47 protein-coding genes and 1 pseudogene are annotated in these 49363 nt (G+C 61.7%); 22 read left to right on the forward strand and 26 right to left on the reverse strand.

Translation table 11 applies throughout. The annotated features are described in order from the left end of the window. Positions 1–137 precede the first annotated feature (137 nt). On the reverse strand, positions 138–575 hold the full coding sequence (locus tag EJD88_RS05320) for a hypothetical protein (protein ID WP_099587436.1): 438 nt from the start codon (positions 573–575) through the stop codon (positions 138–140). 105 nt (positions 576–680) lie between these two features. Here EJD88_RS05320 and EJD88_RS05325 point away from each other — a divergent pair, with 105 nt between their 5' ends. Next, positions 681–1121 carry a universal stress protein gene (locus EJD88_RS05325; RefSeq protein WP_158877092.1) on the forward strand — a complete coding sequence of 147 codons (441 nt, stop codon included), beginning with the start codon at positions 681–683 and terminating at the stop codon, positions 1119–1121. Between the two features lie 119 nt (positions 1122–1240). On the opposite strand, the gene EJD88_RS05330 is transcribed toward EJD88_RS05325, so the two are convergent. Next, the gene (locus EJD88_RS05330; protein ID WP_158877094.1) at positions 1241–3160 is read right to left on the reverse strand and encodes an ATP-binding cassette domain-containing protein; all 1920 of its coding nucleotides are present in this window, start codon (positions 3158–3160) and stop codon (positions 1241–1243) included. A gap of 213 nt (positions 3161–3373) precedes the next feature. On the opposite strand from EJD88_RS05330, the gene EJD88_RS05335 reads away from it, so the two are divergent. Beyond that, positions 3374–5302 carry a transglycosylase SLT domain-containing protein gene (locus EJD88_RS05335; protein WP_099587439.1) on the forward strand — a complete coding sequence of 643 codons (1929 nt, stop codon included), beginning with the start codon at positions 3374–3376 and terminating at the stop codon, positions 5300–5302. A gap of 65 nt (positions 5303–5367) precedes the next feature. On the opposite strand, the pseudogene EJD88_RS05340 reads toward EJD88_RS05335, so the two are convergent. Beyond that, positions 5368–6135, reverse strand: a pseudogene (locus EJD88_RS05340) (Fic family protein); the annotation flags it as partial. Positions 6136–6198: 63 nt separating this feature from the next. Beyond that, on the reverse strand, positions 6199–7974 hold the full coding sequence (locus EJD88_RS05345) for an ABC transporter transmembrane domain-containing protein (RefSeq protein ID WP_160385040.1): 1776 nt from the start codon (positions 7972–7974) through the stop codon (positions 6199–6201). A 236-nt stretch (positions 7975–8210) separates the two neighbouring features. Between EJD88_RS05345 and EJD88_RS26975 the strand changes: the two genes are divergently transcribed. Then, complete coding sequence (locus tag EJD88_RS26975) at positions 8211–8384, forward strand: PA1571 family protein (protein WP_178117216.1); 174 nt, start codon at positions 8211–8213, stop codon at positions 8382–8384. 53 nt (positions 8385–8437) lie between these two features. On the opposite strand, the gene pdxB is transcribed toward EJD88_RS26975, so the two are convergent. Next, the gene (gene pdxB, locus EJD88_RS05350; protein WP_158877100.1) at positions 8438–9580 is read right to left on the reverse strand and encodes a 4-phosphoerythronate dehydrogenase PdxB; all 1143 of its coding nucleotides are present in this window, start codon (positions 9578–9580) and stop codon (positions 8438–8440) included. A 165-nt stretch (positions 9581–9745) separates the two neighbouring features. Here pdxB and EJD88_RS05355 point away from each other — a divergent pair, with 165 nt between their 5' ends. Then, positions 9746–11140 (forward strand): MATE family efflux transporter, encoded by a 1395-nt coding sequence (locus EJD88_RS05355; RefSeq protein ID WP_158877102.1) that lies wholly within the window; start codon positions 9746–9748, stop codon positions 11138–11140. Here EJD88_RS05355 and tusA read toward each other — a convergent pair. Next, the gene (gene tusA / locus EJD88_RS05360; RefSeq protein WP_099587443.1) at positions 11137–11388 is read right to left on the reverse strand and encodes a sulfurtransferase TusA; all 252 of its coding nucleotides are present in this window, start codon (positions 11386–11388) and stop codon (positions 11137–11139) included. The two genes, EJD88_RS05355 and tusA, sit on opposite strands and share 4 nt — an antisense overlap. 13 nt (positions 11389–11401) lie before the next feature. Next, the gene (gene rlmM, locus EJD88_RS05365) at positions 11402–12478 is read right to left on the reverse strand and encodes a 23S rRNA (cytidine(2498)-2'-O)-methyltransferase RlmM (protein ID WP_099587444.1); all 1077 of its coding nucleotides are present in this window, start codon (positions 12476–12478) and stop codon (positions 11402–11404) included. 190 nt (positions 12479–12668) lie between these two features. Between rlmM and acnA the strand changes: the two genes are divergently transcribed. Then, positions 12669–15410: an aconitate hydratase AcnA gene (gene acnA / locus EJD88_RS05370; RefSeq protein ID WP_158877104.1), complete on the forward strand. Its 2742-nt coding sequence runs from the start codon at positions 12669–12671 to the stop codon at positions 15408–15410. Positions 15411–15778: 368 nt separating this feature from the next. Here acnA and EJD88_RS05375 read toward each other — a convergent pair whose 3' ends face one another. Then, positions 15779–16717 carry an aspartyl/asparaginyl beta-hydroxylase domain-containing protein gene (locus EJD88_RS05375; protein ID WP_099587446.1) on the reverse strand — a complete coding sequence of 313 codons (939 nt, stop codon included), beginning with the start codon at positions 16715–16717 and terminating at the stop codon, positions 15779–15781. An 85-nt stretch (positions 16718–16802) separates the two neighbouring features. After that, a complete protein-coding gene (gene cysK, locus EJD88_RS05380) occupies positions 16803–17777 on the reverse strand; it encodes a cysteine synthase A (protein WP_158877106.1) in 975 nt (324 codons plus the stop codon). Positions 17778–17902: 125 nt separating this feature from the next. Here cysK and EJD88_RS05385 point away from each other — a divergent pair, with 125 nt between their 5' ends. The 3 genes from EJD88_RS05385 to EJD88_RS05395 all read left to right on the forward strand — a co-directional run bounded on the left by EJD88_RS05385 (position 17903) and on the right by EJD88_RS05395 (position 21108). Continuing rightward, positions 17903–18979: a DUF748 domain-containing protein gene (locus EJD88_RS05385; protein WP_099587448.1), complete on the forward strand. Its 1077-nt coding sequence runs from the start codon at positions 17903–17905 to the stop codon at positions 18977–18979. A 105-nt stretch (positions 18980–19084) separates the two neighbouring features. Next, positions 19085–19930, forward strand: a complete 846-nt coding sequence (locus EJD88_RS05390; protein WP_003210690.1) for a MoxR family ATPase — start codon at positions 19085–19087, stop codon at positions 19928–19930. Beyond that, positions 19930–21108, forward strand: a complete 1179-nt coding sequence (locus EJD88_RS05395; protein ID WP_158877108.1) for a VWA domain-containing protein — start codon at positions 19930–19932, stop codon at positions 21106–21108. Before EJD88_RS05390 ends, EJD88_RS05395 begins: the two co-directional genes overlap by 1 nt. Before the next feature lie 74 nt (positions 21109–21182). On the opposite strand, the gene EJD88_RS05400 is transcribed toward EJD88_RS05395, so the two are convergent. The 3 genes from EJD88_RS05400 to EJD88_RS05410 are packed head-to-tail and all read right to left on the reverse strand — an operon-like array spanning position 21183 to position 23068. After that, positions 21183–21725, reverse strand: coding sequence for a DUF2937 family protein (locus tag EJD88_RS05400; protein ID WP_032888750.1), 543 nt, complete (start codon positions 21723–21725; stop codon positions 21183–21185). Between the two features lie 11 nt (positions 21726–21736). Beyond that, a complete protein-coding gene (locus tag EJD88_RS05405; RefSeq protein ID WP_024074057.1) occupies positions 21737–22513 on the reverse strand; it encodes a class II glutamine amidotransferase in 777 nt (258 codons plus the stop codon). 21 nt (positions 22514–22534) lie between these two features. After that, positions 22535–23068: an MFS transporter gene (locus EJD88_RS05410; RefSeq protein WP_099587450.1), complete on the reverse strand. Its 534-nt coding sequence runs from the start codon at positions 23066–23068 to the stop codon at positions 22535–22537. A 24-nt stretch (positions 23069–23092) separates the two neighbouring features. Here EJD88_RS05410 and EJD88_RS05415 point away from each other — a divergent pair, with 24 nt between their 5' ends. After that, positions 23093–25135: a S9 family peptidase gene (locus EJD88_RS05415; RefSeq protein ID WP_158877110.1), complete on the forward strand. Its 2043-nt coding sequence runs from the start codon at positions 23093–23095 to the stop codon at positions 25133–25135. 59 nt (positions 25136–25194) lie between these two features. Next, the gene (locus tag EJD88_RS05420) at positions 25195–25668 is read left to right on the forward strand and encodes a cyclic nucleotide-binding domain-containing protein (protein ID WP_099587452.1); all 474 of its coding nucleotides are present in this window, start codon (positions 25195–25197) and stop codon (positions 25666–25668) included. Here the strand turns inward: EJD88_RS05420 and EJD88_RS05425 are convergent. Continuing rightward, positions 25665–25943, reverse strand: coding sequence for a hypothetical protein (locus EJD88_RS05425; RefSeq protein WP_032888738.1), 279 nt, complete (start codon positions 25941–25943; stop codon positions 25665–25667). The two genes, EJD88_RS05420 and EJD88_RS05425, sit on opposite strands and share 4 nt — an antisense overlap. 78 nt (positions 25944–26021) lie before the next feature. Between EJD88_RS05425 and EJD88_RS05430 the strand changes: the two genes are divergently transcribed. Next, complete coding sequence (locus tag EJD88_RS05430) at positions 26022–26708, forward strand: spermidine synthase (protein WP_058411058.1); 687 nt, start codon at positions 26022–26024, stop codon at positions 26706–26708. Positions 26709–26793: 85 nt separating this feature from the next. On the opposite strand, the gene EJD88_RS05435 is transcribed toward EJD88_RS05430, so the two are convergent. Continuing rightward, positions 26794–27714 carry a ParB/Srx family N-terminal domain-containing protein gene (locus EJD88_RS05435; protein WP_158877112.1) on the reverse strand — a complete coding sequence of 307 codons (921 nt, stop codon included), beginning with the start codon at positions 27712–27714 and terminating at the stop codon, positions 26794–26796. Positions 27715–27815: 101 nt separating this feature from the next. Here EJD88_RS05435 and EJD88_RS05440 point away from each other — a divergent pair, with 101 nt between their 5' ends. From EJD88_RS05440 to EJD88_RS05450, 3 genes are all read left to right on the forward strand, one after another. Continuing rightward, positions 27816–28190 (forward strand): YajD family HNH nuclease, encoded by a 375-nt coding sequence (locus EJD88_RS05440; protein ID WP_003210675.1) that lies wholly within the window; start codon positions 27816–27818, stop codon positions 28188–28190. Positions 28191–28286: 96 nt separating this feature from the next. Continuing rightward, positions 28287–28754 carry an RNA methyltransferase gene (locus EJD88_RS05445; RefSeq protein ID WP_003189607.1) on the forward strand — a complete coding sequence of 156 codons (468 nt, stop codon included), beginning with the start codon at positions 28287–28289 and terminating at the stop codon, positions 28752–28754. Positions 28755–28821: 67 nt separating this feature from the next. Beyond that, complete coding sequence (locus EJD88_RS05450) at positions 28822–29172, forward strand: DUF2892 domain-containing protein (RefSeq protein WP_099587454.1); 351 nt, start codon at positions 28822–28824, stop codon at positions 29170–29172. A 60-nt stretch (positions 29173–29232) separates the two neighbouring features. Here the strand turns inward: EJD88_RS05450 and EJD88_RS05455 are convergent, their stop codons facing one another. Together EJD88_RS05455 and EJD88_RS05460 are read right to left on the reverse strand one after the other, a co-directional pair. After that, positions 29233–30453, reverse strand: a complete 1221-nt coding sequence (locus EJD88_RS05455) for a hypothetical protein (protein ID WP_158877114.1) — start codon at positions 30451–30453, stop codon at positions 29233–29235. A 13-nt stretch (positions 30454–30466) separates the two neighbouring features. After that, the gene (locus tag EJD88_RS05460) at positions 30467–30916 is read right to left on the reverse strand and encodes a YcgN family cysteine cluster protein (protein ID WP_158877116.1); all 450 of its coding nucleotides are present in this window, start codon (positions 30914–30916) and stop codon (positions 30467–30469) included. A gap of 153 nt (positions 30917–31069) precedes the next feature. On the opposite strand from EJD88_RS05460, the gene EJD88_RS05465 reads away from it, so the two are divergent. Next, the gene (locus tag EJD88_RS05465) at positions 31070–31654 is read left to right on the forward strand and encodes a nitroreductase family protein (RefSeq protein WP_158877118.1); all 585 of its coding nucleotides are present in this window, start codon (positions 31070–31072) and stop codon (positions 31652–31654) included. A 47-nt stretch (positions 31655–31701) separates the two neighbouring features. Here the strand turns inward: EJD88_RS05465 and EJD88_RS05470 are convergent, their stop codons facing one another. The 5 genes from EJD88_RS05470 to EJD88_RS05490 all read right to left on the reverse strand — a co-directional run bounded on the left by EJD88_RS05470 (position 31702) and on the right by EJD88_RS05490 (position 36359). Then, positions 31702–32634 (reverse strand): D-2-hydroxyacid dehydrogenase, encoded by a 933-nt coding sequence (locus EJD88_RS05470; RefSeq protein ID WP_099587457.1) that lies wholly within the window; start codon positions 32632–32634, stop codon positions 31702–31704. Between the two features lie 107 nt (positions 32635–32741). Next, the gene (locus tag EJD88_RS05475; RefSeq protein WP_099587458.1) at positions 32742–33035 is read right to left on the reverse strand and encodes a YcgL domain-containing protein; all 294 of its coding nucleotides are present in this window, start codon (positions 33033–33035) and stop codon (positions 32742–32744) included. Then, positions 33032–34165, reverse strand: a complete 1134-nt coding sequence (gene rnd, locus EJD88_RS05480) for a ribonuclease D (RefSeq protein WP_099587459.1) — start codon at positions 34163–34165, stop codon at positions 33032–33034. The genes EJD88_RS05475 and rnd overlap by 4 nt, the downstream gene beginning before the upstream one ends. A gap of 122 nt (positions 34166–34287) precedes the next feature. Then, positions 34288–34887 carry a class I SAM-dependent methyltransferase gene (locus EJD88_RS05485; RefSeq protein ID WP_099587460.1) on the reverse strand — a complete coding sequence of 200 codons (600 nt, stop codon included), beginning with the start codon at positions 34885–34887 and terminating at the stop codon, positions 34288–34290. Between the two features lie 101 nt (positions 34888–34988). After that, positions 34989–36359: a glutamine synthetase family protein gene (locus tag EJD88_RS05490; protein ID WP_158877120.1), complete on the reverse strand. Its 1371-nt coding sequence runs from the start codon at positions 36357–36359 to the stop codon at positions 34989–34991. Between the two features lie 344 nt (positions 36360–36703). Here EJD88_RS05490 and EJD88_RS05495 point away from each other — a divergent pair, with 344 nt between their 5' ends. Further along, positions 36704–37477, forward strand: a complete 774-nt coding sequence (locus EJD88_RS05495) for a transporter substrate-binding domain-containing protein (RefSeq protein ID WP_099587462.1) — start codon at positions 36704–36706, stop codon at positions 37475–37477. A gap of 48 nt (positions 37478–37525) precedes the next feature. Then, a complete protein-coding gene (locus EJD88_RS05500) occupies positions 37526–38365 on the forward strand; it encodes a cache domain-containing protein (protein WP_158877122.1) in 840 nt (279 codons plus the stop codon). 71 nt (positions 38366–38436) lie between these two features. Here EJD88_RS05500 and EJD88_RS05505 read toward each other — a convergent pair whose 3' ends face one another. Together EJD88_RS05505 and pobA are read right to left on the reverse strand one after the other, a co-directional pair. After that, entirely contained in the window at positions 38437–39954 is a 1518-nt protein-coding gene (locus EJD88_RS05505; RefSeq protein WP_099587464.1) for an MDR family MFS transporter, read from the reverse strand. 66 nt (positions 39955–40020) lie between these two features. Continuing rightward, the gene (gene pobA / locus EJD88_RS05510) at positions 40021–41205 is read right to left on the reverse strand and encodes a 4-hydroxybenzoate 3-monooxygenase (protein ID WP_177411607.1); all 1185 of its coding nucleotides are present in this window, start codon (positions 41203–41205) and stop codon (positions 40021–40023) included. 189 nt (positions 41206–41394) lie between these two features. Here pobA and EJD88_RS05515 point away from each other — a divergent pair, with 189 nt between their 5' ends. Continuing rightward, a complete protein-coding gene (locus tag EJD88_RS05515; protein WP_099587466.1) occupies positions 41395–42273 on the forward strand; it encodes a helix-turn-helix domain-containing protein in 879 nt (292 codons plus the stop codon). Here EJD88_RS05515 and EJD88_RS26980 read toward each other — a convergent pair. After that, positions 42266–42442: a hypothetical protein gene (locus EJD88_RS26980; protein ID WP_177411513.1), complete on the reverse strand. Its 177-nt coding sequence runs from the start codon at positions 42440–42442 to the stop codon at positions 42266–42268. The two genes, EJD88_RS05515 and EJD88_RS26980, sit on opposite strands and share 8 nt — an antisense overlap. Positions 42443–42542: 100 nt before the next feature. Then, positions 42543–43448: a LysR family transcriptional regulator gene (locus EJD88_RS05520; protein WP_158877124.1), complete on the reverse strand. Its 906-nt coding sequence runs from the start codon at positions 43446–43448 to the stop codon at positions 42543–42545. Positions 43449–43555: 107 nt separating this feature from the next. Here EJD88_RS05520 and EJD88_RS05525 point away from each other — a divergent pair, with 107 nt between their 5' ends. Then, on the forward strand, positions 43556–44422 hold the full coding sequence (locus EJD88_RS05525) for an MBL fold metallo-hydrolase (protein WP_158877126.1): 867 nt from the start codon (positions 43556–43558) through the stop codon (positions 44420–44422). A 34-nt stretch (positions 44423–44456) separates the two neighbouring features. Continuing rightward, positions 44457–45071, forward strand: coding sequence for an NAD(P)-dependent oxidoreductase (locus EJD88_RS05530; RefSeq protein WP_158877128.1), 615 nt, complete (start codon positions 44457–44459; stop codon positions 45069–45071). 69 nt (positions 45072–45140) lie between these two features. Here the strand turns inward: EJD88_RS05530 and EJD88_RS05535 are convergent, their stop codons facing one another. Next, complete coding sequence (locus tag EJD88_RS05535; protein WP_158877130.1) at positions 45141–46019, reverse strand: LysR substrate-binding domain-containing protein; 879 nt, start codon at positions 46017–46019, stop codon at positions 45141–45143. A 110-nt stretch (positions 46020–46129) separates the two neighbouring features. On the opposite strand from EJD88_RS05535, the gene EJD88_RS05540 reads away from it, so the two are divergent. Together EJD88_RS05540 and EJD88_RS05545 are read left to right on the forward strand one after the other, a co-directional pair. After that, entirely contained in the window at positions 46130–47755 is a 1626-nt protein-coding gene (locus tag EJD88_RS05540; RefSeq protein ID WP_158877132.1) for a 5-guanidino-2-oxopentanoate decarboxylase, read from the forward strand. Next, positions 47752–49194 carry an aldehyde dehydrogenase family protein gene (locus EJD88_RS05545; protein ID WP_158877134.1) on the forward strand — a complete coding sequence of 481 codons (1443 nt, stop codon included), beginning with the start codon at positions 47752–47754 and terminating at the stop codon, positions 49192–49194. Before EJD88_RS05540 ends, EJD88_RS05545 begins: the two co-directional genes overlap by 4 nt. Positions 49195–49363 lie beyond the last annotated feature (169 nt).

Here is a 49363-nt window from a genome sequence, read left to right on the forward strand (position 1 = left end):
CAGAACGGGATATCCGGCTAGGCTAGCCGCAACCGTAACGCGCCTGGATGAACATCCGACGCGCCAACCAGAGATTTACCGGCCTGCCTGGCCAACTCCAGCCCGATGATGATGTCGGGCTTTTTATTGCCTGGCTTTCATGCCAACGCCTTGAGCAGTGCATCAATGGCGAGCAGATCACTCGCTTCGCCCTTCTCGCCCCAATACAGGGCGATCATCTGCTTGTCCGCCTCGACTTTGTAGACGTTGGCCGGCAGCGTTGCAAAATACGGCAACAACTTCTCGTCCTCACAGACTTCGCGCCACTGGTTGACCCACATCCCCGGCTCCAATTGCCAGTAGCTCCAGATGGCCGGCGTGCTGCCACGCCGTGGCCGGCAGTACTGCGCGCAGGGGCTCGGCGGCTCCTGTTTGAGCCAGTGCGGCCACTCCTGGGGTGCCAACTGCATGGCCAGCCCGATGCGGCGCGCCTCCATGCGCAGGGCCATCCGCCCGCTCTGATGGCGCGACGGGCGCAGCCATGCCAAAGGGCTCAGAACCACCACAAGGATTGACACCACTATCCAGACCGTCATATGTGTACTCCCGAATTTCTAGATGAGCGGATTTGACCGGATACAACCCGATCCGCTTGAAAGCAGCCATACTTAATTTATTGCAGTCCCCTGGAGGAACGCCTCATGCCCTACCAACATATTCTGGTCGCTGTCGACCTGACCGAAGAGTGCGATCCAGTGATCAAGCGCGCGCAGGAATCTGCATTGGCCAATGGCGCCAAACTGTCGCTGGTGCATATCGTCGAGCCCATGGCCATGGCCTTTGGCGGTGACGTGCCGATGGACCTTTCCCAGTTGCAGCAACAACAATTTGACCAGGCCAAGGAGCGCCTGGACCGTTTGATTCTCAAATACCCGCACCTGAAAAAGGAAGACTGCCACCTGACATACGGCCAACCGCGCCAGGAAATCCATCACTTGGCCAAGGAAGAGGCTTGCGACTTGATCGTGGTGGGTAGCCATGGTCGTCACGGCTTGGCGTTGTTGCTGGGTTCTACTGCCAATGATGTGCTGCACGGCGCGCCGTGCGATGTGCTGGCCGTGAAGCTTGTAAAAACCTCATAAGGCGAATGAGGACCAAATGTGGGAGGGGGCTTGCCCCCTCCCACATTTGAACTGCATTCATATGAAAAACCCGGTGTTCATACTAGTGAACACCGGGTTTTTTATTGCATGCGGATCACTCAGGCATCCAGCTCGGCCCAACGCTCCATCAACACTTCCAGTTCCTGGTTCAGCGCCTCCAGGGAAGCAATGACCTTGGCAGTTTCCGCTGCCGGACGCAGGTAGAACCCGGCATCAGCCATGTCCGCTTCAACAGCAGCAATCTGCTTTTCCTTGGCGTCGATATCACCCGGCAACGCTTCCAGCTCGCGCTGCAGCTTGTAGCTGAGCTTCTTCTTGGCCGCCGGCGCAGCTTCGGGTGCAGGAGCCGCGGCGGCAACCGGTGTTACCACCGCCGAGGTCAAGTCGGCCTTGCCGGACTTGCTTTCGGTCACGCCCAACAGGCGCGGTGAACCGCCCTGGCGCAGCCAGTCCTGATAACCACCGACGTATTCGCGAACCTTGCCTTCACCTTCGAAGACCAGGGTGCTGGTAACCACGTTGTCGAGGAATGCCCGGTCGTGGCTGACCATCAGCACGGTGCCGTTGAAGGTCAACAGGACCTCTTCCAGCAGTTCGAGGGTTTCTACGTCGAGGTCGTTGGTTGGTTCGTCGAGTACCAGCAGGTTGGCCGGCTTGCTGAACAGCTTCGCCAGCAGCAGGCGTGCGCGCTCACCACCGGACAACGCTTTGACCGGCGTACGTGCACGCTGCGGGCTGAACAGGAAGTCGCCCAGGTAACTCAACACATGGCGGCTCTGGCCGTCGATATCGATAAAGTCGCGGCCTTCCGCCACGTTATCGATCACGGTTTTTTCCAGGTCCAACTGATGGCGCAACTGGTCGAAGTAGGCCACGTCGATGCGCGTGCCCTCTTCGACTTTACCACTGGTCGGTTGCAGGCCATTAAGCATCAGCTTGAGCAAGGTGGTCTTGCCGGTACCGTTGGCGCCCAGCAGACCGATACGGTCGCCGCGAGCCAGGACCATGGAGAAGTCATTGATCAGGAACGGGCCATCCGGGTGATGGAAGCTGACGTTCTCCAGCACCATCACCTGCTTGCCCGACTTGTCGGCGGTATCCAGCTGGATATTGGCCTTGCCGGTGCGCTCGCGACGTTCGCTGCGCTCAACGCGCAGGGCTTTCAGCGCGCGTACACGGCCTTCGTTACGGGTGCGGCGGGCCTTGATGCCCTGGCGGATCCAGACTTCTTCCTGGGCCAGTTTTTTATCGAACAGGGCGTTGGCGGTTTCTTCAGCCGACAGCGCCGCTTCCTTGTGCACCAGGAAGCTGGCGTAGTCGCCGTTCCAGTCGATCAGGCCACCACGGTCCAATTCGAGGATGCGCGTGGCAAGGCTCTGCAGGAAGGCACGGTCGTGCGTGATGAACAGCACGGCGCCCTGGAAGTCCTTGATGGCTTCTTCAAGCCAGGCAATGGCGCCGATGTCCAGGTGGTTGGTGGGCTCGTCGAGCAGCAGCAAATCCGGCTCGGACACCAAGGCCTGGGCCAGCAGCACGCGGCGACGCCAGCCGCCGGACAGTTCGGCGAGGGTCTTGTCGGCAGGCAGTTGCAGGCGGCTCAGGGTGCTGTCGACCAGTTGCTGCAGGCGCCAGCCGTCACGGGCTTCGAGGTCCTGCTGGACGTGCATCAGCTTGTCCAGGTCTTCCTCGGTGACGCAGTTCTGCGCCAGGTGATGGTATTGCGCTAGCAACTCACCCACGCCGTCCAGGCCTTCGGCAACCACGTCGAACACTGTCCGTCCGTCGGCCACCGGCAATTCTTGCGGCAATTCGCCAATCTTGAGGCCTGGGGCGCGCCAGACAGAGCCGTCATCGGGCTTCTGGTCGCCTTTGACCAGCTTCATCATGCTGGACTTGCCGGTGCCGTTGCGGCCGATGATGCACACCCGCTCACCACGGGCGATCTGCCAGGACACCTTGTCCAACAACGGCATAGCGCCGAAAGCAAGGGACACATCGCTGAATTTGAGCAGGGTCATACGCTTCTCCAAAAACTGGGCGCGCATTCTACCTGACTTGAGGGTGGGATGCGGCCAGCATTTTCAAGGCCGACACGTTCTGTAGGACATTTCCGGTAAACCTGAACGAACCGGCCGGCAAAGCTTTCGCCGGTCGCTGGCAAAAGGCTAAGCTAGGGGCAATCAGCGTCGGCGGTGCCGGCGCTAGTCGTGATTTCTCTGCACGGACGTCTCATGCGCAGTCGCCTTTTCAACTTTTTATCTTGTCTGCTTCTTTCCGCCACCGCCGTTCAATCCGCCCAGGCCGTGGACCTCACCACCCAACGTCAATATTACGATGAAGCCAAGCGCGCACTGGCCAAGGGCGATACCGGCCCCTATATGCAATACAGCCAGGCCCTGGCCGACTACCCGCTGACGCCGTACCTGGCCTACGACGAGCTGACCGCGCGCCTGAAAACCGCGAGTAATCAGGAAATCGAGCAGTTTCTCGCCAAAAACGGCGACCTGCCCCAGGCCAACTGGATGAAGCTGCGCTGGTTACGCTGGCTGTCCGAGCGTGGCGATTGGCAGACCTTTGAAAAGTACTACGACTCCAAACTCAATTTCGTCGAACTGGACTGCCTGCACGGCCAATACCAGCTCACCCACAACCTGAAGGCCGAAGGCTACAAGACCGCCGAAAAGCTGTGGATGACCGGCAAATCCCAACCCGCCGCCTGTGATGCCACCTTTGGCCAGTGGGCCGCCGACGGCCAACTCACCGAACAGAAAATCTGGGACCGCACCAAGCTCGCCGCCGAAGCGCGCAACTACGCGCTCGCCAACAGCCTGGTGAAAACCCTGCCGACCCTCGGCGCCCAAGGCCGCCTGATGGTGGATGTGGCGCAAAAGCCCGACATGCTCAGCGATCCATCGCGCTTCCAGCCGGCCACCGAGGCTATGTCTGACGCCGTGGGCCTGGGCCTGCGTCGCCTGGCCCGCCAGGACCCGGACAAGGCCATGGCCCTGCTCGACGGCTACGCCAGCAGCATGCACTTCTCCCGTGACGAAAAAGTGTCGATCGCCCGCGAAATCGGCCTGACCCTGGCCAAGCGCTTCGACCCACGCGCCCTTGAGGTGATGACCAAGTACGACCCCGAGCTGCGCGACAACACCGTCTCCGAGTGGCGCCTGCGCTTGCTGTTGCGCCTGGCACGCTGGGAAGATGCCTACCAGTTGACGCGCAAACTCCCACAAGACCTGGCCACCACCAACCGCTGGCGCTACTGGCAGGCCCGCAGCCTGGAACTGGCCGAGCCGAAGAACCCGCAAGCCCTGGTGCTCTACAAGAACCTGTCGCGGGAGCGGGACTTCTACGGATTCCTCGCGGCTGATCGCTCCAAAGCCCCGTACCAACTGAACAACAAGCCGCTGGTGATGAGCCAGGCGCTGGTCAATAAAGTCCGTAACACCCCCGGCGTACGCCGCGCCCTGGAGTTTTACGCCCGTGGGCAGATCGTGGACGGTCGCCGCGAGTGGTACCACGTCAGCCGCCACTTCAACCGCGATGAGATGGTCGCCCAAGCCAAGCTGGCGTACGACATGAAGTGGTACTTCCCGGCGATCCGCACCATCAGCCAGGCCCAGTACTGGGACGATCTGGACATCCGCTTCCCGATGGCCCACCGCGACACCCTGGTGCGTGAAGCCAAGGTTCGTGGCCTGCATTCGAGCTGGGTATTCGCCATCACCCGCCAGGAAAGCGCCTTTATGGACGATGCCCGCTCCGGCGTTGGCGCCAGCGGCCTGATGCAACTGATGCCCGGCACCGCCAAGGAAACCGCGCGCAAATTCAGCATCCCCCTGGCCTCCCCGGCCCAGGTGTTGGACCCCGACAAAAACATCCAGCTCGGCGCCGCCTACCTGAGCCAGGTGCACAGCCAATTCAACGGCAACCGCGTACTCGCCTCCGCCGCCTACAACGCCGGCCCCGGCCGCGTGCGCCAGTGGTTGCGCGGTGCCGATCACTTGAGTTTCGATGTATGGGTGGAGAGCATCCCATTCGACGAAACCCGCCAGTATGTGCAGAACGTGCTGTCTTATTCAGTGATCTACGGGCAAAAGCTCAACTCGCCACAGCCGCTGGTGGATTGGCATGAGCGGTATTTTGATGATCAGTAACACTTGAAACGGAAAGGAAAAATGCCCGCATTGAAAAATGCGGGCATTTTTTATGAGCCTGCCCGAGGCTCGCTTTGCACGGCTTCAGCCAAGGCCAGGCTCAACGCCTGCAGCATGAACTCAACGAAGGGCGTGGCCTCGGCCTGCCGGTCTGCAGTTGAAAGCGCGGCATAGTAAGCGTCCTGCTGTTCACGAATAACCGCTTCCACTGGCAGGTAGGCCAATACAGGACGCCATTGGCTGAGAATCAGCGTTTGCCAGAGCCGTCCCATGCGCCCATTACCATCCGCAAAAGGGTGGATAAATTCAAACTCATAATGGAATACACAGCTGGCGATCAACGGGTGCCAATCGGAAACCGACAACCATTGGAGCAGGTCATCCATCAGATGCGTTACACGGCTCGCGGGCGGAGCCATGTGTACCAATTGCTCGCCACGATAGATACCAACACCCGCCTGCCGAAACCGTCCGGCATCGTCGATCAAGCCATACATCAGCAGTTCGTGAGCCTTCAACACATCCGCGCGATTACTCGGCAGCCACTGCGGCATTGCCTCGTAGGCAGCAAACGCATTACGCACTTCCTGGATTTCTCTAGGCAGCCCCAATACTCGTCGGCCTTCCAGAACAGCAGTCACCTGCTCGACGCTGAGGGTATTGTTCTCGATCGCCAATGAGGCCTGAATCGTACGGATTCGATTGCCCCGCCTGAGCTGTGGCGTCTGACGGGTGTCGTCACCGACTGAGAGCTGACCAATCTGCTCACTGATATCAGCCACCAGGGCCAGCATCTTTGTGGTCAGTGTCAACGGAGGTTGATAACGGCTCATGTCCTCATCCAGATCAATAGCGAAAGATTGCATAATGCCTTAAGGAGCAAGCACACCGCAGCTTCATTCCATCTCCACACCATCACTGAACTGCAACGCCGCCAACCGCGCATACAGCGGATTACTCGCAATCAACTGCTGATGCGTGCCCACCGCCACCAGCTTGCCCTGGTCCATCACGGCGATCCGATCAGCATTCTTCACCGTGGCCAGGCGATGGGCGATCACCAGCGTGGTGCGCCCTTGCATCAGTTGCGGCAAGGCTTGCTGGATCAGGTGTTCACTCTGGGCATCGAGGGCGCTGGTGGCTTCGTCCAGCAGCAGGATCGGTGCGTCCACCAACAAGGCGCGGGCGATGGCCAGGCGCTGGCGCTGGCCGCCGGAGAGGCCCTGGCCACCGTCGCCCAGGTGAGTCTGGTAGCCGTTGGGCATTTGCAGGATGAAATCATGGGCGTGGGCGATGCGCGCAGCGGCTTCGACCTGCTCGCGGGTCGCGCTCGGGTTGCCGTAGCGGATGTTTTCTTCGACGCTGCCGAAAAACAGCGCCGGGCTCTGGGACACCAAGGCGAAATGGCGGCGCAGATCCAGGGGGTCGAGCTCGGTCAGCGGGTGACCTTCGAGCAGTATGCGGCCGTGCTGGGGGTCGTAGAAACGCAGCAGAAGGTCGAAAATGGTCGACTTGCCCGCGCCGGATGGCCCGACCAAGGCCAGGGTTTCGCCGGGGTTGATCGTCAGATTCAAGCCGTCGATGGCGTAGCTGTCGGGTCGTGACGGGTAGGAAAAACGCAAGTCCTGCAGCTCCATACGCCCACTGACCCGCGCCGGCAACTGCACCGTGCCCGCGGCCGGCGCCTGGATTTCGTTAGTCGACTGCAACAGCTCACCAATGCGCTCGGCTGCACCGGCGGCACGTTGCAGCTCACCGAGCACTTCGCTCAGGGTGCCGACGGCGCTGCCGACGATCAGGCTGTAGAACACAAACGCCGCCAGTTCGCCGCCGGAAATACGCCCACTGATCACGTCCATGCCGCCCACCCACAACATCACGCCCACGGCACCGAGCACCAGCATGATCACCAAGGTGATCAGCCAGGCCCGCTGGGCAATACGTTTACGCGCCGTGGCAAAGGCTTCTTCGACGGTCACGGCAAAGCGTTGTTCGTCCTGGACCTGGTGGTTGTAGGCCTGCACGGTCTTGATCTGGCCGAGGGTTTCGGACACATAACTGCCCACATCGGCAATCCGGTCCTGGCTCAGGCGCGACAGGCTACGCACGCGGCGACCGAAAATCAGGATCGGTGCCAGCACCAGCGGCAGCGCCACCACCACGATACTGGTGAGCTTGGGGTTGGTGACGAACAGCAGCACAATGCCGCCGATGACCATCAAGGCATTGCGCAGGAACAGCGACAGCGACGAGCCGATCACCGATTGCAACAAGGTGGTGTCGGTGGTCAGCCGCGACTGGATTTCGGAGCTGCGGTTATTCTCGTAGAAGCCGGGGTGCAAGTAGATGAGGTGGTTGAACACCTGCCGACGAATATCCGCCACCACCCGCTCGCCAATCCAGGACACCAGGTAAAACCGTGCAAAAGTACCCACCGCCAGGCCCAGCACCAGGATCATGAACAGGCCGATGGACTGGTTGAGCAGGTGCGGCGACTGGGTCATGAAACCCTGGTCCACCAGTAGGCGGATGCCCTGCCCCATGGACAAGGTGATGCCGGCGGTGACGATCAGCGCCAACAGAGCGCCCAGCGCCTGCCAGCGATAGGGCGCGATAAAGCGGCTGGCCAGGCGAATTGCGCGGCGTTGACGGACTGAGAACATGGAGGGCATCACCGATGAGGGGTCTATACCTCAACATTGGGGGAACTTGGGTAAATAACAATGAGTCAGGTTAATTATGCCCGCCGATGCTGGCCCCTAGAGGCTATCGGTCTAACACCCGGCTGGAAATCGACAGCGGTTTCTGGTGGACTGGATGTTCGAACCGGTGGTCGTGCAGGGAGTTGTCACAGCGCGGTCACGCGGGGGGTTCAAAGTAGGTACACAACCTGATGAGGAGACAGGCCATGACCTTGCAAAACAGTAGCGATGCCAAGATTGAAGTGATCCGCCAGCCGCAGCAGTTGCCTTGCTCGTACATCGACGCCAAGGGCAGCGAAGTGCAGATTACTGAAGAGATGATCCAGCAAGCCTGCAATGAGCTGGAGCAGCGACTGGTCAAGCCTGCACAGCAAGACTGAAGCGCCCAGGCTCTTTCAGACCCGGCCGCGATGGCCGGGTTTTTTATGGGCGCTTAAATGGCCACTGCGCCCAATGCGGACACAATCTTCGACAGCGCCTCCGACTCCCCATTGATACGCACCTTCAAGCCCTCGATCTCCCGACGCTCCGGGTAATGCTTGCGCAGCAGGTCGAACGCCTTACGCTGTTCTTCCACAGTTCCCACCAGGCTGCGACGGAAATCCGCATCATCCCGGCGCGGGTCGTACACGCTGCGGCACAAGGTCGCCAGCGCCCAGGCGGGGTCGGTCGAAGCATTCAGGTGCACTTCAGACAACCACGGCGCCGGCAACAGTTCGCTCAAGTAGATGCTCGGTGCCTGGCCCAGGTACGCGCAAAACGCCTGGTAGATCTGCGCCGTGCCGCGCTGACGGCCTTCCAGGCTGTAACCGGCGATATGCGGCGTGGCCAGCACGCACAAGTCGGCCAGGTCCGCATCCACTTCGGGCTCGCCTTCCCATACATCCAGTACCGCTTGCAGGTCTTCGCGCGCCAGCAACACCTCGCGCAGGGCAGCGTTGTCCACCACCGGGCCACGGCTGGCGTTAATCAGCCAGGTGCCGGGCTTGAGCTGCTCCAGGCGCTGGCGGTCGAACAAATGCCAGGTCGAGCCATTGCCGGACTTGGTCAGCGGCGTGTGCAGGCTGATCACGTCGCACTGCTCGACGATCTGCGCCAGGCTCACATAGTCGCCGTCTTCGGCGATCTGCCGTGGCGGGTCGCACACCAGCACGTTCCAGCCCAGGCCCTTGAGCACCTTGACCAGGCGCCCGCCGACTTCACCGGCACCGACGATGCCGTAAGTACGCTTATTGAGGTCGGCGCCTTCGATCTCGGCGAGGGTCTGCAGGCTGCCCAGCACGTAGTCCACTACCCCACGGGCATTGCAGCCGGGGGCGCTGGACCACTGGATACCGGCTTGCTTGAAGTAGTCCAAATCCAGGTGGTCGGTGCCGATGGTGCAGGTGCCGACAAAGCGCACGTTGGAGCCCTCCAGAAGCGCGCGATTGACGTTGCTCACCGAGCGCACCAGCAGCACATCCGCCTGCTCGACCGTGGCGCGGTCAAGGGAACGGCCGGGCAACCGGCGAATCTCGCCAAATCCTTGGAAGAAGGCATCGAGCAGCGGGATATTTTCGTCGGCAACAATCAGCATGGCAGGCTCCTTTGGCGGACCCGCAGTGTACAGGCTTGCGTGGATTCAATGTGGGAGGGGGCCTGGCAGGTTGCTTACAAATCCCCAACACAGGTTTTTTCCTGACCATTGCGTCAGGGCGTAGAATCCGCCGTCCTTGCGCTCCTCTCAATTGGACACCTGTACGTGAACACTGCCGCCACCGCCCTCACCCGCCCCGCCCGCATCAGCCGGGAAGTGCGCGACCTGCTGACGCTCGCCCTGCCGATCATGATCGGCCAACTGGCCACCACCGCCATGAGTTTTGTCGACGCGGTCATGGCCGGGCGGGTCAGCCCCCAGGACCTGGCGGCGGTGGGCCTGGGCAACTCGATCTGGATCCCGGTGTACCTGCTGATGAGCGGCACGCTGCTGGCCACCACGCCGAAAGTCGCCCAGCGCTACGGGGCAGGCCAGTTCAACGAGATCGGGCCGCTGGTGCGCCAGGCGTTGTGGCTGGCGGTGGTCGTGGGGATCATCGGCGCATTGCTGCTGCTGTGCGCCGAACCGATCCTGCATGCCATGAAGGTCGAGCCCGACCTGATCGAACCATCCATGGGCTACCTGCACGGCATCGCTGCCGGGATGCCGGCGATTGCGCTGTATTACGTGCTGCGCTGTTTCAGCGATGGCCTGGGCCGCACGCGGCCGAGCATGGTCATGGGCCTGGTCGGCCTGGCGCTGAATATTCCGCTGAACTACATCTTCATCTACGGCCACTTTGGCGTGCCGGCCATGGGCGGCGTGGGCTGCGGCTGGGCCACGGCCATTGCGATGTGGGTGATGATGCTCGGCCTGGCCGTCTGGACGCGCTGGGGCCCGGCCTATCAGAGCAGTGAATTGTTCAAACGGTTTGACTGGCCGCAATGGGCAGTCATCAAGCGTGTGCTGGGGATTGGCCTGCCGATTGGCGTCGCGATCTTCGCCGAATCGAGCATTTTTGCGGTAATCGCCCTGTTGCTCGGCAGCCTGGGCGCCACGGTGGTGTCCGGGCATCAGATCGCACTGAACGTCAGCTCGCTGGTGTTCATGATCCCCTACTCCCTGAGCATGGCCGTCACTGTGCGCGTCGGTCAGGCCCTCGGCCGTGGCGAGGCACGGGAAGCGCGCTTCGCTGCCGGTGTCGGCATGGGCACCGCGCTGGCGTATGCGTGCCTGTCGTGCAGCCTGATGCTGTTGTTCCGTGAGCAGATCGCGACGATCTACACCCCGGACCCAGTGGTGATTCACTTGGCTTCGACGCTGATTGTGTTCTCGGCGCTGTTCCAGTTCTCGGACTCGATCCAGGTCACGGCAGCCGGCGCCTTGCGTGGCTACCAGGACACCCGCGTGACCATGGTGCTGACCTTGTTCGCCTACTGGGGCGTGGGGCTGCCGGTGGGTTATGCCCTGGGGCTGACCGACTGGCTCGGCGCCCCAAGCGGCCCCAGCGGTTTGTGGCAAGGGCTGATCGTGGGCCTGAGCTGTGCGGCGGGGATGTTGCTGGTACGCCTGGCGCGCAGTGCACGCCGGCGTATCCGGGCGGACAAGGCGCGGGGTTAGTCGGCCTTCTTGCGAATCCAGTACAGATAAGTGCCAGCCTGTTCCTGCTGATCCACCAGTTCGTGGTCCAGGAACACGCAGAACTTGGGTATATCGCGACGGGTCGACGGGTCCGTTGCGATCACCTTGAGCAAACCGCCTGCCGGCAGGTCGCGGATGTGCTGGTGCAGCATCATCACGGGTTCCGGGCAGTTGAGGCCGGTGGCATCGAGAATGCCGTCGACAGGGCTTTCGTTGATATCGCTCATTGATGACTCCTCGTTAACGGGCCTTGGTTTTCTTCGCATCCACCAGGCGGCGCAGGTGGCAGGTCACTTCCTCACGGTCGTGGTACAGCTGCTTGCAGCCGATTTCCACGCGAATGCCGCGGGCCTTGAAGCCCTCTTCGATACGCTCCAGCAGGCGTTTGACTTCGGCATAGCGCTGCTTCATCGGCAACTTCAGGTTCACCACCGCCTCGCGACAATGCCCCTCGCCGATCCAGGTTTCCAGCAACGCGGCGTTGCGCGCCGGTTTCTCGACGATGTCGCACACCATCCAGTCCACCGGCTGCTTGGGCACGAAGGTAAAGCCGTCGGCCATCAGGTGCTGCACCAGACCGGTGTCCATCAGGCTTTCGGCCATGGGGCCATTGTCGATGGCGGTCACCAGCATGCCACGGTTGACCAGTTGCCAGGTCCAGCCGCCCGGCGCAGCGCCGAGGTCGACGCCAGTCATGTCGCCGTGCAGGCGCTCGTCCCATTGGTCGCGGGGGATAAAGTGGTGCCAGGCCTCTTCCAGCTTCAACGTCGAACGGCTTGGCGCGTCACGCGGGAACTTCAGGCGCGGGATGCCCATCGGCCACATGGCCGAATTGTTCGACTCGGCCAGGCCCATGAACACTTCGCGGCCGCTCTTGAAGGTCAGCAGCAGGCGCGGCTTGCTCGGGTCGTCCACCAGCTTGCCGGCACCCAGCAGGGCTTTGCGCAGGTGCACTTCAAATTTCTTGCAGAAGTTCGACAGTTCCTTGCCATCGTTGGTGTCGACCATCTCCAGCCACAGGCTGCCGCACACCGGGAATTCGCGCAGGTGAGCGAGGATCACGCTGATGCGGTCGGTTTCCGGCAGGTCGATAAACACCCCGCGCGCCCACTGCCGGGGGAAGATCAGCTCGGCAAAGCGCTGGCCGTGCATCAGGCGCTGGGCGCCGTCTTCTTCGGTGCAGACAAATTCGGCGCAGGCGCTGCCGGTCTTGGCCTTGGCGTAGCCGGAAACGTTCAGGCGCGCAGCGAGGTCCGCGATCTCGGAACAGACTTCGCCTTCAAAACCCGGGCGGCAGTGCATAAAAAGGGTGTTCATTGAATCTCCTGGCAACTGGCTTGCTCTATCGCAATGCCTGTCATGAAAACGCGCGCATGATAGCCGAGTTCGGAACCTTGGACTTGCCCATAGAGTCCAGTTATTAGCCTGCTAATGAAAACGGGGCTAGTTTGATAGCTCTGTTCGTCCCGTCAGGTCCGTAGCCGTGCGGACCATAAGGAGTCGCGTCATGTCATCGCTTGATAGCCTGAGAACCCTTAAAACCCTGCAAATCGACGACAAAACCTACCACTACTTCAGCCTGCCCGAAGCCGCCAAGAGCCTGGGCGACCTGGACAAGCTACCGATGTCGCTCAAGGTGCTGCTGGAAAACCTGCTGCGCTGGGAAGACAACAAGACCGTCACCGGCGCCGACCTCAAGGCCATTGCCGCCTGGCTCAAAGAGCGCCAGTCCGACCGTGAGATCCAGTACCGCCCCGCCCGCGTGCTGATGCAAGACTTTACCGGCGTGCCCGCCGTGGTCGACCTGGCCGCCATGCGCGCCGCCGTGGCCAAGGCCGGTGGCGACCCGCAGCGCATCAACCCGCTCTCCCCGGTGGACTTGGTGATCGACCACTCGGTAATGGTCGACAAGTTCGGCAATGCCGATGCCTTCGAGCAAAACGTCGATATCGAGATGCAGCGCAACGGCGAACGCTACGCCTTCCTGCGCTGGGGCCAGAGCGCCTTTGACAACTTCAGCGTGGTGCCGCCGGGCACCGGCATCTGCCATCAGGTTAACCTGGAGTACCTGGGCCGCACCGTGTGGACCAAGGACGAAGACGGCCGCACCTACGCCTTCCCCGACACCCTGGTCGGCACCGATTCCCACACCACCATGATCAACGGACTTGGCGTACTTGGCTGGGGCGTGGGTGGCATCGAAGCGGAAGCGGCGATGCTCGGCCAGCCGGTGTCGATGCTGATCCCGGAAGTGATCGGCTTCAAGCTCACCGGCAAACTCAAGGAAGGCATCACCGCCACCGACCTGGTGCTGACCGTGACCCAGATGCTGCGCAAAAAAGGCGTCGTCGGTAAGTTCGTTGAGTTCTACGGCGACGGCCTGGCCGATCTGCCTCTGGCTGACCGCGCCACCATCGCCAACATGGCCCCGGAATATGGCGCCACCTGCGGCTTTTTCCCGGTGGATGAAGTGACGCTGGACTACCTGCGCCTGTCCGGCCGGCCGACAGAAACCGTGAAATTGGTCGAGGCCTACACCAAGGCTCAGGGCCTGTGGCGTATTGCCGGCCAAGAACCGGTGTTCACCGACAGCCTGGCCCTGGACATGGGCAGCGTCGAAGCCAGCCTTGCCGGGCCGAAACGTCCGCAGGACCGCGTGGCGCTGCCGAATGTCGGCCAGGCCTTCAGCGACTTTCTCGACCTGCAATTCAAACCCACCAACAAGGAAGAAGGCCGCCTGGAAAGCGAAGGCGGCGGCGGTGTCGCCGTGGGTAATGCCGACCTGGTGGGCGAAGCAGATTACGAATACGAAGGCAACACCTACCGCCTGAAAAACGGCGCGGTGGTCATCGCCGCGATTACGTCGTGCACCAATACCTCCAACCCCAGCGTGATGATGGCCGCCGGGCTCGTGGCCAAGAAAGCCGTGGAAAAAGGCCTGACGCGCAAGCCGTGGGTCAAAAGCTCCCTGGCGCCCGGCTCCAAGGTGGTCACCGACTACTACAACGCCGCCGGCCTCACCCACTACCTGGACGCGCTCGGTTTTGATCTGGTGGGCTACGGCTGCACCACCTGCATCGGCAACTCCGGGCCATTGCCCGAGCCGATTGAAAAAGCCATCCAGAAGGCCGACCTCACCGTGGCCTCGGTGCTGTCGGGCAACCGCAACTTTGAAGGCCGCGTACACCCACTGGTGAAAACCAACTGGCTGGCCTCGCCGCCGCTGGTGGTCGCCTATGCGCTGGCCGGCACGGTGCGCATCGACATCAGCAGCGAGCCGCTGGGTAACGACAAGGACGGCAAGCCGGTCTACCTCAAGGACATCTGGCCGAGCAGCCAGGAGATCGCCGACGCGGTGGCGCAGGTCAGCACTGGCATGTTCCACAAGGAATACGCCGAGGTGTTTGCCGGAGACGCGCAATGGCAGGCCATTGAAGTGCCTCAGGCTGCGACGTACGTGTGGCAGAAGGATTCCACCTACATCCAGCATCCGCCGTTTTTCGACGACATTGCCGGCCCGTTGCCGGTGATCGAGGACATCAAGGGCGCCAACGTGCTGGCCCTGCTGGGGGATTCGGTGACCACCGACCACATCTCCCCCGCCGGCAACATCAAGGTCGACAGCCCCGCCGGCCAATACCTGCGCGAGCAAGGCGTGGAACCGCGGGACTTCAACTCCTACGGCTCACGCCGGGGTAACCATGAAGTGATGATGCGCGGCACCTTTGCCAATATCCGGATCCGCAACGAAATGCTCGGTGGCGAAGAAGGCGGCAACACGCTGTACATCCCCACCGGCGAAAAAATGGCGATCTACGATGCGTCGATGAAATACCAGGCGTCGGGCACCCCGCTGGTGGTGGTTGCGGGGCAAGAGTACGGCACCGGCTCCAGCCGCGACTGGGCGGCCAAGGGCACCAACCTGCTGGGCGTCAAGGCGGTGATCGCCGAGAGCTTCGAGCGAATTCACCGTTCCAACCTGGTGGGCATGGGCGTGCTGCCGTTGCAGTTCAAACTCGATCAGAACCGCAAGACGCTCAAGCTCAGTGGCAAGGAGAAGATCGACATTCTTGGGCTGAGCGGGGTGGAGATCGTGCCGCGCATGAACCTGACGCTGGTGATTACGCGAGAGGATGGCAGCAGCGAGAAGGTCGAGGTGCTGTGCCGGATCGATACGCTCAATGAGGTGGAGTACTTCAAGGCGGGCGGGATTTTGCACTACGTGTTGCGCCAACTGATCGCCAGCTAAAGATCACTGGAGATCAAATGTGGGAGGGGCGGTGCGACGATTCGACTTGCCCCCGATGAGCATGGGTATCTACACATCTTTGGTGAAAACGTACCCTTAGCGAACGAGGGTCTTGTGGTGAGCGGGCTTGCCCCGCGCTGGGCTGCGAAGCGGCCCCAAAACCGGCCAATGGGTTATGACTGAAAAAACGCGGTGCCTGGTTTGTACCGGGGCAAGCCCGCTCACCACAGGGTTTTATGCCAGCCTTTAAGAGCTGTGTAGATACCCATGCCCCGATGAGGGTGTGTCAGCTGATAAATCTGTAGCTGACCCACTGTCATCGGGGGCAAGCCCCCTTCCCCATTTTTGACCGCGTTTAAACTTTCAGATCAGCCGAACAGCCATTTCCACAGCAGTACCAGCACGACCACCGCCAACACCGGCCGCGCAATGCGGTAAGCCTTGGGATGTTTGCGCTTCCACTGCTTGACCTGGCCGCTGAACTTGTCGCTGAAGGTCTTGCTCCAGGCATACGCCTGGTTGATCCCGCCCACGCGCTCGTCATCCAGGTTCTGCGGCGCGGTCGCACGGCCCAGTTGCTTGCTGACCCAACGGTTGAGGCGGGTCATCACGCGGTTGCTCAGGGGACGCTCAATGTCGCAGAACAGAATCACACGGGTCTGTTCGGTTTCATTCTTCACCCAGTGCACGTAGGTTTCGTCGAACATCACGTCGTCGCCGTCGCGCCAGGCGTATTCCTGGCCGTCGACGAAGATGCGGCAGGCATCGGAGTTGGGCGTGGACAGCCCCAGGTGATAACGCAGGGAACCGGCAAACGGGTCGCGGTGCGGGTTGAGGTGGCTGCCGCCCGGCAACAGCGCAAACATCGCGCCCTTGACGTTGGGAATGCTGCTCACCAGTGCCACGGTTTTCGGGCACAGCGCCTCGGCCGATGGCAGGGGTTTGTCGTACCACTTGAGGTAGAAACGCTTCCAGCCCTTCTTGAAGAACGACCCGAAACCGGCATCGTTGTTCTTTTCGGCGGCGCGGATGTAACCCTCGTCGAACAGGTGCATGGCCTCTTCGCGGATCACCTCCCAGTTGTCCTTGAGCACATCCAGTTCCGGGAACTTGCTGCGGTCCAGATAGGGTTTGGACGGCACCGCCGAAAACAGATACATCAAGGCGTTATACGGGGCGAACAGCGCCGAATGGTTTACGAACTGGCGCAACATCGGTAGACGGGCCTTGCCGCGCAAGTGGACATACAGTGTGCTACCGATAAACAGCAGCAGCACCGACAGTTTGGCGGCCAAAGAAAAGGTCATGCAGCAACTCCTGGAAATATGCGCCGGGCATCATAAACACTTGGGCCAGTATGCAGAAGGCCCAAGGTATCGGCGCTGACATACATCAAGCCTGGTTTTCCTGCTCGGTGAACAAATCGCTGAACAGCATGCTCGACAGGTAGCGCTCACCGGAGTCCGGCAGGATCACCACGATGGTCTTGCCCTGCATTTCCGGTTTCTCGGCCAGGCGCACGGCCACCGCCATGGCGGCACCGCAGGAGATGCCGCACAGAATCCCCTCTTCCTGCATCAGGCGCAGGGCCATGGCCTTGGATTCGTCGTCGGTCACCAGCTCCACGCGGTCAACCATCGACAAGTCGAGGTTTTTCGGTACAAAACCGGCGCCGATGCCCTGGATTTTATGCGGGCTCGGCTTGATCTCATCGCCAGCCAGCGCCTGGGTGATCACCGGCGACACCACCGGCTCAACGGCCACCGACAGAATCGGCTTGCCCGCGGTGTTCTTGATATAGCGCGATACGCCGGTGATGGTGCCGCCAGTGCCCACGCCCGCTACCAGCACATCCACCGCACCGTCGGTGTCGTTCCAGATTTCCGGGCCGGTGGTTTTCTCGTGGATCGCCGGGTTGGCCGGGTTTTCGAACTGGGCCGGCATAAAGTAGGTGGCCGGGTCGCTGGCGACGATTTCGCCGGCCTTTTCGATAGCGCCCTTCATGCCTTTGGCCGGCTCGGTCAGTACCAGCTCGGCACCGAGGGCCTTGAGCACTTTGCGGCGCTCGATGCTCATGGACGCCGGCATGGTCAGCAGCAGCTTGTAGCCACGGGCGGCGGCGACAAACGCCAGGCCGATGCCGGTATTGCCCGACGTCGGCTCGACAATGGTCATGCCCGACTTGAGTTTGCCGGTGCTTTCCGCGTCCCAGATCATGTTCGCGCCGATGCGGCACTTTACCGAGTAACCCGGGTTACGCCCTTCGATCTTCGCCAGGATGGTCACGCCACGCGGGGCGATGCGGTTGATCTGCACCAGGGGCGTGTTACCGATGGAGTGCGCGTTGTCTGCAAAAATGCGGCTCATGACGGGTCCTTGTAGGCAATTTCAAGAAGGCAACAAGGGTATGCCTCGTAGTACAAAGCGTCCAGTCAGAGGAACGTTGCGCGGATCAAGACAGTCCATGTTTCATCTGCAAGGAGAACTGCCCGATGAAACGTCGCTACAGCTGGCCACTATGGACCGTCGCCGGAGTGCTGGTGGTCCTGGTCGCCTTGAGCATCGCCCTGCCCTACCTGGTGCGCAATTATTTGAATGACAAACTCGCCAATATGGGCGATTACCGAGGCCAGGTGACCGACGTGGACCTGGCGCTATGGCGGGGCGCGTACCGGATCAACGGCCTTGAAATCGTGAAGGTCGACGGCAAAGTGCCCGTACCGTTCGTCAACGCCCCGCTGATCGACCTGGCGGTGAGCTGGCATTCGCTGTGGTACGACCATGCAGTGGTCGCCAAGGTGCGGTTTATCAAGCCTGAAGTGAACTTCGTCGACGGCGGCGCCAACAAGCAGGCGTCCCAGACAGGTAAGGGCACCGACTGGCGCGAGCAGTTGAGCAAGCTGGCACCCATCACCCTCGATGAAGTGCGCATCGAAGACGGCAAGATCGCCTTCCACAACTTCAGCTCCAAACCTGCGGTAAAAATCGATGCCACTGACGTCAACGCCAGCTTCTACAACCTGACCAACGTGGTCGACGTCAAAGGCAAGCGCGACGCCCGCTTCGACGGCAAGGCCCTGCTGCAAGGCCAGGCCCCGCTGGAAGCCAGCGCCACCTTTGACCCACTGAGCAATTTCGAGAACTTCGAGTTCCGTTTCCGCGCCAAGGACCTGCAGCTCAAGCGCATGAATGACTTCGCCTCGGCCTACGGCAAGTTCGACTTCAAGGCCGGTAACGGCGACGTGGTGATCGAAGCCCAGGCCGAAAAAGGCCAACTGACCGGCTACATCAAGCCGTTGTTAAGGGATGTGGAAGTGTTTGACTGGCAGCAGGACGTGGAGAACAAGGACAAGAACATCTTCCGCTCGATCTGGGAGGCGGTGGTTGGCACCAGCGAGACGGTGCTGAAGAACCAGCAGAAAAACCAGTTCGCCACCCGCGTCGAGCTCAGTGGCAGCGTACATCAACAAAATGTCAGCGCGTTCTCTGCGTTTTTGGGGATTTTGCGCAATGGTTTTATCCAGGCGTTCAATGCACGTTATGAGCAACCCAAGCCATCGGCAGACTGATATCCCATGTGACCGGCCATTCAGAGACTGAATAACCCGTCTGCGTTCACAGTCGCCGGGGCTGCGCGGTATAGTCGGGGCATTGATGAATGCGAGGAAACACCGATGAAGTTCGAAGGCACCCAGGCCTATGTGGCTACCGATGACCTGAAACTGGCCGTCAACGCCGCCATCACCCTGGAGCGGCCGTTGCTGGTCAAGGGCGAACCGGGCACCGGCAAGACGATGCTCGCCGAGCAACTGGCCGAATCCTTCGGTGCCAAGCTGATCACCTGGCACATCAAGTCCACCACCAAGGCCCACCAGGGCCTCTACGAGTACGATGCGGTCAGCCGCCTGCGCGACTCGCAGTTGGGCGTGGACAAGGTGCACGATGTGCGCAACTACCTGAAGAAGGGCAAGTTGTGGGAAGCGTTCGAGTCCGAAGAACGGGTGATCCTGCTGATCGATGAAATCGACAAGGCCGACATCGAGTTCCCCAACGACCTGCTGCAAGAACTCGACAAGATGGAGTTCTACGTCTACGAAATCGACGAGACCATCAAGGCCAAGAAGCGCCCGATCATCATCATTACCTCCAACAACGAAAAAGAGCTGCCGGACGCATTCCTGCGCCGTTGCTTCTTCCACTACATCGCCTTCCCCGACCGCACCACCCTGCAGAAGATCGTGGATGTGCACTACCCCGACATCAAGAAAGACCTGGTCAGCGAAGCCCTCGACGTGTTCTTCGACGTGCGCAAAGTCCCGGGCCTGAAGAAAAAACCGTCCACCTCCGAACTGGTCGACTGGCTCAAGCTGCTGATGGCCGACAATATCGGTGAAGCGGTGCTGCGCGAACGCGATCCGACCAAAGCCATCCCGCCGCTGGCCGGCGCCTTGGTCAAGAACGAGCAAGACGTGCAATTGCTGGAGCGTCTGGCGTTCATGAGCCGTCGCGGTAATCGCTGATGTTGCTCAACCTGTTCAACGAGATGCGCGCCGCCAAAGTGCCGGTGTCGGTGCGCGAGTTGCTCGACCTGATCAACGCGCTCAAGCAGCGCGTGACCTTCGCCGACATGGACGAGTTCTACTACTTGGCCCGGGCGATCCTGGTCAAGGACGAGCGGCATTTCGACAAGTTCGACCGTGCCTTCGGCGCCTATTTCAACGGCCTGGAAAAGCTCGACGACCATTTGCAGGCGCTGATCCCCGAAGAGTGGCTGCGCAAGGATTTCGAGCGTTCGCTGAGTGACGAAGAACGCGCGCAGATCCAATCCCTCGGCGGCCTCGACAAGCTGATCGAGGAGTTCAAGAAACGCCTGGAAGAACAGAAAGAACGCCACGCCGGCGGTAATAAATGGATCGGCACCGGCGGTACCAGCCCGTTTGGCTCCGGTGGCTACAACCCCGAAGGCATCCGCGTCGGCGACGCCGGCAAGCGCCAGGGCAAGGCGGTGAAAGTCTGGGACCAGCGTGAGTACAAGAACCTCGACGATCAGGTGGAACTGGGCACGCGCAACATCAAGATTGCACTGCGCCGCCTGCGCAAATTCGCGCGCCAGGGTGCCGCCGACGAGTTGGACATCGACGGCACCATCGACCACACCGCCCGCGACGCCGGCTTGCTGAATATCCAGATGCGCCCGGAACGGCGCAATACCATCAAGCTGTTGCTGCTGTTCGATATCGGCGGCTCGATGGATGCCCACGTGAAAATCTGCGAAGAGCTGTTCTCCGCCTGCAAGACCGAGTTCAAACACCTGGAGTACTTCTACTTCCATAACTTCGTGTATGAGTCGGTGTGGAAGAACAACCAGCGCCGCACCTCGGAGCGCACTTCCACCCAGGACCTGCTGCACAAGTATGGCGCCGACTACAAAGTGATCTTTATCGGCGACGCATCGATGGCGCCGTATGAAATCACCCAGGCCGGCGGCAGCGTCGAGCATTGGAACGAAGAGCCGGGCTATGTGTGGATGCAGCGTTTCATGGCCAAGTACAAGAAGCTGATCTGGATCAATCCGTATCCAAAGGACACTTGGGACTTTACGGCGTCGACGGGGATTGTGCGGGAGTTGGTGGAGGATCAGATGTACCCGCTGACCCTGCGCGGGCTGGAAGAAGGCATGCGCTTCCTGTCCAAATAAACGCCGATCCCCATAATGCAGGAGATCTAATGCGGGAGGGGCAAGCCCCCTCCCACATTGGACCGGGTTGGGCGTTAAAGACCTTTCAGGTCCCGCTCTTCAATCGGCCGGCTCTGGCGCAGGCGCTTGCCGCCCAACACCACCCAGTCGATCAGGCGGAACAGGCATTCCAACCCAAACGACAGCAGCATCGCCCCGCCCAGGCCCCAGCCCATGGCTTCAGGGGTCAGCAGGATCTGGTAGCTGTAGCCGTTCCAGGTTTCCTGGCGGATATCCGGGTCGGCAGCCACCGCCACTTGCAAGGCGCGGATGTACCACGGGCCTTGCATGGCCTGGAATTGCTTGTCCAGCGCCACCTGGCGATCAAGCATCGCGCCCAGGCTATTGGCGTCGCTCTGGAACACGGGGTCGTCACTGGCGCGGTAATGCGCCACCAACGCTTTCAAATCACCGTTGAAGAACTGCCGCGCAGTGGTTTCAAACCCGCTCAGCCCCGTCTGGGCCTCGATCAGGTGGGCTTCGACGCGCTTGGCATAGTCGTTGATAAAACCCGGCACTTGCACGCCGACCAACAGGCCAATGGCAAACAGCACCAACCGCAGATAGCTGAGCAACATGGTCGATATCCTTACTCAGTAATGCCCTGGCTGACGCATTCACCGCGTCGCCACAGGCTCCATTGGCCCGGTTCGTAACGGGTCCAGTTTTCGTTGTCGGTCAACGGTTCGGTGGCGATCACCGTCACTACATCATTGGGTGTGGTTTCGGCCTGGAAATCGACGATCACGTCGACATCCTTCAACCGCGCCGGGCCGAACGGGGCACGCCGGGTGATCTGCGCCAACTTGGTCGAGCAGTAGCAGAACAGCCAGTCGCCATCGCTGAGCAGGCAGTTGAACACGCCTTTGCTGCGGTATTCGGCACAGGCGGCGATCAGGTCGGGCAGCATCTGCTCGATGTCCACCGGCTCGGGAAAGGCCTCGCGCACGCGGTTGAGCAAGTCGCAGAAGGCTGCCTCGCTGTCGGTATCGCCGACCGGGCGGTAGAACGTGGCGCGCGGGTTGAAGTCCGCCAATTGGCCGTTATGGGCGAAACACCAGTTGCGACCCCACAGTTCACGCACGAACGGGTGGGTATTGGCCAGACTCACTTTGCCCACATTGGCCTGGCGGATATGGCCGATCACCACTTCACTCTTGATGGGATAACGCTGCACCAGCAGCGCGACTTCCGATTCACTGCTCGCGGCCGGGTCCTGGAACAAGCGCAGGCCACGGCCTTCGTAGAAGGCGATACCCCAACCGTCGCGGTGGGGGCCGGTGCGCCCACCACGCTGCATCAGCCCGGTAAAGCTGAACACGATATCGGTGGGGACGTTGGCACTCATGCCCAATAATTCACACATGCCAGGGCTCTCGCTGCAACGTTAAAGGCGCGGTTCGACCCGCATGCCGCTGACAGGCGCCGGACGGCGGAATGGCTCGTCGTCTTCTTCCACCGCTTCAGCGGCCAGGGCTGCATCGGTGGCGGCCTTGCGCTCACGACGCGCATTGGCGGCGCGCTCGATGGGCCAGCGGATCAACACAATCACCAGGTACACGCCAAAGGCGATCATGGTGTACATGAACAAATCGGAAATCGCCCGCCAGGCGTTGTTGCCGACCTTGAGCACCAGGTCCAGGGCGGTAATGGCCACGGCCGGCGCGAACTGGGTCTTGACCGGGTCGACGATGGTCGGGCTGAACAGCAACACGGCCATCAGCAATTGCAGCGGCTCGCGCAGCCAGCGCCAGATCCAGCGCGTCATGCGCCACCACACCAACAGGCAGCCCAAAGCGGCGAAGGCGTAAAGGCCCCAAGCGGTCAGATAGTCGTTCTCGGTCATGGTGTCCATGGCAAGGCTGGCAAAGAGGCGGCTATGATAACGGCTTTTGCGTGTCGCGGCTGCAAAGCCTGCCACCGTCCGCCAGATAGAGAATAATCCATGCCTGTATCGCGCCCCCCGATTGCCCGCAAGGCCCCAGGCCAGGATCCTTACGCCTGGCTGCAAGAACGCGACAGCACTGAAGTGCTCGATTACCTCAAGGCCGAAAATGCCTGGCAGGAAGCCCAGCTCGCCGATCAGGCAGACTTGCGCGAAAGCCTGTTTGAAGAGATCAAGGGCCGCATCCTCGAAACCGACCTGTCGCTGCCCTCCCCGTGGGGCCCTTACCTCTATTACACCCGCACCACCGCCGGTGACGAGTACGCCCGGCACTACCGCTGCCGCCGTCCGGCCGATGACAGCAACCAGGTCGACGACAGCAGCGAAGAGCTGTTGCTGGACCCGAACGAACTGGCCAATGGCGGCTTTTTCTCCCTCGGCGCGTTCAGCATCAGCCCCGACCACCAGCGCCTGGCCTACAGCCTGGACACCAGTGGCGATGAGATCTACACCCTGTTCGTGAAGGAATTGGCGACGGGCAAGGTCAGCGAACTGGAGTTCCAGGACTGCGACGGCAGCATGACCTGGGCCAACGACAGCCTGACCCTGTTCTTCGGCGAACTGGACGACACCCACCGTCCGCACAAACTGTATCGCTATCGCCTGGACGGCACGGCAGCGCAGGAAGTGTTCCACGAGCCCGACGGGCGTTTCTTCCTGCATTGCTACCGTTCCAGCTCCGAGCGCCAGTTGCTGCTGGCCCTGGGTAGCAAGACCACCAGCGAAGTCTGGGCGCTGGACGCCGACCAGCCGCACCTGGCCTTCACCTGCCTGGCGCCTCGGGTCGAGGACCACGAATACGACGTCGACCACGGCCAACTGAATGGCGCGTGGACCTGGTTTATCCGCAGCAACCGGGATGGCATCAACTATGCGCTGTTCGTTGCAACCGACATTGGCGATGTGCCCACCGAGGATGAGTGGCAAAACCTGATCCCCCACAGCGATGACGTGATGCTCGACGGTGTGAGCCTCAATACCGGCGCCATGACCCTGAGCCTGCGCATCGGTGGCCTGCCGGTGATCGAAGTGCACCCGCAGGGCCTGCCCGCGTATCGCGTGGAATTGCCCGACGCCGCCTACAGCCTCTACGTACAGAACAGCCTGGAATTCGTCAGCGACAAAATTCGCCTGCGGTATGAGGCCCTCAATCGCCCGGCCCAGGTGCGTCAGCTGGAGTTGGCCAGCGGCGCGCAGCAGGTGCTCAAGGAAACCCCGGTGCTCGGTGTGTTCAATGCCGACGATTACGTGAGCCAGCGCTTGTGGGCCACCTCTGCCGATGGCACCCAGGTGCCGATCAGCCTGGTGGTCAAGCGCGACCAGCTCGGCAAAACCACGCCGCTTTACCTGTATGGCTACGGCGCCTACGGCCAAAGCCTCGACCCGTGGTTTTCCCACGCGCGCCTCAGTCTGCTCGACCGTGGCGTCGCGTTTGCGATTGCCCACGTGCGTGGCGGCGGCGAGCTGGGTGAAGCCTGGTACCGCAACGGCAAGCAGGAACACAAGCAGAACACCTTCAGTGACTTTATCGCCTGCGCCGAACACCTGGTCGCCCAAGGCTTGACCACCGCCAAGCAACTGGCCATCAGCGGCGGCAGTGCCGGCGGCCTGTTGATCGGCGCGGTGCTCAACCAGCGTCCGGAGTTGTTCCAGGCGGCGATTGCCGAAGTGCCGTTCGTCGATGTGCTCAACACCATGCTCGACCCGGAGCTGCCGCTGACCATCACCGAGTACGACGAGTGGGGCAACCCCGAAGAGCCCGAGGTGTATGAGCGCATCAAGGCCTACGCGCCTTACGAAAATGTCCAGGCTCATGCCTACCCGCATCTGCTGGTGATCGCCGGCTACAACGACAGCCGCGTGCAGTACTGGGAAGCCGCCAAGTGGGTGGCCAGGCTGCGTGACACCAAAACCGACAAAAACCTGCTGTTGCTCAAGACCGAACTGGGCGCCGGCCATGGTGGGATGAGCGGTCGTTACCAGGGATTACGTGACGTAGCGCTCGAATATGCATTTGTGTTCAAGGCGCTGGGGTTAATTTAGGAACTTAGTGCGGCGGTTCTGTCTGAACACAGGACCGCTTACCGATTGATGGACCAGTCATGCCACAACCGACTTTACTGAACGATGAAATCCGCGACATGCTCATGGACTGCGGCCTGTTCGACCCTCTGTTGCCGGAGGATTTTCACGTCGCCGCCGGCTACTTCAATATCAGCAGCATTGCCCAGGACGAAGCGATTTTCCTCGAAGGCGATGCCGGCACCTTTATGTGCATCATCCACAGCGGCCAGGTGGCGGTGCAGAAAACCAATCACGACGGCCAGCGCCTGACCATCGCCACCCTGCGCAGTGGTCGGGCCTTTGGTGAGATGGCGGTACTTGACGGCGAGCGGCGCTCCGCCAGTTGCGTGGCGGCCAGCGACTGCGTGTTGTTGAACCTGGGCAAGGACTCCCTGGAAAAAATGCTCAACGAAACACCACGGGTGGCCGCCAAGATCATCCGGGCGATTGCGATTGCCTTGTCCAAGCGCCTGCGCATGGCGGATGGGCAGTTACTGTCCCAACCGTTTTAACCGCCGGGGGTTTTCGGTTTGCTGTCGTTCTGCTGCAGACCGGGCACCGTCTGGTCCTTCGGTGGCGTCGGCAGCACGATGGGCGCCAAAGGCGGCGAGCCGTTGGTCTTGGGCAGCGCTGGCGGGCTGACCTGGGGATACAGCGTCGGCGTCGGCGTGCCCGGCGCACCTGGGGTTGGCGCGGGCGCGACCGGTACGGTTTGCAACTCCTGAGCCTGCGCCGCACCCAATGCGAGCGCGCTCAACACAATGACCGTTAGAATGCTGCACTTCATCGATGGCTCCATGGCCTGACCGGAATGTCGTAAGGCTACTCCCAACCGCGCAAGAATGCCCTTCCCAATGAGATTTCCATGAAACGTTTCGTTCTGCTGGACACCACCCCGATCCCCGACAACGGCGGTGCCTTGTGCCTGTTCGAATATGGCGAGGATTTTGTCATCAAGATCCAGGGCGGTGACGGTGGCCAGTTGATGAACACGCGCATGCACGGCTCCGAAGATGCCCTGGCAGAGATCCCCTGCCGCAAGGTTGCCGGTCGTCCGGGGTCTCGGGTGTTGATTGGTGGTCTGGGCATGGGCTTTACCCTGGCCTCGGCGCTCAAGCATCTGGGCAAAACCGCCGAGGTGGTCGTGGCCGAACTGGTGCCGGGCGTCGTGGAATGGAACCGTGGGCCGCTGGGGGAAAAGTCCGGCCGTCCACTGCTGGACCCGCGCACCGTGATCCGTATGGAAGACGTGGCCAAGGTGCTGCAAGCCGAGCCCCAGGGCTTTGACGCGATCATGCTGGATGTGGACAACGGCCCCGAAGGCCTGACGCAAAAAGCCAACAGCTGGCTCTACTCCGCCGGCGGCCTCGCAGCCTGCGCCAAGGCCTTGCGGCCCAAGGGCGTGCTGGCGGTGTGGTCGGCAAGCGCCGACAAACTGTTCAGCGACAAACTGCGCAAGGCCGGTTTCAAGGCCGAGGAAGTGCAGGTGTTTGCCCATGGCAACAAGGGCACGCGTCACACCATCTGGATTGCGGAAAAGCTCAAGGGCTGAGCATGCGTCCCCGACAGCGTAAATCTAATGTGGGAGGGACGGTGCGACGATTCGACTTGCCCCCTCCCACATTTTTGATCCCTGGTCAGTTGTGGGATTTGCGGTAGTCGATGACATACGGCACTTTTTTATCGAAGGTCTTTTCCAGCTCATCGCGATCCAGTTTGCTCATGCCGCCCAGTTGCTGCGCAGTGAAACCGCTGTCCCCGACCTGTGAGCCGGGCGCCAGGCTGACCATGCGCTTGGCCACCGCTTCGATAGCGGCCTTGTAGCCGCCTTTTTTATTCAGGTCGTACTGGCCCAGATCAATCTGCGTGCGCAGCCAGTTGCCCCAATAGAACTCCAGAAATTCCGGTGCGACCTTCCCCACGTCCGGCTTGCCGTAGGCAGCCTTGCGGGTGAAATACACCAGGCTGCGAAAGGTGTCGTCCTGCAGGTTCTTGAACCCCAGGTGGGCCGGCAGTTGCGCAGGCGGCAGGGTCTGGCCCTGATTGTCCTTGAGCCAGACCTTGCGGGCCGCTTCCATGCGCTGCCAGAAGGTCGCAAGGTCTGGGCTGCTGCTGAAATCGTCGGTCACCCTCACCCACATTTTCAATCGAGGGCCGGCCCCCGGCGTTTCCCACAGGGTGGTGAAGCTATGATGACCATCGGTCAGGTACAACTGGCCGCCGGGGCCGACCACCACGGTTTTCATATCGTCGGGGTGGGTGCCTACCGGGTCTTTGCAGGTGAAGCTGGTGGGCTGGAGCAGCTTGGCGTTCTTGGGCACCTTGTCGGCCTCGCCCTGACCGTTGGTCTCGCAGTATTCATCGAAGGCTTTGGTAGGTTTGTCGGCAAACAACCCGAGGCTGTAATAGATCTGATCTAAGCCCACTACGGCCTGGGTCGGGTGCAACTGTTCGAGGGCGACCTCGATCACCTGGCCCGGCTGAGGTGTGGAGAACGCCTGGGCGTGAGCCGCCAGGGCGCCGAAGAGCAGTGCAACTGTCCATGTGTGCCAACGCATAGGTTTCAGATCCTTGTGAAATGAATGAACCGATACTACAAACGCCCGCCGACGGCTAGAATCAACGCTATCCGTGACCCACAAAATAGCCAGGAGCCATCATGAGCTCGACCAACCCGCCCTCCCACACTGCCAAGCTGGACCGCATCCTGGCCGATGCCCAGCGCGACCGGGAAATGGGCTACCGCGACAAAGCCCTCAAAATGTACCCCCACGTGTGCGGCCGCTGCGCCCGTGAATTCGCCGGCAAGCGCCTGAGCGAACTCACCGTACACCACCGTAACCACAATCATGATGACAACCCCCAGGACGGCTCCAACTGGGAGTTGCTGTGCCTGTATTGCCACGACAACGAACACTCGCGCTACACCGACCAGCAGTACTTCGGCGAAGGCTCCACCAGCAGCCCGACGATTGCCAAGGCGACGCACAACCCGTTTGCGGCGTTGGCGGGGTTGATGAAGAAGGACGACTGAAAGCTGTAAGTTGGGAGCTGCAAGAAAAAGCCGCCCTGCTTTTAACTTGCAGCTCGTAGCTTGCCGCTATAATGCTGCCTTTTTAAAGGCACTCCCGTGGGCAATAAACGCTACAGCTGCATCGGCCTGTATAACCCCAAATCCCCCGAAAACGTCGGCTCGGTCATGCGTGCCGCCGGCTGCTACGGCGTGGCCTCGGTGTTCTACACCGGCGTGCGTTACGAGCGCGCCCGGGACTTCATTACCGACACCAAGAAGGTCCATCACGACATTCCGCTGATCGGCATCGATGACCTGAAAAAAATCCTGCCCCTGGGCTGCATCCCGGTCGCCGTGGAACTGGTGGAAGGCGCCCGCCCGCTGCCCGAGTACACCCACCCCGACCGCGCCCTGTATATCTTCGGCCCGGAAGACGGTTCGCTGGATAAAGAGATTCGTGACTGGTGCGAAGACGTGGTCTACATCCCGACCACCGGCTGCATGAACCTCGCCGCGACGGTCAACGTGGTGCTTTATGACCGCCTGGCCAAGGGCAACAACACCCGTTCGGGCCCCAAGTACTGATTTTTTGGGAACATCCGACGCCCGCCAGCAGTCAGCTACTTACACTTGCCCTTGTTGGAGACAGATCATGAGCGACAGCAAAAACGTGCGACCTATCATCGAACACACGCCGTTCCAGACTCAGCCCACGCAAAACGTGCACGGCTGGGAGCGCATCGGCTCGGTGGCCGGTGGCGTGATGATGGTGGGCAAAGGCCTGCGCCGTGGCGGGATTTTCGGTTTGATTCAGGTGGCGATTGGCGGTGTGGCACTGGCCCGTGGTTTTACCGGGCACAGCTCGCTCAAGGACAAGCTGGAACAGGGTCGTCAGGAAATGAACAGCCTGCGCACCAAGGTCGAGCGTGCCGGGGCAGAGCTGAAGAACCTGAAGACCAAAGCTGAAGTGGCGGCTGAGAAGGCCGTTAAAACCACTGGTTAGATTCAAATGTGGGAGGCGGCAAGTCCCCTCCCACATTTTGTTTCGTGCATGACGGGGACTTCAGCGCAGTAACTTGCTGTCCAGCACCACCGACGACTCGCCAATGATGCTTTCGGCCAGTTGCACAAACTCTTTCGTCGTAATGCTATTGGCCCGCATCACTGCCTGCGCAAGGTCGTCGAGCGAGCGCTTGTTATGGGTTTTCACCCGAATCTCGCGGTCCAGCTCCTGCAATACCACCACTGCGCGCGCCACGGTTGCGCCGCTGACGTGCTCGCCGCGTAACGTCGTGACGTCCTTGCCTTCCTTGCTCAAGCGCACCTGTATTGCCTGATATCGCTCATCGGTGATCCCGCCGGCACGGCGCAGCAGTTCGATGGCGTAATACTCGCCAAACCCTTCGCTGATCCAGTCACTGGTGTCGTGATCGTTGAAGCGTGCAATCGCCTGCACCACCTCACGAATCAACGGGCTGCTGCCGTTTTCGCTGACCAGCGGCGTGCGGCTGTTGAGGTAGATCGAGTCATGGGCCGAGAACACGCCCCGGCGCATCGGGTCGCTGGCGCCCACCACCAACAGCTTCGCCGGATGACGCGGGAACGCAGCCTCGACCTGGGGCCAGACAAAGGTAAGCAACGTCAGCACATCCATGCGGCGCATGGCCTGGCCCTTGGGCGACGCTACGGTGACTTCGGTTTCGCCCAGGCGCACGCGGCGGCTGCCCAAGGTGCCGGCGAGCATCCAGCCGGTGGGCCGGTCGAACAGGCGGGAAACATTGTCGATGCGGAATTTGTGCTTGCCGATACGCGGCCAGGCGGTTTCGACGCTTTTCCAGCCGGCCGGCAGTTCGAACACCAGGCGCGAGACCAACTCGACGCCATCCTGCTGGTCGAGCCGCGCGGTCGGCACCAGGTCTTCGCCGCGAAACAGCGCCCAACTCGGGGTCATGCGCGCTTCATAGCTGCCCGGCTTGCGCGCTTGGGTGAGGTGCACGCGGTAGGTCAGGCTGGCCTTGTCGGCGCTGGGTTGCCACACGCCACGCTCGCCGCTGACCTGCCACTGGCCATCGGCCTTGAAGTCGCTGTAACTGCCGGTGCGGCCCAGGTCGAAGTCGAGGCTGCGCACCGCCGAGCCTTGTGACAGGCTCAGGCGCACTTCAGCCTGATCGCTCTGGGGCAGCAGTTTGACGTGATAATCCAGGTCGACTTTCCTGGCGCACCACGCAGGCACGCTCAGCGCCAGCAGCACCAGGCTTGCCGCCAGCTGGGTTGCCACCTTCATACACACTCCTTTTTCAGCCTGCGCGGAAGATCAGGTAATCCTCCCAGTCGTCTTCGAGCACGCTGCCTTCGCTGAGCATGCGCCCGGACTGGGAAATGCGTTCGTGGTGCACGGCGTCGCGGTCGCCGCAGACCAGGTGGTGCCACAGCGGCAAGTCCTTGCGCTCGCTGACCAGGCGGTAGCCACAGGTGGGCGGCAGCCATTTGAACTGGTCGGCCTGGCCTGGGGTGAGCTGGATACAGTCGGGCACCGAGGCGCGGCGGTTGGGGTAATCGGTGCACTGGCAGGTTTTGAGGTCGAGCAGTTTGCAGGCGATGCGCGTGTAATAGACGCTGTTGTCGTCTTCGTCCTCAAGCTTTTGCAGGCAGCACAGGCCACAGCCGTCGCACAACGATTCCCACTCCTCCTGGTCGAGGTGTTCGAGGGTTTTGCGTATCCAGAAAGGTTCGACTTTGGCGGCCATGGCTCAACATCAGTATCGGTAGGTGAAAAGGCCGCCAGTCTAGTGCCCAAGCCCCTTGGAACCAAGCGCTTACGACTGGCGGTGTAACAACACTTGTCAGTCTAGCGGGCGCGCAGTAGCTTTGAGCGCCGAATTGACGATCAGGAACCGCTCATGACACGTGTTGCCGACCATCCGATCCACACCCAGTTCACCGACCGCTGGTCGCCCCGCGCCTTTACCGGCGAGAGCATCTCGCAAGAGACCCTGCTGAGTTTCTTCGAAGCCGCCCGTTGGGCACCGTCGGCCTACAACTCGCAGCCGTGGCGGTTTCTCTACGCGCGCCGTGACACGCCGGACTGGGAACGTTTCCTGGGTCTGCTCAACGAGTTCAACCGCGGTTGGGCGCAGCATGCGTCGGCCCTGGTGATCATCGCCTCGAAAACCGACTTCGTCGCCCCCGGCGCCACCGAAGAAACCCCGGCGCTGTGGCACACCTTCGACACAGGCTCGGCCTGGGGCCACCTGGCGCTGCAAGCCAGCCTCAGCGGCTGGCACACCCACGGCATGGCCGGTTTCGACCAGGAGCTGACCCGCAAGGAACTGAAGATTCCAGAAGGCTATGCACTGCATGCCGCCGTGGCCGTTGGCAAGCTGGGAGACAAGTCGACCCTGCCGGAGTATCTGCAAGGTCGTGAAGCGCCAAGCCCGCGCAAGCCGCTGAGCGAGCTGGTATCGGAAGGTGACTTCAGCCTTTAAGACGGACGCTTTGCCACTGTGGGAGGGGCCAAGCCCGCTCCCACAGTTCAGTAACCCCGCTCGAAATCCACGGTTCCGCGCAGCGCTTCATTGGCCTTATAGGCCCGCAGGTTCTCCAGAAATAACTCCACCATCATCGGCGGCGACGTCGGCGCAGAGCTGTGCCCGGTCAACAGCAAACCCCAGGCGGTCCAGAACGGATGGCGCTGTGGCAGCGGTTCCTGGCGGCACACGTCGATCACGGCGCCGGCCAGGTGCCCTTCTTTCAGAGCTTCGACCAGATCAGCATCCACCACCGCCACACCGCGCCCGACATTGATGAACAAGCCGGTCGGTTTGAATTGTTTGAACAGCGCCGCGTCGTACAGATCGTGGGTGTTCGGCGTGTTGGGCAGCAGGTTGATCACGTAGTCCACTTCGCCCACCAGGCGCCCGAGCTGATCAAGCCCGGCCACTTCGATAAACGGCGCTTGCTCACGCTCAGTACTGGCAATGCCATACAGCTTGACGCCAAACGGCACCAGGAACTCGGCCACACTCTGGCCAATATCGCCGGTGCCCACGATCAATGCCTTGCGCCCCGCCAGGCTCTGGCCGGTGCGGCTGTCCCACTTGCGTTCGACCTGGCTGACCAGCCGCGCCAGCACTTCGCGCTCATGGCCGAGCATATACGTGAGGACAAACTCAGCCATGACCTGGCCATAAATGCCGACGGCGCGCGTCAGGCGGTAGTCGCGGGGCAAGCCTTCGGCCAGCAGGGGTGTGATACCGGCCCAGGTCGATTGCAGCCATTGGGGTTGGTGGCCCTGGCGCAGCAATGTCGCCAGCAGGTCCGGCTGGCCCAGCCAGACCGGGCAATCGGCGGCCAGGCGTGACAGTTCGGCCGAGTCGCCACTGGTGAGCACCTCAAGGTCCGGCGCCACATCGTTGAGCAGTTGGGCGTAGAGCGGGTGATCCTGTTCAGCAATCAGAACACGCATGGTTCAAACCTTTCAAAAACAATGCAGACGGCCGCCCGCATCCTTACGGCCACCGCCCACTAATACGATTCCATTGAAACATGTGCCCTGAAGCAGGCACTGACCGATTACATCGGGTCGTTGCGGCGCAGCAGCTCTTCGGGCAAGTGTTCGATGTACTCGTCCTCGGCCGGCGGCATTTGCAGGTGGTAGCCCTGTTTGTCGAGGTTTTCCAGGACCACCAGGATGTCTTCGCGCGACAGCTTGCGCTCCGGCGTCAGGATCATCTCGAACGCCAGATGGGCCTTGCCGAAGGCGGCCATCAACGGTTCCGGCACACGCTCAAGGGCATCGCTCTTGAGCACGTAGAGGTACATGCCGTCTTTTTTCAGGCTGCGGTAGATGGAGCAAATACGTTTCAAGGCTGTTCTCCGGCAGTGGCCAGGCTGTCGAGCAGCGCCTGGCCCATCAACTCGCGGCGCCAGCCACGCAGCGAGTCTGGCAATTTATAAGGCCCATCGGGGTAGCCGCTTTTAACCAGGGCTTCGAGGGTTTTCTTGCGCAGCATCAGTTCCGGCGCCATCTCCAGGCGTTCGGCGAACGTCTGGCCCAGGGCACGCAGTTGCTTGATCAGGTTGGCGGCGTCCACCGGCAGCGGTTCCGCCACGGCCGGCGGCCATTGGTCCATGGACACACTGCCGGCACGTTTGATCAGGTCCAGCAGGAACTGGCCATCCTGACGCACGGTGCGCGGGTGCATGTCTTCGATCTTGCCCAGGGCGGCGAGGTTATCCGGCTGGGATTTGGCCAGGGGCCACAACGAGTGCTCACGAACGATGCGGTTGCGCGGCAAGTCACGGGCGCGGGCTTGCTGTTCGCGCCAGGCGCACAGTTCACGCAGCACGGCGAGTTGGGCGCGAGACAGTTTCCACGCCAGCTTGGCGTCGCGGTACACCTCGTACGGGTCGACTTCGCGACGCAGGTTGGCCACCAGTTCGGCGCCGTCCTCCAGCACCCAGGCGTATTTATCGTCCGACAGTTGCGGACGCAGGCGAATGTAGACCTCGGCCAAGTGCACCGCGTCTTCGGCGGCATAGCTGACCTGGGTCTCGGACAATGGTCGCTGCAGCCAGTCCGAGCGGGTCTCGCCCTTGGGCAGATCGATGTCGAGCACGGCGTGGACCAGGCGCGAGTAGCCCATGGAGAAACCGAGATTCAGGTACGCGGCTGCCAATTGGGTGTCGAACAACGGCACCGGCAGGCTGCCGGTCAGGCGCAGCAGGACTTCGAGGTCTTCGCTGCAGGCGTGCACCACCTTGATCACCGCCGGGTTTTCCAGCAGGTCGGCCAAGGGTTGCCAGTTGTCGATGGTCAGGGGATCGATCAGGTAAGCGCGTACGCCATCACCGATCTGGATCAGCCCGGCAATGGGATAAAAGGTGTCGACCCGCATGAATTCGGTGTCGAGGGCGACGAATGGCAACTGCTGCCATTCGGCGCAATGCTGGCCGAGGCTATCGTTGTCGCAGATCCAGTGAATATCGATGGCCACACGGCTCTCCCTTGAAGAATGGCGCGCAGTATATATCGCGAAAGGGGCTAGCGAGCATCCGCAGTGCACTGGCAACCATGAAAACTCAGACAGGAGATGAAGAATAGCCCTACGGGACGGAGTTATCCTTTCTTACGCAGCACATAGACCCGCCACAGGTTTGAGCCTGGCATGAATTCCTGCTGGTTCAGGACTTTGAAGCCGGCCTGGCGAAACTCGTCGTCTACCGCAGTGCGTGAATTGACCGAGACAATCACCGTATCGCGGCTCACGCGGTGAAACTCGCGCAGCAACGCCAGGCGTCCCTCGCTGTTGGGCACATGGCGAAACAACTCCAGACAGAAGATGCAGTCCACCGCGTTCTCCGACAAACCGATGGAAAACGCCGAACCCTGAAAGGTCTTGACCCGCTTGAGCAGCGCCGCCGGGTGGTGGGTGCACGCGTGGTCGAGCATGTCCTGGGAATTGTCCGAGGCGAGGATCACCCGGTTGATGTGTTCGGCCAACACCGGCCAGAAACGCCCTGAACCGCAGGCCAGGTCAAGGATCAACCCCGGTTCGCCGGCAACCTTGAGCGCCTGGCGCACCAGCCACTCGTCACGCCACGACGCCAGCCGCCGACGCAGTCCCGGTGGGCGCGTGTCTGCGCAGACCTTGGCATGTTCAAGGCCGCAGCGCTCGGCGTATTCGATCTCGATGGAGGATGGTGGTTGTGGCGACATCACGGGCTCATTGGGGTTAAACAGGGGTGAACGACCTTGATTCGCAGCTTAACCAGCGCAACGTGAAAAAAAGGTCGAAGCGTCCACTCCCCTTCATCTACTCAGGCCTGATGCAGGTACCAACGCCAATCCTGCTCGCCCACCTCGCCCATGAACTGGCGATACTCCGCGCGTTTTACCGCCAGGTACACACCGAGGAATTCACTGCCAAACGCCTCTCTGGCCCAGCTTGAGCCTTCCAGCGCACGCAAGGTGGTGAGCCAATCGGTGGGCAGAAACTCCGTGGCCTGGGCGTAGCCGTTGCCTTCCACCGGCGCGCCGGGGTCGCGCTGTTCGCGGATCCCTCGGTGAATGCCGGCCAGGATCGCGGCAGCGGCCAGATAAGGGTTGGCGTCAGCGCCGCAGATGCGGTGTTCGATATGCCGCGAATGTGCCGAGCCACCGGGCACGCGCAGGCTGACGGTGCGGTTGTCCACGCCCCAGGTGACGGCCAGGGGCGCGTAGCTGTTGGTTTGGAAGCGGCGATAGGAGTTGGCGTTGGGGCAGAACATCAGCAGGGAATCGAGCAAGGTGCCGAGCATCCCGCCCACGGCCTGACGCAGCAGCGGCGTGCCGTCGGCCGCCTCGCTGGCGAACAGGTTATGGCCTTGGGCATCCGCCAGGCTGACGTGCATGTGCATGCCGGTGCCTGCCAGGTCGTCGAACGGCTTGGCCATGAAGCACGCCGTCATCCCGTGCTTGTGCGCCACGCCCTTGACCAGGCGCTTGTAGCGCACTGCTTCGTCCATGGCTTGCAGCGCGTCGGCGCGGTGTTCCAGGGTGATTTCCACTTGGCCGGGGGCGTATTCGGAGATGGCCGTGCGCGCCGGGATGCCTTGCAGCTTGCAGGCGCTGTAGAGGTCGGCGAGGAAGGGCTCGATCTGCTCCAGTTCGCGCAGGCCGTAGACCTGGGTCGAACGCGGGCGACCGCCATCCCTATCCCGCGCTGGTTGCGGGCGGCCGTGGCTGTCGGGCTTCTGGTCGAGCAGGTAGAACTCCAGCTCGGCCGCCATCACCGGGTAATAGCCATCGGCGTTGAGCCCATCGATGACCCTGGCCAGCACATGCCGGGGGTCGGCCACGGTGGCGGGCAGGCCTTCGGTGGGGTGCATGCTGACTTGCACCGCTGCGGTGGGGATCAGCCGCCATGGCATGCGCTGCAAACTGCCGCTGATGGGGTAGGCGCGGCAGTCGATATCACCCACCTCCCACACCAGGCCGGAGTTCTCGACATCATCGCCATTGATGGTCAGGCCGAGGATGGTGCTGGGCAATGGCCGGCCGCTTTCATACAGCGCCAGCAGTTCATCGCGGTGCAGCAACTTGCCACGCGGTACGCCGTTGTTGTCGAGGATAAACAGCTCGAACATCTCGATGTCCGGGTGCTGCTCAAGGTAAGAGTGGGCTTCGTGCGGGCTGGCGAAATCGCGCATAGGGTTTCTCATACGTTTGCTTCAGGCAGATGCGCACACAGGCGCGTCATCCATGGGGTAAATCAACGTAGGAGAAAGGCATCCGGCGGGCGCGCATGCCGACAATGGAACAGCGCCCAGAATGCCAGTATGGACGGCAGTGTCGCGAGGTGGGTGGCGGCGGAACCGTCCATGGGCGCATCACGGTGATGGAGATGCCCGCAGCCTCACACGCCGGGATAGGCGCGTAAATTCAGGGATGACGGAGTTTGGTTACGCGCCGGCTAAACATTCGCCACGCCTTGCCACCCTGCCCCGCGCTGGAAATAATGGCTGCCCCCACCCTGCCCCAAGGACTCGACCGCATGAAAGCACCCTTAGCCCTGTGTGTACTGGCGAGCCTGGCCACCAGCGCCCTGGCCGACACTGCCCCGTCACGCCTCGACGAGGTGCTCCAGCGCGGCACCCTCAGCGTATGCACCACCGGCGACTACACGCCCTACACCAAGCTGCGCGCTGATGGCACCTATGAAGGCATCGACATTGCCATGGCCGAGTCCCTGGCCAAGAGCCTCAACGCGAAGATCACCTGGGTGCCCACCACCTGGAAAACCCTGATGCCGGACTTCCTCGCGCAACGCTGCGATATCGCCGTCGGGGGGATTTCGGTGTCCCTGGAGCGTCAGAAAAAAGCCTTCTTCAGCCAGTCCCTTGGCGTCGACGGCAAGATTCCGCTGGTGCGCTGCGCCGATGTGCAGCGCTACCAGACTGTCGAGCAGATCAACCAGCCCCAGGTACGGGTGATCGAACCGGCAGGCGGCACCAATGAAGTGTTTGCCCGTGCCCACCTGGGCCAGGCGCAGATCCGCCTGCACGACAACGTGACCATCTTCGACGAACTGCTCGCTGGCAAGGCAGACGTCATGATCACCGATGCCAGCGAAGCCCGTTACCAGCAGAAGCAAAAGCCCGGCCTGTGTGCAGTCAATCCTGAGCGGCAGATGCAGTACAGCGAAAAAGCCTTTTTGCTGCCCCGCGATGACGTGGCCTGGAAAAGCTATGTCGACCAGTGGTTGCACCTGAGCGTCGCGACCGGTGTGTACCAAGGCATTGTCGACCAATGGTTGGCAGCGCCCTAGCCAAGGCCGTCTACGCTCTTGTCACATCAATAAAAACGAGGACGGACCATGAAGGGAATGCTCCGCGTCACCTGGCTGCTGCTGTTGTGTTTCAGCCAAGTGCACGCCGCCACAACTCAGGATGAGGACGCGCAGGCGGCCAAGGCCCTGCTGGAAAAAGCCCTGGCCTACTACCAGAGCAATGGCGACAAGGCCTTTGCCGCGTTCAGCCGCCAAGGGGAATTTATCGACCAGGACCGTTACGTGTTCGTGATCGATACCCAGGGCGTACTGCTGGCCAGCGGCGGTCCCTCCTCCGCGTTGATCGGCCGGGACGTCAACGAGGTACTGGGGCCGGACTTGCGCGAGTCGTTCAAGACCGCGCTCAAGACACCGCAAGGCCAGGGCATCCAGCAGGCGGATTATCGCTGGCAGAACTGGAACGACGGCAAGGTCGAGCACAAGCACGTGTTTTATCAGCGGGTGGGTGAACGCATCCTGGCCGTGGGCTATTACCTGCCACGGGCGACCCCGGAACAGGCCCGGGCCTTGCGCAACAAAGCGGTTAACGCGTTGCTCAAGGATGAAGCCGGTACGCTCAAGGCCATCAACTCATTGCAGGGCGGCTTCCTGCAGGATGATCTCTATGTGTTCGTGGTCGACCTGGACACCCAACGCTACGTGGCCCACGGCACCACCCTGCGGCTGATCAACACCGACTTCAGCAAGATCAAGGACCCGGACGGCAGACCGGTGGGGGAGCCGATCCTCAAGCTGATGGCGGAGCAGGATCAGGGAGAATACAAGTACCGCTGGAAAAACCCGGTGACGGACAAGGTCGAGAACAAGCATGCCTATGTGCGCAAGGCCGGGCATTTCATGGTTGCGGTGGGTTACTACAGCCCGTGATCTGGACGCGGATGCCTGAAATTGTGGGAGGGCGCTTGCTCCCTCCCACACGTTGATCTCTATCGCGCCAGTTACTTCGCTTTGTCTTCCCGCCCGCGCAGCACCCGATTCGGCATCGCAATCGCTGCCGCCAACCCCAGCAGCGACACCGCCGCACTGACCATCAGCAAATGCCTGAACGTCACCCCCAACTCCCCGCGCAGTGCATCCTGCGCCGGGCCTGGCGCGGCGTTCAGACCGTCGAGCAGCACATTGCCAGAACTGCCCTCGGCCACCAGCGCACCGCTGGCCAGATGCGCGAAGCTCGAATCCTGCAACAACGCCAGCAGCAGCGCCGACATGCACGCCACGCCCACCGCACCGCCAAGGGAACGGAACAGGTTGGTGGTGCTGGTGGCGACGCCGATGTCGCGCTGTTCCACCGAGTTTTGCGAGCCCACCAGGGAGGTGGGGAATTGCATCCCGGCGGCGATCCCGCACAGCAGCATGAACACACCGGTCAGCAGCACATCCTGGGGCGCACTGAAGGCCATGCCCAGGATTGCCAGCGGGCTTAACAGTGCGCCACTGAGAATCATCGGTTTATAGCGCCCGGTCACTGAGGTCATGCGCCCGGCGGAATACGCGCCAATCGGCAAGCCAATCGCCAGGGGCAACAAGTGCAAGGCCGCACTGTCGGCACCGCCTCCGGTTACGGTCTGAAAGCGCAGGGGCATCAGCACCGTCAGGGAAATCGCCTGGAAACTGGTGAAAAACACCGTGCACCAGCACAACACTGCGCTGCGGTTGACGAACAGGTGCATCGGCAGCAAAGGCTCCCGCGCACGGCGCTCGTGCCACACAAACAGCGTCAACGCCACCAGCGCGCAGGCCAGCAAGCCCAGCACCTCAGGGTCACGCCAATGATGGCCCTGGCCGATTTCGGTAATTCCCAGCAACAATGCGGTCAGGCCGACGATCATCAAGACGGTACCGAGGTAATCGATGATCGGCTTGCGCTGCGGCACCGGCAGCCCTACCAGCGTGCGATGCGCCACATACCAGGCGCCGGCGCCCAGCGGCAGGTTGATCAAGAACACCCAGCGCCACGACAGATACTCGGTCATGTAACCGCCCAACACCGGCCCGGCCACGCTGGCCACTGCGTACATGCTGCTGAAATAGCCCTGGTAGCGCCCACGCTCACGGGGCGGGATGATGTCGCCGATGATCGCCTGGCTCACCGAGATCATGCCGCCAGCACCGATGCCCTGCAGCACCCGCGCCAGCACCAGTTGCTCCATGTTTTGCGCCATGCCACAGAACAGCGATGCCACGGTAAACAAGCCCATGCCGATCAGCATCATCGGCCGGCGCCCGTACAGGTCGCCAAGCTTGCCGTAGATCGGCACCGCCACCGTCATTGCCACCATGTAGCCGGAGATCACCCAGGCCAGCAGGTTGACGTCGTGAAATTGCGCGGAGATAGCGGGCATGGACACGGCGACAATGGTCTGGTCCAAGGCGCCGAGGAAGATCGCCATCATCAACGAGGCGAGAATACTGCGCACCGCCGGGAGCGGTGGCGTAGGCTGATTGAGCTGAGTCACGACAGAACCTTCAAGCAAGGCCCGTAGGAAAAGACGGCCCACGGGAATGCTGAATACGATAGCAGGCTATTCGATAGCCTCGTAAGGAAGCCCGACGTAATTTTCTGCAATGGTTTTGCGCCCGGCTTCAGAGTGGATGAAGTACTCCAGTTCGCTCTGAGCGATGCGCTGGCTGAAGCCGTCCGCCTCCGGGAATTGATGCAGCATCGAGGTCATCCACCACGAAAACCGCTCGGCCTTCCACACCCGGCGCAGGCAAATGGCCGAATAGCGCTCCAGCAAATCCACGCGCCCCTCGCCATAGACCTTGAGCAGAATCCGGAACAAGGTGCTCACATCACTGGCCGCCAGGTTCAGGCCCTTGGCGCCGGTGGGCGGGACGATATGCGCGGCATCCCCGAGCAGGAACAGGCGCCCGTACTGCATCGGTTCCACCACAAAACTGCGCAGCGGCGCGATGCTTTTTTCAATCGATGGGCCGGTGACCAACTGCTCGGCCAGGCGGCTGGGCAGGCGCGTTTTCAATTCATCCCAAAAGCGTTCGTCCGACCATTCGTCCAACGGTTCTTCGGCAGGCACTTGCAGGTAATAACGGCTGCGGGTCGGCGAGCGCATGCTGCACAGGGCAAAGCCACGGGGGTGCTTGGCGTACACCAGTTCGTCGTGTACTGGCGGGGTGTCGGCGAGGATGCCCAGCCAGCCGAAGGGGTAGACGCGCTCAAAGATTTTCAGTGACTCAGCCGGGATCGACTGGCGCGCCACGCCGTGGAAACCATCACAGCCGGCGATGTAATCGCACTCCAGGCGGAACGCCTCGCCCTGGTGTTCGAAGGTCAGCCAGGGTCGATCAGTTTTAAGATCATGGGGCTGCACGTCACGTGCTTCGTAGAACGTGACGGCGCCGGCCGCGTCACGGGCGGCCATCAGGTCGCGGGTGACTTCGGTCTGGCCGTAGATCATCACCGATTGGCCACCGGTCAGGGCCTTGAGATCGATGTGGGTGAGATGCCCGTCCAGCGCCAACTCAAAGCCGTCATGCACCAGGCCTTCGGCATCCATGCGTTGGCTGACACCCGCTTGGCGCAACAGGTCGACCATGCCTTGCTCCAGCACCCCGGCGCGGATGCGGCCTTGCACATAATCGGCGCTCTGGCGCTCTAGGATAAGGGTCTCGATGCCGGCATTGTGCAGCAGCTGGCCGAGCAACAGTCCAGAAGGACCGGCGCCGATAATGGCGACTTGGGTTTTCAGCGTTTTCATTATTTTTATCGCCCGCAAGTTCCACTCGAACGGATCAAGTGAAAGAGTTGTCATTGATCTTATGGCTGACATTTTTCACTTGAGTGAACGCCATAAGAAGGTGAAAACTGCGACAAACCCTGCGCTTTTTGCCAATTTGGGCGATTACCGCACAACCGTCCTGAGTATCGGATTGAAACCATGACAGACACTGCGATTCCGGTCTTCAAGCTTTACGGGGAAAACCAGCAATGGCCGACCCCCGATTTGTTGCACTGCGAAACCATTTCCCGGCGCAGTCGGGAATACCAGTGGGAAATCCAACCCCACCGGCACGCGGATCTGTGCCAGCTGCTGTATGTGCACAAGGGCCAGGCCCAACTGGAAATCGAAGGCCAGCGCACCACGCTCAACGAAGCCACGCTGCAGGTATTGCCGCCGTTGTGCGTGCATGGCTTTCGTTTTGCCGAAGATGTCGAAGGGTATGTGGTGACACTCTCAGCGCCACTGGTGAGCCACTTGCAGGCACAACTGGGTGCCACGGCGGGCGGTTTGCAAACCTTGGGAAGTTACCCGGCCGGCAAGGACAGTGACTACCTCAACGCCCAATTCGCCCGCCTGCAGGACGAATACGCCGACGACCAACCGGCCCGGGACATGATGATGCACGCCCTGGTCAGCGTGCTGCTGGTGTGGGTCAGCCGCCAGGCCATCCAGCGCCGCCATCCGCGCGCGCCAAGGGGCCGCGAGTATTTCCGGCGGTTTACCCAATTGGTCGAACAGCACTATCGGGAACACCCGAAGATTGAGGATCTGGCCCACAAGCTGGGTATCTCGGTCTCACACTTGAATGGGACATGTCGGGAACTGGGTGGGCAGCCTGCGTTGCAGATCATGCATGACCGCCAATTGCTGGAGGCCAAGCGCCTGCTGACTTACACCAGCATGACCATCAATGAAATGTCGGAGGTGCTGGGGTTCTCCGACCCGACCAACTTCTCTCGGCTGTTTCGCCGACGGGTCGGGTTCTCACCCAAGGCGTTCCGCGAGCAACTCAAAGCCGAATCGCCGGCTACCTGAGCGCGCTGAAACTGCCGGTGTGGGGCACGCATTGGTCCTGATGGCAGCTGATCGCAAAGGTCGGCTGCATGCGGGTCTGTTCGACGCGGTAGGCGGCAGTCCCGTACAGCGCACTGGCCAAGGCGCAGAGCGTGACAATCATCAGGTATTTTCTGGTTTTAATGCTCATGGCACAGACCTCTGGACGGATCCACACGGTGCTGTTTAAAGCATAGGCCAGCCAGGGCGAGTTGCCATTATTGGACGACATTCAACAGGCTTATGTCGCCTTACAGACCGACGTCCCACGCCGGCTCTTCAGGGAATCTCAATACCAGGAAATCCAGCAGGCTGCGCAGCGCCGACGGCATGTGTTTGCGTGAGGCGTAGACCGCGTAGATATTCATCTGCCGAGGCTCGGCGTGGGGCAGCAGGCGCACCAGTTCGCCACGGCGGATGTGATCGCCGGCCTGGTAACTGGGCAGCATGGCCACCCCGGCGCCGGCCAGCGTCAGGCGTAACAGCGTGCTGGCCTCGTTGGCCGTGATATTGCCGTGCACTGGCACCGACACGTGCTCGCCATGCTCCTCGAAATGCCACAGGTTTTTGCCGAAGTACGAGTGGGTCAGGCAGTTGTGCCGGGCCAGGTCTTCGACTTTTTGCGGGGCCGGCTGCTCGCGCAGGTACGCCGGGGTGGCGCAGACCACCGAGCGACAGACCGTCAGGCGCCGTGCGATCAGGTTCGGGTCCAGGTCATTACTGGTGCGGATGGCCAGGTCGATGCGTTCATCCACCAGGTTCACCGTGCGGTCGAGCATCTGCAGGTCGACAGTGACCAAGGGGTAGCGCTTGACGTACTCGGCAATGGCCTCGGCCAATTGCGCCTGGCCGAACGAGGTGCTGACACTCAGGCGCAGCAGGCCACGGGGTGCGTCATCCGGTTCGCTGACGGCGGCCTGCATGTCGCCGCACAACTCCAGCAATTGTCGGCAGCGCGGCAGGGTTTCGCTGCCTGCCGCCGTGAGGCTGAGTTTGCGCGTAGTGCGGTGCATCAGACGCGCACCAACCCAGTCTTCCAGCTCGGCCAGGTAACGTGAGACGACCGGGCGCGACAGGTCCAGGTGGTCGGCGGCGGCAGACTGGCTGCCCAGGTCCACCACGGTGACAAACACGCGCATTGCTTGAAGACGATCCATGATTTGCCCGATTTCAGAAACAAACTATGTTCCAGCATCGCATTTTTAGTCCCGTTTGGTGCAACTAAGCTCTGTGCATCCTTTGAACCGATTGCTGGAGCTGTCCGATGTTCTCAACCCTCAAGCGCTTGACTCTGGCCACCGCCGCCCTGGCATTTGCCGCCCATGCGTCGGCGGCCGACCTGACCCTCGATGTGTACAACCCTGGCGAAGCGGCGATTTTCCCGGTGACCTCGGTGCTGGTCAGCGGCGCCAAAGACGCGATCCTGGTGGACGCACAATTCGGCAAAGGCCAAGCCGAGCAACTGGTACAGAAGATCCGCGCCAGCGGCAAACACCTGACCACCATCTACATCAGCCATGGCGACCCGGATTACTACTTCGGCCTCGACACCCTGACGGCTGCGTTCCCGGAGGCCAAAGTGCTCGCGCCGCAACCGGTGGTCGACCATATCAACGCCACCGTGGCCGGCAAACTTGAGTTCTGGGGCCCGAAAATGGGCGCCGACAAACCGGCTAAAACCATCGTGCCGCAGGTGCTGCAAGGCCACAGCCTGACGCTGGAAGGTAAGCAATTGGAGGTGATCGGCCTGGACGGCCCGCAGCCGGATCGCAGCTTTGTATGGATCCCGTCGATCAAGGCCGTGGTTGGTGGCGTCGTGGTCGCCGAAAACATTCACCTGTGGATGGCCGACACCCAGGGCGCGCAATCCCACAAGGACTGGCTGGCCACCCTGCAACGCATCGAAAACCTGAAACCGCGCACCGTGATTCCCGGTCACTACCTGGGTACGCCGTCCCTGGCTTCGGTCAAATTTACTGCTGACTACATCAAGGCCTTCGACGTAGAAACGGCCAAGGCCAAAGACTCCGCCGCCCTCATCGCAGCCATGAAAACGCGTTACCCCATCCTGGCCGACGAAAGCTCCCTGGAGCTGAGTGCAAAAGTCGCCAAGGGCGAAATGAAGTGGTGAAACCTCTCACACCTTAACCGTACTGGAGAACGTCATGAGCAAGATCGCAATCATTGGGGCCACAGGCCGTGCCGGCAGCCAATTGCTGGAAGAAGCGTTGCGTCGTGGGCACAGCGTCATCGCCATCGCGCGTAATACCGACAAGCTGGCAGCGCGCCCGAACGTCACCGTCAAACAAGTGGACGCGCTGGACGCCGATGCACTGCAACAGGCCATCAGCGGCAGCGACGTGGTGATCAGTGCCGCGCACTTCGCCACCCTGCCGGCCAGTGCCGTGATCGGGCCGGTGAAGAAGGCGGGTGTGAAACGCCTGCTGGTGGTAGGCGGCGCAGGTTCGCTATTGCTGCCCGGCGGCGGTCGTGTGATCGACAGCGAAGGCTTCCCGGCTGAGTACAAGGCAGAAGCCAGCGCAGGTGCTGAGTTCCTTGAGACCCTGCGCAAGGAACAAGCACTGGATTGGACATTCCTGTCGCCATCGGCCTTGTTCGATGGCACTGAGCGCACCGGTCAATTCCGCTTGGGCCAGGATGATTTGCTGGTGAGCAGCGAAGGTACAAGCGCGATCAGCTTCGCCGACTATGCCATCGCGATGATTGATGAGGTGGAAACACCGAAGCACTCGCGCCAGCGCTTCACCGTCGGTTACTGACACAACGCGGTCAAGAAATGTGGGAGGGGCGGTGCGACGATTCGACTTGCCCCCTCCCACATTTGCCTTTCAGTGTTCTGGAAATTGCGCCTGGCTCACCAACCAATCCATCAGCGCTTCAAGCCCGGTCGACGGCTTCGTCCCCGGCGGATACACCAGGTAATACCCCATCCCCGTCGACACCCGCAGTGCGAACGGCATGACCAACCGTCCCGCCTTCACGTCCTCGCCAATCAACGCGCTATCGCCAATCGCCACCCCCGAACCCTGGGAGGCCACCGTCATTGCCAAGTCCAGCGTTTCGAAATGATGACCCTGGCTCAGATTGCTCACATGGGTATTCGCCGCCTTCAACCATAACGCCCAATCCCGCTCATCCCGCGTGGGATGCAGCAGCACCTGTTGCTGCAAATCCTGCGGTGCGTGCAAGCCCGTCAGTAAACCCGGCGCGCAGACTGGCGTGAGTTGCTCGTCGAACAAATGCCGCGCCTCGGCGGACTGTTCGGCGATGGGTGCGTAGATCACCGCTGCGTCGAACTGCTCGCGGCGAAAATCCACGGTGTAGGCCACGGTGGTGGTGAGCTCCACCGGCACGTCCGGACGCTCCTTTTGCCACTGCATCAAGCGCGGCAGCAACCAGCGCATCACGCAGGTGGACGCCTTGAGCTGCAAGGTCTGGCGGCGATTGCCGATCTGCTCCACGGCGTCACCGAGCAAGCCAAACACCTGCTGCGCCCGCAGTGACCATTCGCGCCCCTCTTCGGTCAGGCTCAAGCCCCGCGCCTGACGCTGGAACAGGGCGTAACCCAAGTGGCTTTCCAGCCCGGCGATCTGCCGGCTCACCGCGCCCTGGGTAATGTGCAGTTGCTCGGCTGCGCGGGTGAAGTTGCAGCACTGGGCCGTGACCCAGAAGGTGTGCAGCGCGGGCAGCGGTGGAAGGCGTTTCATCGGGTTCAGCCATGACGTGAGGACATGGCTAGTATGACTTTTAATCGATTGTTGCCGCTATGGGCCAGCCGTTCCAATACCGCCTCGAATCCATAACAAGAGCGACCTGTATGGCGACCTGCGGCGAAGTGTTGGTCAAACTCCTCGAAGGCTACGGCGTGGACCAGGTGTTTGGCATCCCCGGCGTGCACACCGTGGAACTGTATCGTGGCCTGGCCCGTTCCAGCATCCGTCACGTCACCCCGCGCCACGAGCAAGGCGCCGGGTTCATGGCCGACGGCTATGCGCGTACCCGCGGCAAGCCCGGCGTGTGTTTCATCATCACCGGCCCCGGCATGACCAACATCACCACGGCCATGGGCCAGGCTTACGCCGACTCGATCCCGATGCTGGTGATTTCCAGCGTGCAATCACGCAGCCAGTTGGGCGGCGGGCGCGGCAAGTTGCATGAACTGCCGAACCAGAGCGCGATGATCGCGGGCGTGGCGGCGTTCTCCCATACCTTGATGTCGGCGGCGGAGTTGCCAGGTGTGCTGGCAAGGGCGTTTGCGCTGTTCCAGGCCGGTCGGCCGCGCCCGGTGCATATCGAGATCCCGTTGGATGTACTGGTGGAAAACGCCGACGCCCTGCTGGGCAGCAAGCCGATCAACGTGGCGCGTGCGGGTGCCGCACCTGCGGCGATCAAACAGATGGCTCAGTTACTGGCCTGCGCCAAGCGTCCGCTGATTCTCGCCGGAGGCGGCGCCATCGATGCCGCCTGCGCGTTGACCCGCCTCGCCGAAACCCTCGGCGCGCCAGTGGCGCTGACCATCAACGCCAAAGGCCTGCTGCCCGCCGCGCACCCGTTGCTGATCGGCTCGACCCAGACTTTGGTCGCCACCCGCGCATTGGTCGCCGAAGCCGACGTGGTGCTGGCCATCGGCACGGAGCTTGGGGAAACCGATTACGACGTGACCTTCGCTGGCGGCTTTGACATTCCCGGCGCGCTGCTGCGCATCGACATCGATCCCGACCAGACCGTGCGCAACTCCCCCCCTCACATTGCCTTGGTCGCCGATGCGCAAATCGCCGCCGAAGCCTTGCTCGCCGAGTTGGGCAGCACATCGTTACCGCCGCGCTGCAGCGACTGGGGCAGCGAGCGCGTCGCCCGTTTGTGGGCTGAACTGGCGCCCACCTGGGACACCGCGACCCGCGCGCAAACCCTGTTGCTCAACACGGTCCTGGAGACACTGCCCGGCGTCGTCATGGTCGGCGACTCTACCCAACCGGTGTACAGCGGCAACCTGACCCTCAACCTCGACCACCCGCGCCGCTGGTTCAACTCCTCCACCGGCTACGGCACCTTGGGATACGCTTTGCCCGCCGCCATCGGCGCCTGGCTGGGGCGCGGCGATGGGCAACCGGTGGTGTGCCTGATCGGCGACGGCGGCCTGCAGTTCAGCCTGCCGGAACTGGCCAGCGCGGTGGAAGCCCGCACGCCGATCATCGTGTTGCTGTGGAATAACCAGGGCTATGAGGAGATCAAGAAATACATGCTCAACCGCGCCATCGAGCCGGTCGGCTTAGACATCTACACGCCGGACTTTATCGGCGTGGCCAAGGCCCTGGGTTGCGCGGCTGAACGCATCCAGGGCGTCGGATCTTTGCACAGCGCACTGCTGGCCGCCGCTGAGCGCCAAGGGCCGACGCTGATTGAAATCGACCAGGGGCTTTGGATGAAGGAGGTCGCGGTATGAACGCAGTCATAAACGGTGTGTATATCGACGGCGAATGGCGTGCAGGCCATGACGTGCTGGAGGTGATCAACCCGGCGACCGAAACCCGCTTGGCCGAGGTCAGCGCAGGCGACAGTGTTGCCGTGACCCAGGCAGTGGACGCCGCCAGCCGGGCGTTTACCGAGTGGTCAAAAACCACCGGCCACGAACGCGGTGCCCTGTTGCGCAACATCGCCCAGGGCGTGCGCGAACAGCGCGAACCGTTGATGCACCTGCAGTCGCGCAACAACGGCAAGCCGCTGTTTGAGGCCGGCATCGATGTGGACGACGTGATTGCCACCTTCGAGTACTACGCAGCTGTCGCCGAGGACCTGGACGCCGGGCAAGACCGCCCGGTGGCGCTGCCCGGCGATGATTTCAGCGCTCGCCTGCGCCGTGAACCCTGTGGCGTGGTGGGGCTGATCGTGCCGTGGAATTTCCCCATGGTAACCACCGCCTGGAAACTCGCCCCCGCCCTCGCCGCCGGCTGCTGCGTGGTGCTTAAACCCTCGGAGGTCACGCCGCTGGCGGAGCTGCAATTGGCGCGGATCATCGCCGATTCCGGGCTGCCTGCCGGAGTGTTCAACCTGGTCTGCGGCACGGGCCTGGCGGTCGGCGCACCACTGGCAGCGGACCGTCGCGTGGCGAAGATTTCCTTCACCGGCAGCAATGCAGTGGGCGTGCAGGTGATGCAACGCGCCGCCGAAACCATCAAGGGCGTCAGCCTGGAACTGGGCGGAAAATCTTCGTTGCTGGTGCTGGCGGATGCTGATCTGGACTTGGCGGTAGAACTGGCGTGTGGCGGCGGATTTTTCAATGCCGGGCAAATGTGTTCCGCGACAAGTCGCGTACTGGTGGCCGACAGCCTGGCGGATGAATTCATGCAGCGCTTGCAGGTGCGGGCTGAAGGGATTCACGTGGCGGACCCGTTTGCCGAGGACGTGGAAATGGGCGCGCTCATCAACCGTGCGCAGTATCAACGGGTACAGGCGCATATCCAGCGTGGCATCGAGGACGGCGCGCGATTGCTGTGCGGCGGTGAACGTCCGGCGGATCTGGCGACAGGTTTTTTCATCCGCCCGACCGTGTTCACCGAGGTGCCGCTGGACAGCGCGTTATGGAACGAGGAAATCTTCGGCCCGGTGCTGTGTGTACGACGTTTCGCGACTGAGGATGAGGCGATTGCCCTGGCCAACGACAGCGATTTCGGCCTGGTGGCCAGTGTGGTCAGCGCCGACGCCGGGACCGCCGAACGCGTGGCGAATGCCTTGCAGGCCGGGCTGGTGTGGATCAACGCACCGCAAGTGATCTTCCCGCAGACCGCGTGGGGCGGCTACAAGCAGAGCAGCATCGGCCGCGAGTTGGGGCCGTGGGGGTTGGCGGCGTTCCAGGAGATCAAGCATGTGATTCGGTCTAATTGACACCGCTGCGACCCATGTGGGAGGGGGCTTGACCCCGATAGCCATAGGTATCTACACAACTTCCCGTGGATGCTGAATCTATGGCAACTGGGCTGTTGTGGTGAGCGGGCTTGTCCCGCGCTGGGCTGCGAAGCAGCCCCATCAAAGCCACCGCGTTTTTTCAGAAAAA

The organism is Pseudomonas sp. PB105 (genome assembly GCF_009764655.1).
In the GTDB taxonomy this organism is placed as follows: domain Bacteria; phylum Pseudomonadota; class Gammaproteobacteria; order Pseudomonadales; family Pseudomonadaceae; genus Aquipseudomonas; species Aquipseudomonas cyclaminis.

Excerpts from the sequence above, each read along its gene's own strand:
- EJD88_RS05320 (WP_099587436.1), bottom strand. The coding sequence starts at position 575 with ATGACGGTCTGGATAGTGGTGTCAATCCTTGTGGTGGTTCTGAGCCCT.
- EJD88_RS05325 (WP_158877092.1), top strand. The coding sequence starts at position 681 with ATGCCCTACCAACATATTCTGGTCGCTGTCGACCTGACCGAAGAGTGC.
- EJD88_RS05330 (WP_158877094.1), bottom strand. The coding sequence starts at position 3,160 with ATGACCCTGCTCAAATTCAGCGATGTGTCCCTTGCTTTCGGCGCTATG.
- EJD88_RS05335 (WP_099587439.1), top strand. The coding sequence starts at position 3,374 with ATGCGCAGTCGCCTTTTCAACTTTTTATCTTGTCTGCTTCTTTCCGCC.
- EJD88_RS05345 (WP_160385040.1), bottom strand. The coding sequence starts at position 7,974 with ATGCCCTCCATGTTCTCAGTCCGTCAACGCCGCGCAATTCGCCTGGCC.
- EJD88_RS26975 (WP_178117216.1), top strand. The coding sequence starts at position 8,211 with ATGACCTTGCAAAACAGTAGCGATGCCAAGATTGAAGTGATCCGCCAG.
- pdxB (WP_158877100.1), bottom strand. The coding sequence starts at position 9,580 with ATGCTGATTGTTGCCGACGAAAATATCCCGCTGCTCGATGCCTTCTTC.
- tusA (WP_099587443.1), bottom strand. The coding sequence starts at position 11,388 with ATGAGCGATATCAACGAAAGCCCTGTCGACGGCATTCTCGATGCCACC.
- rlmM (WP_099587444.1), bottom strand. The coding sequence starts at position 12,478 with ATGAACACCCTTTTTATGCACTGCCGCCCGGGTTTTGAAGGCGAAGTC.
- acnA (WP_158877104.1), top strand. The coding sequence starts at position 12,669 with ATGTCATCGCTTGATAGCCTGAGAACCCTTAAAACCCTGCAAATCGAC.
- EJD88_RS05375 (WP_099587446.1), bottom strand. The coding sequence starts at position 16,717 with ATGACCTTTTCTTTGGCCGCCAAACTGTCGGTGCTGCTGCTGTTTATC.
- cysK (WP_158877106.1), bottom strand. The coding sequence starts at position 17,777 with ATGAGCCGCATTTTTGCAGACAACGCGCACTCCATCGGTAACACGCCC.
- EJD88_RS05385 (WP_099587448.1), top strand. The coding sequence starts at position 17,903 with ATGAAACGTCGCTACAGCTGGCCACTATGGACCGTCGCCGGAGTGCTG.
- EJD88_RS05390 (WP_003210690.1), top strand. The coding sequence starts at position 19,085 with ATGAAGTTCGAAGGCACCCAGGCCTATGTGGCTACCGATGACCTGAAA.
- EJD88_RS05395 (WP_158877108.1), top strand. The coding sequence starts at position 19,930 with ATGTTGCTCAACCTGTTCAACGAGATGCGCGCCGCCAAAGTGCCGGTG.
- EJD88_RS05400 (WP_032888750.1), bottom strand. The coding sequence starts at position 21,725 with ATGTTGCTCAGCTATCTGCGGTTGGTGCTGTTTGCCATTGGCCTGTTG.
- EJD88_RS05405 (WP_024074057.1), bottom strand. The coding sequence starts at position 22,513 with ATGTGTGAATTATTGGGCATGAGTGCCAACGTCCCCACCGATATCGTG.
- EJD88_RS05415 (WP_158877110.1), top strand. The coding sequence starts at position 23,093 with ATGCCTGTATCGCGCCCCCCGATTGCCCGCAAGGCCCCAGGCCAGGAT.
- EJD88_RS05420 (WP_099587452.1), top strand. The coding sequence starts at position 25,195 with ATGCCACAACCGACTTTACTGAACGATGAAATCCGCGACATGCTCATG.
- EJD88_RS05425 (WP_032888738.1), bottom strand. The coding sequence starts at position 25,943 with ATGAAGTGCAGCATTCTAACGGTCATTGTGTTGAGCGCGCTCGCATTG.
- EJD88_RS05430 (WP_058411058.1), top strand. The coding sequence starts at position 26,022 with ATGAAACGTTTCGTTCTGCTGGACACCACCCCGATCCCCGACAACGGC.
- EJD88_RS05435 (WP_158877112.1), bottom strand. The coding sequence starts at position 27,714 with ATGCGTTGGCACACATGGACAGTTGCACTGCTCTTCGGCGCCCTGGCG.
- EJD88_RS05440 (WP_003210675.1), top strand. The coding sequence starts at position 27,816 with ATGAGCTCGACCAACCCGCCCTCCCACACTGCCAAGCTGGACCGCATC.
- EJD88_RS05450 (WP_099587454.1), top strand. The coding sequence starts at position 28,822 with ATGAGCGACAGCAAAAACGTGCGACCTATCATCGAACACACGCCGTTC.
- EJD88_RS05455 (WP_158877114.1), bottom strand. The coding sequence starts at position 30,453 with ATGAAGGTGGCAACCCAGCTGGCGGCAAGCCTGGTGCTGCTGGCGCTG.
- EJD88_RS05460 (WP_158877116.1), bottom strand. The coding sequence starts at position 30,916 with ATGGCCGCCAAAGTCGAACCTTTCTGGATACGCAAAACCCTCGAACAC.
- EJD88_RS05465 (WP_158877118.1), top strand. The coding sequence starts at position 31,070 with ATGACACGTGTTGCCGACCATCCGATCCACACCCAGTTCACCGACCGC.
- EJD88_RS05470 (WP_099587457.1), bottom strand. The coding sequence starts at position 32,634 with ATGCGTGTTCTGATTGCTGAACAGGATCACCCGCTCTACGCCCAACTG.
- EJD88_RS05485 (WP_099587460.1), bottom strand. The coding sequence starts at position 34,887 with ATGTCGCCACAACCACCATCCTCCATCGAGATCGAATACGCCGAGCGC.
- EJD88_RS05490 (WP_158877120.1), bottom strand. The coding sequence starts at position 36,359 with ATGCGCGATTTCGCCAGCCCGCACGAAGCCCACTCTTACCTTGAGCAG.
- EJD88_RS05495 (WP_099587462.1), top strand. The coding sequence starts at position 36,704 with ATGAAAGCACCCTTAGCCCTGTGTGTACTGGCGAGCCTGGCCACCAGC.
- EJD88_RS05500 (WP_158877122.1), top strand. The coding sequence starts at position 37,526 with ATGAAGGGAATGCTCCGCGTCACCTGGCTGCTGCTGTTGTGTTTCAGC.
- EJD88_RS05515 (WP_099587466.1), top strand. The coding sequence starts at position 41,395 with ATGACAGACACTGCGATTCCGGTCTTCAAGCTTTACGGGGAAAACCAG.
- EJD88_RS26980 (WP_177411513.1), bottom strand. The coding sequence starts at position 42,442 with ATGAGCATTAAAACCAGAAAATACCTGATGATTGTCACGCTCTGCGCC.
- EJD88_RS05520 (WP_158877124.1), bottom strand. The coding sequence starts at position 43,448 with ATGGATCGTCTTCAAGCAATGCGCGTGTTTGTCACCGTGGTGGACCTG.
- EJD88_RS05525 (WP_158877126.1), top strand. The coding sequence starts at position 43,556 with ATGTTCTCAACCCTCAAGCGCTTGACTCTGGCCACCGCCGCCCTGGCA.
- EJD88_RS05530 (WP_158877128.1), top strand. The coding sequence starts at position 44,457 with ATGAGCAAGATCGCAATCATTGGGGCCACAGGCCGTGCCGGCAGCCAA.
- EJD88_RS05535 (WP_158877130.1), bottom strand. The coding sequence starts at position 46,019 with ATGAAACGCCTTCCACCGCTGCCCGCGCTGCACACCTTCTGGGTCACG.
- EJD88_RS05540 (WP_158877132.1), top strand. The coding sequence starts at position 46,130 with ATGGCGACCTGCGGCGAAGTGTTGGTCAAACTCCTCGAAGGCTACGGC.
- EJD88_RS05545 (WP_158877134.1), top strand. The coding sequence starts at position 47,752 with ATGAACGCAGTCATAAACGGTGTGTATATCGACGGCGAATGGCGTGCA.